Raw genomic sequence first — 40,635 nt, 5'->3', positions numbered from 1 at the left:
GCTGGCGACTGAAGTCGCGCCTGCAAGAGCGCAGAAGTCCACCTGCGTGGACTGCATAATTGGGTGCGATATCGTCTAACGTAAGGCATCAATAAGGCGTTGCCGTCAACGATTGTGTAACCCACGTAGGTGGGTTTCTGCGCTCTTGCAGGCGCGGTTTCAACCGCCGGCTTCTTTTGGCTGGATCGTGCAAACCACATTATTAATTTGTCAAAATGCTTTAATCGCCGGGCGCCCATTCACTCATTATCAAAACCCGATCCCATGTCGATAAGAGCAATGTATGAAACTTCAACCATTGCTCAAGACCTGGAAGGGCGACAAGCGGTTTACGCAAATCTCCAAGGAAGCGGCGGCGCTGAAGAAGGCGGGACGGGGCGCGGACGATATTGCGTCCGCGCTCGAACTCGCCTTCGGCAAGCCCGAAACGCTGCTGGCGATGCGCGAGACGACCGCGCCCTATCGTGTATACGGCGAGATCGGCTCGGATATTGACTCCGTGGCGCTCGCTCAGCTTCGTCTCGCATTGCAATTGCCCATCGCCGCGCAGGGCGCGCTGATGCCGGACGCACATGTCGGATACGCCCTGCCAATCGGCGGCGTGTTCGCGGCGCACAACGCTATCTCGCCGGCCATGGTCGGCGTAGACATCGGCTGCCGTATGCACCTGACGCTCTTCGATCTCTCGCCAGAACAGCTTTTGCAAAGCCGCGAGAAACTTTTCGAAGACTTGAAAGCCGTCACCATCTTTGGGACTGGCGGCAAGCGCCCCCACCCCGCCGACCATGCGATCTTGGATGACGACGCCTGGGACCTCACGCGCCAATTACGCGGTTTGCAAGACCGCGCCGCCGGACAGCTCGGCACCAGCGGCAGCGGCAATCACTTCGCGGAACTAGTCATCGGCGAGCGTTTAGTTCCAGACGGCCTAACCGGCGTCAAACAAAGTTTCTGCGGCCTGCTCACGCACAGCGGTTCGCGCGGCGTCGGCTACGCCATCGCCAGCCACTACATGCGCCTCGCGGCTCTCGAAACCCGGCGTAAGGCCCGCGCCCCGAAGTTCTACGAATGGCTGGATATGGACTCGGACGCCGGGCGTGAATACTGGACCGCCATGCACCTCGCCGGCGACTTCGCCCAAGCGTGCCACGAAGTCATTCATGCCGACTTCCTCCAGCGCACCAAGCTTGCAGCCGCCGCGACAATCCAAAATCATCACAACTTCGCCTGGCGCAAAGGCGATCTCATCATCCATCGCAAGGGCGCGACGCCCGCCGAAACAGGCGTCCTCGGCGTCATCCCCGGCAGCATGGGCACGGCATCATATATTGTCGAAGGATTAGGCGCCCCCGAAGCGCTCGAAAGCGCCTCTCACGGCGCCGGCCGCGTCGGCAGCCGCACAGCGGCCCGCGATCGTTTCAGCGCCGCCGAGGCGCGGCGCATGCTGGAGCGTGAGAATATTTGGATCGAAGGCTTGAGCGTGGAGGAAGGCCCGCAGGCGTACAAAGATATCGAGCATGTGATGCGGATTCAGGTGGATGCGGGACTGGTGCGGCCGCTGGCGCGGATGATGCCGGCGGCGGTGATTATGGCGGGGGAGGAGTGACCTATTCCCCCGGCGCTTTAGCGCGCTTCCCCCTTTTCCCAGTGAAGGGCTAAAGCCCGAGAAAAGGGGCGTTCGTAACTGCGGTCCAGGCGAGTGTTCCAGGTTGTGTGAAGAGTATTCGGAACAGGGAAAAGTCTTCGTAGTCCACGACAAGACTCGCCTGGATTGTAATTATCAGCACCCCTTTTCCCGCCCGAAGGGCCTTGCTGGGAAAAGGGGGAAACGCGCTAAAGCGCGGGGGAATAGGCCCTATGCCGCCTTCTTCTTCCGCCGCTCCTCCGCATTGCGCCGCCGCGCTTCGATATCGCTCTCCTCTACTTTTTTCTCGAAGCTGCGATACCCCGCCAGATGAAACCCATGCTTCTTCGCGAGCGTGGTGATCTCATGGACCTGGGCGACCGAGACATCCTTGCCGAGGGTGAAGGATTCATAGCGGCCGTCCAGCGCCAGCATCATGGTTTCGGACATGCAGGCGTAGGCGGTCTTGGGCGGGAAGCCGAAGTTGAAGTGGAAGTCGAGATCGGCGCCGGGGACGGCGACGACGCCGCCTTCGAGGACGAGGACATCATCGCGCTCGCGGTTGACGCGAACGGAGACGTCGCGCGGACGGGCGACATCGCAGACGACGCAGCCGGGGACAAGGTCTTCGGGCTGGATCACGGCGTCCACGGCGCTGGTGACGGTGACCACGACCTGGGCGTCGCGCAGCCCCGTATGGACATCGTTGTGCAGGGTGACGCAGGCGCCGTTGAGCTCAGCGGCGACCACGCCGAGGCGATCTAAGTCGCGGCCGATCAGGGCGATCTCGGCGGCTCGGGGAGCGAGAAGATGCGCGCAGGTGCGGCCAATGGAGCCACTGGCGCCGACAATCGCGACTTTGGCGTTCTCCAGAGAAATGCCCATGCGTTTCGCGCCGTCAATGGTTCCTTCGACGGCGGTCGCGACGGTGTAGGAGTTACCCGTGGTGACGGCGATGTCGAGCTGCTTGGCGACCGTGATGCCGCCATCCCCCACCACCGAGGTGAACGCGCCCAGGCCGATGATCTTCGCGCCGAGCGATTCAGCGAGCTTGCCGCACTGCACCAGACGCTTGATCACGAACTCCGTGGGCAGGGTCATCAATTGGCGCGGCGTAAGCGGACAGGCGATGAACCAGCCTTCAGCCTCGGCGCCCGTGATGGACTTCAGGCCGGTGATGTGCGAGGCGACGATCGGCTCTTTGTGCTTGATCGCCCATTCCACCGCCGATTCCGGCAAGTACTTGGCGACGCTGTAGACGCCGCCCTTACGCGCGACATCGCGCTTGGCGTCGATCGGGTGAATAATAAACGCGAATTTTTCCAAAAAAATTGCCCTTTGGGTCGCTTTCTACGCGATGTGAATTTCGAAATCTTAAGAGTTCAGAGTCTGGATGCGCGGCTTCCAGTTGAGTTTCGCCATCAGGTCCATGTAGTCCTTCGGCGTCAGTTCCTCAGGCTTGCGGCCGGACAGCGTGACCAGCACGCCCTCCATAACGTTGGTCCCAAACGAGCGACCTTCGAACTGAGGCGTCGTCGTGATTAAGGTTTTGACGCCTCGCTTGGTCAGCTCCAGCACATCTTCCGCCGTAGTCGTGTTAGTCAGGATGGTTTTCCCAGCTAAATTTTCGGGCATATAACGCCGTATATAGGGAAAGTCGCCGGCGATTACATCGGCTTCGTCGTAGAAGCTCGTCCATTTCGGCGTAATTGTGTTCTGTTTTTCACCAGTCGGGTACAGCCATTGGAACGGCAGTTGAACGATCAACGGCAGAAGCACTCGTGCAGCCTGGTTGACGGCGGTCATGGAACGCAGCGCGATGGGAACGCCAACGGCGAACATCAGATCCCCGTAAACCACGGAGGCGCCGGTCGCATCGAGAGCCTCAGCCATGCCGAACCGGTCCACGGCGCAAACGAGCAGTACTTTGGAGTGCGCGAGATCGATGATCCCCTCACGCTGTAAGTATTGAACCGTTTCTCGTTCTAATGTGTTCTTGAGGCCGCTGCCGTCCACGACGGGTGTTTTGACTGCGGCCGCCGCGAGGCGTTCGATCTGACGAAAGGTGTAGCGCTTGCCCGCCGCATAGATATACATATCCGTGCCGCCCAGACCGAAGGCATCCACTTTCCCATCGAGCTCTATCAGTTTCTTCTGAAACAGTTTCAAATCTCCGTCGGTTCCGACCCGCTCGATTTGAAACTTTTCACCTAAGAAGTCTGCTTCGACGGATTTATTTCGTAGGGAGGATCCCAAACTGATACTGGTTACGCGTTTCATCGGGTCCTTCGGGACTTGCTTTTTGCGTGAGAATGCGATATATTAGGATCATATACCTGTCGCCACAGATCACGACATTATAGCAGATTCCTCCCGCGCCCGCAAATATACGGATCGGGCGAGGGTCAAGATACATAAAGAAGGACGGTTGCTTTAGAATGGATTCGCTTCGTATTGTTATCGCGGACGACGAGCCGATTATTCGTCTCGATCTTCGCAAAACGCTGGAAAACATGGGCCATCAGGTCGTTGGTGAGGCCGGAGACGGCGCAAAGGCGGTGGAAATCGCCCGCGAGCTCAAGCCCGACATCATCATTCTCGACATTAAGATGCCCGAGATGGACGGAATTGACGCCGCGAAGCTCATCACGACCGAGGGCGTCGCCCCGGTTCTGCTGCTGACCGCGTACTCCCAGAAGGATCTTGTCGACCGCGCCAAGGATGCGGGCGTCTTCGCCTATCTGGTCAAGCCCTTCAAGGAAGCGGATCTGCTGCCGGCGATGGAGATCGCGATCTCCCGCTACGAAGAGTTCGTGGAGCTTGAGAACGAGGTCACCGACCTTGAGAATAAGCTGGACACGCGCAAATCCGTGGATCGCGCCAAGGGCATCCTGATGGATCAGTACGGCCTCAAGGAGCAGGAAGCGTTCCGCCGCATCCAGGTGCAGAGCATGAACACGCGCAAGAGCATGCGTGAGATCGCCGAAGCGATCATCATCGCACACAACGTGTGAGCCTTCTCCCTCTCTTTAACTCCGTAACATATGTGAGAAAATGAAACATCACAATTCCCGCAACTCTTCCGTGCCGCCCAAAATTGGTTTTGGGCGGCGCAATCTTTTTCTAAAGCGTCACTCAGAATCCCTCAGTCTTCAGGAAGCGAATAATCGGTCTCTGCGCCGCAGCCTCGAAAAGATGGGCAAGGAGCTGCGCGCCGCGAACGCGCATATCCGCGAGATGGAGAAGGCGCACGACGAGCGAAGCGCCGAAGGCGAAGCCCTGCGCAAGATCGGCGAAACCACCGGCTCCCTCTTCGATCTCGAAGAGATGCTGCGCGCGGTCGCCGGGATCGCCGTCCAGGTCACCGGCACGGATTCGTCCCAGGTTTATCTGTTCAACGAAGCGCATGACACACTGGTGCTGCGCGCCGTGGACGCCGAGTCCGAACCCGATGAGATTGTCGGCAAGCTGCGCCTGAAAGTGGGCGAAGGCTTAACCGGATGGGTCGCGAAGAACAAAGAAGCCGTAGCGCTGGATCACGACGCACAGCACGACGCCCGCTTCAAATTCGTGCCAGAGCTTCAGGAAGACAAATATCAGAGCATCTTGAGCGTCCCGTTGGTGTACCGTAATGATGTTCTCGGCGTCATCAATGTCCGCACGATCAAGACGCATCAGTACACGCAGACCCAGGTTCGCCTGCTGCAATCCATCGCCGCTCAGATTTCGGGCGCCGTCGAGAACTCACGCCAGTACCGCAAGCTGGAAAAACGCACCTCGCAGCTGTCCGCCCTGTCCGAAGTCAGCAAAACCATCACCAGCGACCTTTATTTAGAGGAGATTTTGCAGCTGATCGTCGCGGCCACCGCCAAGACCATGGCTTTCAAAATTTGCACGCTGATGCTGCTCGATGAAGACAAGCAAGAACTGGTCATCAAGGCGACGCAGAGCAAAAGCAAGGACTACGTTAAGAAGGCGAACATTAAGGTTGGCGACAGCGTCGCAGGCCGCGCCGTTTCCGAGGGCCGCACGATTACAGTCCATGATCTGAAAAACTCGCAGGAGTACGCCTCGCCGGAGATCGCGCGCAAGGAAGGGCTGTCCTCCATGGCGGCCGTGCCGCTGATGGTGAAGAACAAGAAGATCGGCGTTCTGAACTGCTACACGGAAAAGCCGCATAACTTCACCGAGGAAGAAATCTCCCTGCTGACGGCTCTGGGCAACCACGCCGCCATCGCCATTGAGCACGCCAAGCTCATGGTCAAATCGGCGATTATTCAGGAGATGCACCACCGGGTCAAGAACAACCTCCAGCAGGTCGCCTCGCTCCTGCGCCTCCAGATGCACTACGCCGGCGAGCGCACCGTCGAACAAGTCATCACGGAGAGTCTTAACCGAATTTTGGCCATCGCCTCCGTGCATGAACTGCTGGCGCGCGAGGATTTGGACATCATCAGCGTCAAAAAGATCGCCGAGAGCATCGTCCAGGCAACCGGCCAAAGCATCATTGCCCCCGGCAAGCATATTCGCATGACGGTCGACGGCCCGGACATCCTCCTGCCGTCCTCCCAGGCAACCTCTATCGCTCTCATCCTGAATGAACTCGTGCAGAACGCCGTCGAGCACGGATTCGGCCCAGGTTTCGACGACGGCTCGATCTCCATCCGCCTGCACGAAGATCCCCGGCAAGTCGAACTGCTCGTCACCAATGACGGCGAACCGCTGCCGCCTGGCTTCGATATCAAGAAAACGGACTCACTTGGCCTTCAAATCGTCGAATCCCTGGTAAACGGCGACCTGCAAGGTAAGTTCACGCTGACGAACGTAGACGAGTGCACGGTAGCCGCCGTGATCTTTGGGAAATAGCAAACCGCATAATGTTTTCCTTCTTCTCTCCCGGGCAAAGATCCGGGTGAGAAGAAGGAGCGCGAACGCTGAGCTGTTTCAACGTTCTTCGCGCGCGGCCATAGCTTCGAGATTGACAATTACTCGCCGCAACAGATCGACGAGCATTTCTTTCTCTGTTTCTTCGAACCCCTCTAGCGCCTCCTCATTTCCCTGAAGCAGCACCTCCTTGACCCGGATCATCTTTTCCATTGCCTCGGGCGTAAGCCGGACCAAGCTGCTGCGCTTGTCGGCCGGATCGGTCTGCCGCTGGATCAGTCCGTCTCGCTCCATGCGCGATAGCGTCTGAGCCATCGTCGGCTGCTCGATATGAGCCAGCGCCGCCAGATCCTTTTGTGTCATCGTCTTCCCATCGCGCAAAGCTCCCAGCGTCGGAAGCTGCCCCACGGAAACCCCCAGCGGCCGAAGGCGGACCTCTCCGACGCGGGAGGACAGCCGCGCGGCCCGATTAATCAAATGGCCCGGTGTTGAAAAAATAGTTATGTCCATGATCGCTCCAATTGCATAGCAGGCTATATAAATGATATAATAATACATAGCCTGCTATATTATACAACGAAACCGAGCAACCCCATGAACACAATAAAAAACAAGAAGATCGCGATTGTCGGCGGCGGCCCCGGCGGACTGACCCTGGCCCGCCTGCTGCAAATGAACGGCCTCAATGTCACCGTTTACGAGAGGGACGCGAGCCGACACGCCAGGGCGCAAGGCGCCACCCTGGATTTGCATGAGGAGTCTGGTCTCAATGCGCTTCAGCACGCCGGGCTGATGGACGCGTTTCGCGCGAATTACCGTCCAGGCGCGGACAGACTGCGCGTGGTAAACAAAAATGCGGAGATCGTTTTTGACGATCACGAGAACTCGGATAGGGAAACATCCCGGCCGGAAATCGATCGCGGTCCGCTCCAGCAGATTTTACTGGATTCACTGGCGCCCGGCACGGTGATTTGGGATAGCCACTTTGTATCTCTATCACCGCAAGATAACTCGTGGAAATTAGATTTCAAGAACGGTATTTTCGCGTTCGCAGATATCGTGATTGCGGCGGACGGCGCCAACTCAAAGCTTCGCCCTTACGTCACACCCCTGAAGGCGTTCTATTGTGGATATACGGCCGTGGAAGGCGCGGTCTATCATTCCGAGGTCGCCAGCCCGAAGATCCATGAGCTGCTGCGCGGCGGCAAAATATTTGCGATGGAAGATGAGAAAAGCTTGATTGTCAGCTCGAAAGGCGATGGCAGTTTGATGTTTTACACCTGCGGTCAGCATGAGGAAAGCTGGGTTCGGGATAGCAGGATCGATTTTTCCGATAAAGCCCAGGTGCGCGCCTGGTTCCAGCAGGAATACGCCGACTGGGATGAGGTCTGGCGGGAGCTATTTGAAAATGCAGCCTCTTCATATACACCTCGCCCACTCTATTGCATGCCCTTGGATCAGACCTGGGAAGCGGCGCCCAATCTGACATTACTGGGTGACGCGGCGCATCTCATGCCCCCTTTTGCCGGGGAAGGCGTAAACATGGCGATGCTGGATGCGCTGGAACTCAGTCAATGCCTGCTGGACGAAAACTATCCCAGTACACAATCGGCAATCGCGGCTTACGAAAAGCAAATGCTCGCCCGGTCCTCGGATGTCGCGGAGCAATCGCTGAGCGCCACGATCGCATTTCATACACCCGATGCGATCTCCTTTATGCTGGGCGTTATGGGACAAAGTGAGCCGTAGCAGCCACCGGAATCAGAGATTTCAAAATACGCTTGTTGGCTGGAATATACGAGCTTGCCTCCTAGCGGTGAAAATACGTGTCTTCCTTGACTTGCCCGCCTCCTCTATGCTAAAATCTCCCAGGACCCGCCCCGCTTGGACGCGGGTCATTTTTTTGATATTGGGTGAGGAGAAGGACGAATGCTGCTGGGGACTCAGCGGGTGAACGAGGAAGGGCACTTGGAAATCGGCGGATGCGACGCCACCGATCTGGCCAAGGAATTCGGCACTCCGCTTTATGTGATGGACGAAGAGACGATCCGCGAGAACTGCCGGAACTACAAAGCAGCCTTTGAAGCGCGTTACCCCAAGAACGATATCTCGTTCGCCTCGAAAGCTTTTCTGAACATGGCGATCTGCAAGGTCGTCGAGCAGGAAGGCCTCAGCCTCGATGTCGCTTCCGCCGGTGAGATGTACACTGCGCTGCGGGCCGGTTTCCCTTTGGACCGCGTTCTGCTGCACGGCAACAACAAATCCCTGTTCGAGCTGGAGTTCGCGATGGACTTCGGCGTCGGCTGCATCGTTGTGGACAACCTTCAGGAGCTTCGCCAACTCAAAACGCTGGCGGAGAAAAAGGGCAAAACCCAGACGATCCTTCTGCGCGTCACCCCCGGCATCGATCCGCACACGCACCGGCGCATCAGCACCGGCCAGGAAGACACCAAGTTCGGCCTGAGCGTCGCCAATGGCGATGCGCTCGCAGCGATCAAAGAAGCGCGTGAGTTTGCTCCGCACGTCGAGATCAAGGGCATTCACTGCCATATCGGATCGCAGCTGCTTGATCCGCACACGCACGAGCAGGCGATCGACATCATGGTCGGCTTCATGCGCAAGATCGCGGACGAGACGGGCTGGATGCCGGAGGATCTGGACATCGGCGGCGGTCTGGGCATCCGTTACACGGAAGACCAGGAGCCGCCCTCCTATGAAGACTTCGCCGAGACGCTGATCACCGCCCTGCGAGCGGCGCTGGAGAAGTACGACGTCCCCGAGCCGTGCCTGCTTCAGGAACCCGGCCGCGCGCTCGTCGGCGAAGCCGGAACGACGCTGTACACGATCGGCGTCGTCAAGCGCGTCAATATCCCGCAGGATCCGGGAACACGAACCTACGTGACCATCGACGGCGGTATGTCCGACAACCCCCGTCCCCAGCTTTACGACGCCGTGTATGAAGTCCTGGTCGCCAACCGCATGGGCGAGGCGAAGGACCAGGAAGTGCGCATCGCCGGCAAGCACTGCGAGACGGACATTCTGATCCAGTCGACCAAAATCGGACATGTGGAGACGGGCGACATTCTCGCCGTGCAGTCCACGGGCGCCTACAATTACGTGATGGCGTCCAACTATAATCGATTCACCAAACCCGCCTGCGTCTTCGTCAAGGGCGGCGAAGCCGACCTCGTTTCGCGCCGCGAAACGCTGGACGACGTCGTGCGGCTGGACATTATCCCGGAACGTTTGGCTTAGCCTCCATGCTTGAACACATTGACTGGACTAGCTTCACGGCGACAATGCTCGTGCTGATCATCTCGATCACGATCCATGAGTTCGCCCATGCAATCACGTCCGATAAATTGGGCGACGATATTCCGCGCCTGCAAGGCCGGATTTCGCTCAATCCTATCGATCATCTCGATCCCATGGGCACGTTCATGATGGCGGTGACGGCGATTGCGCATTTTGGCGTCGGCTGGGGCAAGCCGGTCATGACCAACCCGCGAAAGTATAAGAACCCGCATCGAGGATCGACGCTTGTCTCTCTGGCCGGTCCGGTCTCTAATCTTCTGCTGGCTCTGGTCTTCGCGGGGATCGTTCGCCTCAACTACAGCATGCATTTCATCGCGGATGATTCGCTGGCCGATGTCTTCGTCACCAAGGGCGTCGTGGTCAACTGTGCGCTGTTCTTCTTCAATTTGATCCCTGTTCCGCCGCTGGATGGGTTTCAAGTATTCCTGGGGTTCTTTGCAGAAAAACATGCGATCAGCATTCGTAACGCCATTCAGCCGCTTTCGCTCATTCTGTTCATGGTGCTGATATTTTCCGGCGTGACACGGTACATTCTATGGCCGCCGACTTATGCGCTGGTGGAGTTTTTGACGGGCTGGACATTTCAGAGATAAAGAACGATGACGATTAAGAAACGAATCCTTTCCGGAATGCAGCCGACGGGCGGCGGGAAGCTGCACCTCGGCAACCTCGAAGGCGCCCTGCGCCCGTGGACGAAGCTGCAGGACGACTATGAGATGTTCTGCTTCATCACGGACTGGCACTCGCTGACCACTGTCGCCGAGAAACGCGTCGACCTGCGCGAAGCCGCGCGGCAGACGGCGATCGATTACCTGAGCGCCGGCCTCGATCCCGCAAAGTGCGCGATCTTCCGACAGTCCGATGTCAAAGAGCACGCGGAGCTGCACCTGCTGCTCTCGATGACGACGCCGGTCGGCTGGCTGGAGCGGGTGCCGACGTACAAAGAAAAGCGTGACCTGATCAAGGAAAACGACACACAGGTGTCGTACGGCCTGCTCGGGTATCCGGTGCTTCAGACGGCGGACATCATTCTTTACCGCGCGCACGCCGTTCCCGTGGGCCGCGATCAGGCGGCGCATATCGAGATTTCACGCGAAATCGCCCGGCGCTTCAATAAGATCGTCGGCGAGGATATCTTCCCCGAGCCGCAGGCGATCATCAGCGAAGCGACGGGAGAGGTCCCCGGTCTCGACGGGCGCAAGATGAGCAAGTCGTACGACAACGCCATCTACCTTTCGGACACCGCCAAGGAAACGCAGAAGAAGATCAACAAGGCGTTCACCACGCCGACCAAGATCCATATGACCGATCCCGGCGTTCCCGAAGGCTGCGTCGCCTGTAAGCTCCGCAAGACCTACGATCCAGCAAATTATCTCACGCAGTGGGACGAATGCCGGGCGGGACTGCGGGGCTGCGGACAGTCAAAAAAAGAGCTGGCCGAGGTCATCAATGAAAACCTCGCGCCGCTCCGCGCCCGGCGCGCGGAGCTGGAAGCCGATCCTGGTTTTGTGGATCAGGTGCTGACCGAAGGCGCCGAGCGCGCCCGCGCAGCTGCGGTGGAGACGATGCGTATCGTGCGCAAAGCGCTGATGATCGGCGACCATGGCTAAGAATTTCCATCCGATTGACCTGCCGAATATCGATAAACTTTACGAAAAAGAGGGTAATACTTTTCAACGATTGCTGAACGCTTGCGTCCAGCCAGCGCCGCTCACAGCGCGCAATGTGAGCTAAACTATGGAACCTTTCTTAAAATTGGGGCTGACGCTCCTGATCGTCGCCCTGAACGGATTTTTCGTCGCGGCCGAGTTTGCATTCGTCCGTGTACGACAAACACGCATCGCTGAGCTGGTGGAGTCGGGGAACACCCGCGCTAAGGCGGTGCAGGGTCTTCTGGGCCGTCTGGATACCTACCTCTCCGCCACCCAGCTTGGCGTCACTATCGCCTCTCTTGCGCTCGGTTACATTGGCGAACCGGCCATGACCGAGGTGCTGGTCCCGCTTTTCCACGCCATCAATCTCGACAAACTTGTCCCTAACGTCCACACAATCGCAGTCGTGCTCGGGTTCGTCGTGATCACTAGCTTCCATATCATTTTTGGTGAGCTGCTGCCAAAGTGGTGGGTCATCGCGCACACCGAGGGCACGGCGCTGGGCGTCGCGCCCATCATGCGCATCTTCCTGAAGATCGGCTATCCGCTGATTGCGATTTTGGAGCACTCGGCGAAGGTCATCGCGCGCCGCCTTAATATCGAGCCCGGCGACGAGCGCGAGCAGGCGCACTCCGAGGATGAGATACTAAAGATCATGGAGCACTCGCACCGGGAAGGCGCGCTGCGCCCCTCCGAAGTCGAACTCTCCAAGAACATGTTCGACTTCGCGCACACGATGGCGCGTGAGATCATGGTGCCGCGCGTCGATATGGTTTATCTTTCGACAACCTGGACGGTCGGACGCAACGTGGAAGTCGCGATTGAGAATGGTTTTACCCGCTACCCCCTCTGTGAGAGTGATCGGGATCATGTCATCGGAATGATCCACATCAAGGATCTGCTGGCGATCGCCGGCGATCCCAAGGCGGATATCAGCACCGTCATGCGCCCGATCATCGGCATCCCCGAGACGAAGCCGATCGACGAACTGCTCAAGGAGCTTCAAAAGAGCCACACACATCAGGCGCTGGTGCTGGATGAATACGGCGGCACGGCTGGTCTGGTCACATTGGAAGACATCATCGAAGAGCTGATCGGCGAGATCCAGGACGAGCACGACGAACCGCCGCCATTTGTGACGCTCGACGAGGAAGTCCGTCGCTACTCCATCGCCGCCACCGTGGCCTTGGAGGAAGTCGCCGAGCGTCTGGCAATCCCGATCGAGAACCCCGAAGAATATGAGACAATCGGCGGCTATGCGCTGCACAAGCTGCGCCTGGCGCCGCGCGTCGGCGAGCAGTCGAACCTCGACGGTTTCCATGTCTCTATCTCCGAAGTGACCGGACGACGGATCAAGCGTTTGCTGTTCGTCAAGGAAACACCCGAGACCGTACAGGCTCAGGAAGCGGCGGACGAAGCCGCCAAGACCGCCACCCATGAGTAAGGCTCCCGAAGTATTGATCGTCGGCGGCGGCGCGGCGGGCATCATCGCCGCGCGCCGCGCCGCCGACAGCGGCGCGCGCGTAACGCTGCTCGAAAAGAACGAGCGACTGGGAATGAAGATCCTCATCTCCGGCGGCGGCAAGTGCAACCTCACGCACGCTGGCTCCATGGAAGAGATCCGGCGCCAGTTTCGCCCCAACGAAGGCCGCTTCCTGAAGCCGAGCTTTTACAAGTTCACCAACAACCAATTTCTAGAGATCCTGCACGCACGTGGTCTACGTTCGTATGTCCGGCCCGATGGACGCATTTTCCCGGTCGATCCCGCGAACGCCAAGGACGTCGTCGCGCTCCTGACCCAATATGTCGAGGAAGCCGGCGTGCGTATTCGCTACAAGGCGCCCGCCGCCGGGATTGACGTCACGGACGGCGCTGTCCAGGGCGTCCGCCTCGAAGACGGCTCGACGCTGCGCGCCTCACGCGTGATCGTCTGCACCGGCGGATCGTCCTTCCCCGCGACCGGCACCACCGGCGACGGCTGGCGCTGGCTCTCGGACATCGGCCACACAATCGTCCCCCTGCGCGCCGCGCTCGCCCCCATGTACCTTGCCGACGCCCACGTCGATTGGTCCGGCGTGGCCCTGCGCGATATCGTCCTGCGCGCCCGCGCCGGACGCGAGGGTAAGGAGATCGGCCACTGGCCCGGCGACCTGCTCTTCACACACAAAGGCGTCTCTGGCCCCACCGCTCTGGGCGTCTCGCGTGAAGTCGCAGAACGGGACGCCGGCGCGGTCACGCCGCCCAGCACCCTGGAAGCCGACACGATCCCCACCCGCTCCTACGAAGACCTGCACGCCGCGTTCCGCAAAGAGCTTACCGACAACCCGCGCCGCACCGCCGCCTCTCTTGTGGCGCCCTATGTCCCCTCGCGCCTCGTCGATCCCCTGCTCGCCGCCGCCGGCGTCGCCGGGGACACGCGCGGCTCCCAGTTTCCCGCCAAGGCGCTGAAGAAACTCGTCTCCACTCTGAAAGGCTGGCCCCTCGGCGACGTCCGCCATGTCCCCTTAGAACGCGGCGAAGTCGTCGCCGGCGGCGTCTCGCTGGACGAAGTCGATCCGCAGACCATGCACTCCAAGATCGTCTCGGGACTGTATCTCTGCGGCGAAGTGCTGGACATCGCGGGGCCAGTCGGCGGCTACAATCTTCAGGCCGCCTGGAGCACGGGATATGTGGCGGGGGACTCGGCGGCTTCCTAACCTGCCGAGTCTCCCTTGACTCCTGTCCAAGAAATCAGCCATAATATCGCCACTTAACAACTAAATCGTGCTCCGTCGTCGGTGCATCGCGGTCAACGCGATGCTTAAATGGGGAAGTTCGGTGCGTCTTTTCGAAGACAATCCCGACGCTGTCCCGCAACTGTGAGGAGGCTCCCGCCTCTCAAGCCAGAATGCCAGCCGATGACACAGCAGCGAAGCTATCGCTGCTGCTCATGCCTGCGCGCGACAGGCAGAGAGGTCCTCCCATTGATTCGTCATACCACCCTGACGGCCGCCCCGCCGTCCGTCCGTCCCAACTCCACCACCCGCCGAGGCTTCACGCTGATAGAGCTCCTCGTCGTCATAGCCATCATAGCGATTCTCGCCGCGATCCTATTCCCCGTCTTCGCCAAAGCGCGTGAGAAGGCCCGCCAAATCAGCTGCACTTCTAATCTCAAGCAATTGGGAATCGCATCCTTGCAATATATTCAGGATAACGATGAGACATGGGTTCCGGCTCAGTATGTTTATGATGGAACACACAAACAGTGCTGGTTCGGCAAAGAGACGCCGGGTGGAGCATGGGACTTAAAGCAGGGCCTCTTGCAGCCTTACATGAAGAGTATTCAAGTTGTAAAGTGTCCGTCTTGGGCGGGAACGCCTACATACGGTGATGGCAACGGGTATGGATATAACTGGGGCTATATTGGTTCGGCCCTCTATAACCAGGATGGCAGTAGTCCCGGCAACGCATACGACAATTGGCCAAACCTACTTGGACCTGTCGCTTCCGACGCATCCCTCGCTCACCCTTCCACCACGATTGCATTTGCAGACGCCGGCTTTTTGCAAGACTCCGGCGTGCGCAAAGAAACGGTCTTCATCGATCCTCCCACGAGTTGGGTAGGTTCGCCGGGAGCTTTTAATGGCTCGCCGACCATTGATTTCCGTCACGTAGACCAAGGCGCAACTCTGAACACCGCAACAGCAGGCTGGGAAGAACATGGCTTTGCAAACTTGCTATTCTGCGACGGTCATGTCAAAGCATATCAGCAGGGTCAAGTCAAGCAAGAGATGTTTTGGAGAGATTAATCATGAGCCGTATGAGCTTGCATATGGCATGCTCTACCATGCTTATTGTCGTGGCAAGCGCGTCTCACGCCGCGCCGCTCACCGTTACTGACGATCTTGGCCGCCGGATCACGCTGCCCCACCCGCCTCGGCGGGTGGTGTCGCTGGCGCCGAGTGTGACGGAGATTTTGTTTGCCGTCGGCGGGCAGGATAAGCTGGTTGCAGATACGGCGTATTGCGATTACCCAGAGGCGGCGAAGAAGATCAAGCATGTGGGCGGGCCGATGACGCCGAGCAGCGAGACAATTGTCGCGATGCGTCCCGATCTTGTGGTGATGGCCGACCAGAACATCTCGAAGCCAACGGTGGAGGCGCTGTCGCGCAAGTTCCATGCGCCGATCTATGTGACAGCGGCGGCGACCTATACTGGTGTGGAAAAGAATATTGCGGACCTGGGCGCGCTGATGGGAGATTCGAAACAAACGAAGACCGTTTTGGACGCCATGGCGCACACGCGCCGGTTAGTCGCGCATGCGGTTGCGGGCAAAGCCAAACCAAAAACGTTTCTGGTAATATGGGATTCGCCGCTGATGACCGCGTCGGGAACGAGCTTTATGGGCGATCTGGTGCGGCTCGCGGGCGGAGCAAATGTGGCGGATAAGACGCCGACGCCCTATCCCTTATACTCGCCGGAAAGCCTGGTGCGCGACAATCCGGATATTATTCTGACAGGCGCCGCCGGGACGAAGACGGTCGCGAAGGCGCCGAAGGGCCTCGCGCGGCTCCATCTGCGCGCGATCCGAGAAGGACGATGCTTTGGGGCGCCAGCGGACTGGACAAACCGTCCCGGCCCACGATTAAGATTTGGGCTGATGGAAGTGGCGCGGACGCTGCATCCAGAGGCGTTTGGCAAAATTAACTTATGAGCAACCTAACACTAATCCTTGGCGGCGCGCGGTCGGGGAAGAGCCGATATGGGCAGGAGTTGGCGACTCTGGAAGCGCAGGGGCGGCCCGTGGTGTATATCGCCACGGCGCAGGCGGGTGACGATGAGATGCGCGATCGGATCGCGCGGCATCGGCAGGACCGTCCGGCGGAGTGGCGTACGGTGGAGGAGCCGCTGGATGTTGTCGGCGTGCTGAAGCGCGAGACGGATGCGGGAGTCATACTGCTCGATTGTCTGACGTTCTTTGTCGTGAACCACATGCTAAGTTCGGGAGATCCGGCGACGTGCGAATCGGACGTCTGGGACGCCGAGGGCGCGGAGGCGGCCGTTCGGGAGCTGGCGCGAGTCGCGCAGGAAGTTTCACCAACCGTCATTGTGGTGTCGAATGAAGTGGGAATGGGACTGGTTCCGGAAACGCCGCTAGGCCGGGTGTTTCGAGATGTGGCGGGACGCGCGAACCAGGAAACGGCGGCGGCGGCGACGCGCGTTCGGTTCATGGTCGCCGGTATCCCCATGGCGGTGAAAGGGTGACCACCGTCAAAGGCTGGCTATGGGCGCCGCTGATCGCCGTGCAGTTTCTCACACGGATTCCGATACGCGGCGTTCCGGACTGGGCTTACGACGAAGCCGGCGGCAAACGCGCGGCGCTGGCGTTCTTTCCCGCAGTCGGGATACTGGTCGCGACCATCGCGGCGGCCGTATACGCTGCGGGATTGGCGCTGGGGCTGAACTCATGGGCAATTGCGATCCTTACCGTGACGGCGTCGGCAGTTGTGACGGGAGCCTTTCATGAAGACGGCTTGGCCGACACTTGCGATGCTCTGGGGCCGCATTCGCGCGAAGACGCCTTGCGCGTGATGCGCGACAGCCGGATCGGGACATTCGGCGGGGTCGGTCTGTGGATGCTGCTCACGCTGAAAGCCTCGGCCATCATGTCGCTCACGCCATCGCATCTGTGGGGCGCCATGGTCGCCGCACACATGCTGGCGCGATGGTCATCACTGCCGATGTCGATGGCGCTTCCCTACGCGCGGGAGGCAAAGGGCGCAAATGCGGGGATCGCAGCGCTCGTCACCGGCCGCGAAACGCTGATCGCCACGCTAATCACGATGTGCGTCGTTGGCGCATGGCTCAGCGTCACCGCAGGGGCTATCCTTTTTCTGTGCGCCATACTGACGATGGCCGTTACCGGATGGCTCTATCGCAATAAATTCGGCGGCATCACCGGCGATTGCCTGGGCGCCACCAATCAGCTGGTGGAAGTCGTGACCCTTCTGGCGGCGGCGCGACTATGGCATTGATTACGAAAGCAACACTTATGACGTCAACTTCATTTTCCGACTTTGTCCGATTGATACGCCCTTTTGATAAGGATGCCGCTCAACAGGCGCGGGTTCGTCAGGACCAGTTGACAAAGCCGCAGGGCAGCTTGGGACGACTGGAGGATCTTTCGATCCAACTCGCTGGGATTACCGGCAATCCCCTGCCTCGGATCGACCGGCCTGGAATTTTTGTCTTCGCCGCCGACCACGGCGTGGCGGCGCGCGGCGTGAGCGCTTACCCCTCCGAAGTCACGGCGCAGATGGTGTGGAACTACGCGCGTGGCGGCGCGGTGATCAACGTCCTGGCTCAACAGATTGGGGCGCAGCTGGCGGTCGCCGATGTCGGCGTATCGTCCGTGCTTCCGGAAGACCTGGGCATCGTACATCGCAAAGTCCGTTTGGGAACCGCCGATTGGACGCAAGGACCGGCCATGACGCGCGATGAGGCCATGCGAGCGATCCAAACGGGCATCGATATCTTCGATGCGTCCGAGGCCGATCTGGCGATCATCGGCGAGATGGGGATCGGCAATACCACCACCGCCGCCGCGCTATCGGCGGCGCTGACAGGATTGCCGCCTTCGGATCTAATTGGCCGGGGCACGGGTGTAGACGACGCGGGCTTCGCGCGCAAGCTCGCGGCGATTGAATCTGGCCTTGCGCGAATGCCAAAGACATCGGACCCGCTGGAGATCCTCTCGGAAATCGGCGGCCTGGAGATCGGAGCGATGGCGGGCGTGGCGCTCGCCGCCGCACGGCGGCGTGTCCCTATATTGTTAGACGGGTTTATCTCGACGACAGCCGGCCTGCTGGCGACGGCGATCGCTCCGGCGGTCCGGGATTATCTGCTGGCGTCCCACCGCTCACCAGAGCCCGGGCATACGCGGCTGCTGACGCAGCTCAAGCTTACGCCGCTTCTGGATTTGGGAATGCGCCTGGGTGAAGGCAGCGGCGCCGCCCTCGCTACCCCGCTGGTGCAAGCAGCCGCTGCGGTATTACGCGATGTCGCCACGTTTGAACAGGCCGGAGTTTCGGACAGGGAGTAAGATGAAATGAAGATCGTATCACTGCTGCCGAGCGCCACGGAGATTGCGTTTGTTCTGGGACTGGGAGAAAGCGTCGTCGCCGTCACCCATGAGTGCGATTATCCGAGCGCCGCGCTCACGAAGCCGCACATCACGCAAAGTATCATTCCTTCGGGACTCTCCAGCCGTGAGATCGACGAGATCGTCGCCAACAAAATCGGCGATTCGCATAGCCTCTATACGATCAATTCCGAGCTTTTGCAGGAGCTCCAGCCGGACTTAATTTTGACACAGCAGCTTTGCGACGTCTGCGCGGTGGCGTACGACGACGTGGTCTCCGCCGTCTGCTTTCTGCCGGAGCCGCGCCCCCAAGTGTTGAATCTTGAGCCGACCACTCTCTCGGATATCCTCGACAATATCCGTCAGGTCGGAGACGCCGTAGGCATCTCTGGCAAGGCGTCGGAGGTATGTGACGCCTTGCAGGCGCGCATCGATCATGTGGGCCGTATGGTCGCCGAGCATGCCCAAACGCGCCCGCGCACCCTTCTGCTGGAGTGGATCGATCCCCTTTTCTGCGGCGGCCACTGGGACCCGGAGCTGGTTCAAATCGCGGGCGGTTTCGACGCGCTGGGACGGATGCATGAGCCGTCCACCCAAATCACCTGGGAAAGTGTGCTTGAATTTAACCCGGAAGTGCTGGTCGTCGCGCAGTGCGGCTTCCCCATCGAGCGCTCGATCCAGGATATTCCGATCCTGGAAGCCCGGCCCGGCTACGCCGACCTCGCGGCCGTCCGCGACGGCCGCGTGTATCTCGTCAACGGCTCGGACTATTTCAGCCGCCCCGGCCCGCGGATCGTGGAAAGCCTGGAGCTGATGGCGTGCATGATCCACCCGGAGATCTTCGGCGAACCCGACGATCCCAAAAAGATCCTGCGGATCAATGCGCTGCTGGCGAAGTGACCGATCTTTAAGTAATTGAATGGTTTTCCGCTCAGCGGCGTCGAAACTGTTGACAAACGCTGATGGAAAGTGCTACTATATATTCGCTCTGGACGACGGGGTGTGGCTCAGCTTGGTAGAGCGCACGGTTCGGGTCCGTGAGGTCGGAGGTTCAAATCCTCTCACCCCGACCAGAGTTTTTAGGCATCCATACAGCAGATAAACAGCCCAGCATCCCTGGGCTGTTTGCATTTGTGTCACACGGAGAAAGCCTCTATGCGCTTCCCTTGCCTCGCCTTATGCTTCGTCATTTCTGCCCTGCCGCTCGCGGCGTGCGCGCAGAATGAGAAACTCCCACCTCTCAAAATCGGTTTGGACCGCACCTTCCGCCACTCCACCGCTCTGCTTGTTTCCGCTGAAGACAAATTTGCCCTCAAAGATTCCGCCACCAACACCGTGCTGGAGCGCGCTCAGGCGGGCGCCATTTATCGGATTGTCTCCAATGATGAAGGCATGACCGTGGCGCGGATCGACCACAAGCAGGATACAACCATCGCGAGCAACCTCGCCGGCCCTATCGAACTGATTCCAGAGCAGTCCACCACAGTCAAAGCCGCGCGTTTGAACGATCCGACGCCGAAGCTCACGGTTCCTTGGAAGCGGTATCATGGAGCGCTTTCGGTGCGCTTTGAGAACGACGCCACTCTTCGCGTGGTCAACATCGTCGACCTGGAGCCCTATCTTTACGGCGTCGTGCCGGCGGAGATTGGGGCGAAATCGCCCCTGGAGGCGCTGAAGGCCCAGGCCGTGGCGGCGCGCACTTATACGCTCAAGAACCGGGGCAAGCTGGCGCGCGAGGGAATGGACCTGGACGACACCACGCGCTGCCAATCGTATATGGGGATTGAGGGAGAAACGCCGTTTGTCACGGCGGCCATCGACGCCACGCACGGGCAGGTCATCACTTACGCCGATGCGCTGATCGACGCCACCTACTCCACCGACAGCGGCGGCGTCACGGCATGCGATCCCACGGGCGCGCAGCCGTATCTTCAGGCCGTGCCGGACTGCCCCGCGCCGGGAATGCCGGAATACGCCGCCGACACGCCCAAGCACAATTGGGTCTGCACGTTCAGCGGAGCGCAGATCGATCTGCTGCTTGGCAAAGATGCGCGTACAAATGTCGGGAAGGTGAAGGAATTAACCCTGGACGGCGTGGATGCGTCGGGCCGTATCACAACGGCGACCATCAAAGGCAAAGATGGGAAGGCGAAAACGGTCACGGGGCCGCAATTGCGGCAGATCCTGGGGTACGATCAACTGCGCAGCACGCTTGTCTCCATGAAAGTCCTTCAGGACGGGACTTATGAGTTCCGTGGACGGGGATGGGGTCATGGGATGGGAATGTCCCAGGTCGGCGCAGTGGCGATGGCGTCCGCTCCGTACAAGAAGAACTACAAGGACATCCTGACACATTACTATGTCGGCGTCCAGATTGTGCCGCTCAGCACGGTGAAAATCGACGCTCCGGCGCAGGCGCGCGCACCGAAGCCGCTCACTAAAGCGCGGCCGGCTGCTCCGCGCGGGTCTTAATGGCGTCGAGCAGGCGCTGCGTGTTCTCACGCATCAGCTTGGCGACCACTTTTTTGAGCAGCGGTCCGATCAGCGGAATTTCGAACTCATAGGTCAGGACGGACGAAAACTTCGTCTGCCCATCCCCTAGATCCGTGAACGTCCAATTGCCGCCGTACGATTGATAATCGCCCTTGACCTGGGTGAACTTGCAGACGCGCGCGGCGTCGTCCCAGATATCTTCTTCGGTCCATCGGATCTTCAGCTTGAAGTCCGAAGCCACCCCCACCCACTGCGTCACCGTTCGCGATCCGTCGTCGCTGCGCTCCTGCACGACGAGGCTTTCCACATCCGGCATGAATTCCGGGAAGCTTTCGACATCTTTCGCGAGAGCATAGACACGCTCCAGCGGCGCATTGACAGTGACTTCATTTTCAATCGTGGGCATAACTACGGAACCTTAAGAGAAACGACGGACTAAACCGACGACTTTGCCGGCGATCTGGACATCCTCGAAATACATCGGCTTCATGAACTTGTTGGCGGGCTGGAGCCGGATGCGCTGCTTCTCTTTGTAGAAGCGCTTGACCGTCGCCTCGCTCTCGATCATCGCGACGACCGTTTCGCCATTGTTGGCGGTCGGCTGACGGCGCACGACGACGAGGTCGCCGTCATGGATACCGTCTTCGATCATGCTGTCCCCGCGCACTTCGAGAATAAATCCGTCGCCGGAAATAAAATCGTGCGGTAATGGGAACACATCCTCGATGTCTTCGACAGCGAGCCTGGGCTTGCCGGCTGCGACAGTACCGACAATCGGCACCTGGATGATCTGCTTATGGCGCGGCGGCTCGGCGCCGCCGTCCATGCCGGGCACGAGTTTGATTGCGCGTGTCAGCACGGCGTCACGCTGGATATGTCCCTGCTCTTCCAGGGTCTTGAGGTGCGCATGCACAGTGGACGAAGAAGAGAGATTGACGGCGGAGCCGATCTCGCGGACAGTCGGCGGGTAGCCGTGGCCGTCCATGTGCTGCTGGATGTATGTTAAGATTTGTTTTTGTCGCGTGGATAACGGCCTTGGCATGATAGTGCTGAGCCTCCCTCGGGTACATCCGTTTTGGCAACGGATGTTCGAATATGAGGCATTATAGCACGGATTTGCTCGAATTGGCAAATACGCTCTGATGGATGTGTCCTAAAGAGAGGAAGCAGGCGGCCACTTTCCCAATTACTTCTTATCCGGAGCCATGAGCTGCTGGATCACATCGGGCGAATGCGAATGCGCAATGGCGGAATCGTAGGTGATGACGCCGCTCTGATAGAGGTCCAGCAGGGAGCGCTCCATGAGCTGCATCCCCTCTTTACGCCCCGTCTGCATGGTGCTGCGGAGCATGTTGGACTTGCGCTCGCGGATCTGGCTGCGGACTGCCCCGGTGCCGATCAAAACCTCGGTGGCGAGCTTGCGGCCGTCGGCATCCACGCGCGGAACGAGCTGCTGCGCGATCACCGCAACGAGGCAGGAGGCAAGCTGCGTCTGGATCTGCGCCTGCATGTCGCCGGGAAAGACATCCACGATCCGGTCTACCGTTTGCGCCGCGTCGGGCGTATGCAGCGTGGCGATCACCAGATGCCCCGTCTCGGCGGCGGTCAGCGCCATGGAGATCGTCTCTAAATCGCGCATTTCTCCCACCCCGATCACGTCTGGGTCCTGGCGCAGAATATGCACCATCGCCTTGCTGAAAGATCGGGTGTCGGAATGCACTTGCTGCTGCACGATCAGGCTCAGTCGGTTCTCATGCACGAACTCGACCGGATCTTCGACCGTGATGATCTTGCAGCGGCGCTGGCGGTTGATCATGTCGATCATGCAGTTGAACGTGGTCGTCTTGCCGCTGCCTGTCGGCCCCGTAATGAGGATCAGGCCGCTGCGCTTCTCGATCAGCTTATGCACGATCTCCGGTAGGCCCAGCTCCTGCGGGGTGCGCAGACTTAGCGGACAGACTCGGATGGACGCTTCCGCGTTCCCCATATGGGAATAGACCGTGACGCGAAAGTGACCCAGCTCTGGAATGAAAATGGAGACGCAGAGCTGCCAGTCGCGCGTGAACTCTTCTTGCTGCGCCTCGGAAAGCAGGGAGTAGATGAGTTCGCGAACGTCATCGCGCCCCAGCGAAGCGTCGGTGTCCGCGATCAATTCCCCATCGATCCGAAACATCGGCGGCAGCCCCACCACGAGGTGAACGTCGGATGCGCGGCGCTGAACGGCGCGCCGCAGCGCCGCGAGCAATCGCGTGTAGTGATTTGTCTCGGACGGCAGGCCAAGCCCGGTCATCCGGCCGTGCTGCGCAAACGATAGCTGTGTGTCCATGTGGTCGTCTCCCGGATATCGTCCGTCCCTATTTTCGGCTTCGCAAGCCCTGCCAAAGCCGCGCGCAGACCCCGGTCGCGCTCACGCGATCCAGCGCCGTCTGCGCTTCCCGATACCCGCGCCGGGCCGCCAGCGCCCGTTCGTAAAAGCCGCGCGCCAGGGAAATCTCCCCCAGCCCCTCATGCATTGTTCCCAGATGGAGCATCAGCAGCGGATTACTCGGCGCCGAGCGCGCCGCCGCCAGCAGATACGGGCGCGCCTCAGCGAACTTTCGCACTTCATTGTACGAAATCCCGATCCGCATCTCCAGCCGCCCTTCCTGGGGATCGATCTCCTGCGCCTTCAGAAAACAGCGTTTGGCGTTGGCGGCGCCCTGCCCGGTGCGCAATAGTCCGTCGCCCCGCGCATGCCACACCCAGCAGCTCGGCGAGCGCAGTTCAATCGCCTCGTCCAGACACTCCATGCCGCGCGCCGGGCGACCGCTGCGCACCAGCGCCATCCCCTTGCACGCCAGCAAATCGGGAGAGCCAAAGAACTTCTCAAGAGCGCGATCCGACCATGTCACGGCTTCGGAAAACTCTTCCAAGCAGATCAAAGATCGGACTTGCCCGATCCACGCTTCCGAAACACCTTTGTCGAAGCGCAGCGCGCGTGAATAGGCTGTCAGAGCTGGCTCGTAATGGCCCGTCTGGTACTGCTGCTCCCCCAGCTTCAGGCATGCATGGGCATCCATATTCGGCCACGGGTCTTCCGGGGTCGCCACCGCCGCCGGGGGCTGTCCCTGAAAATCTAATTTTGAAAAGCGTCCCATCGTTTTTACTCAGTAAAGTTATCGTATGATTTGTATCATATCACACTTCCGCTATGGGCGCCAGTAATATATTAGGTTTCGGCCCCTCCGCCCCATCCTGGGGAACTTGGAAAACGTGCTCGCTGTAATCTGGTCCCCCAGGATGGGGCGGAGGGGCCGAAACCCAACGGGTAGAACGAGGGCCAACTAACGTGGCGCTAGTGTGTGATGGAAGAGGCCCGCCGCGCCCGTCCATCGGCCCAGGCGCGCAAATGCGCGATCGGCTCGGCCATCGTTCTGGACAGCGGCACGCTGTCTTTGATGGATTGCAAGAGAATATTCGTCGAAAGCGCTTTCTTGGCCGAGTAGGCGTCGAACAAGCCCGCGATGACGCATTGCTCGATCTCGGCGCCGCTGAACCCCTCGACAGAGTCTGCGAGCGCCGCGATATCGAACTTCTCCGGATCGCGCCCCCGCTTTTGCAGGTGGATCCGAAAGATCTCGCGCCGCTCCCCGGCGTCCGGCAGGTCAACGAAGAACGTTTCGTCCAGGCGTCCTCGGCGCAGCAGTTCCGGAGGCAATTGATCGATACTGTTGGCGGTCGCCACCACAAAGACCGGGGCCGTCTTCTCCTGAAGCCAGGTCAGGAACGTCGAAAGAACGCGCGCGGAGGTGCCGCCGTCCACCGATCCGCTGCTCTGGCTGCCGGACATCGACTTCTCGATCTCATCCACCCACAGCACGGCGGGCGCAACGGACTCGGCGACGCGGATCGCCATGCGCACATTCTCCTCGCTGGAGCCGACCAGACTATTGAACAGCCGCCCGACATCCAGCCGCAGCAGCGGCAGTCCCCAGAACCCTGCAATCGCCTTCGCCGTCAAGCTCTTGCCGCAGCCCTGCACGCCGATCAAGAGAACGCCCTTCGGCGCAGGCAGCCCGAACGCGGCCGCCTCGGGATCAAAGGCGATGCTGCGCTTCCCCAGCCAGTCTTTGAGCACATCCATTCCCCCAAGCTGGCCCAGATCCGTGTCTGCGTGATAGTACTCCAGTAGCCCCGATTTACGGATCGTCTGCTCCTTCTCGGATAGAATGATCGGCAGGTCCTCGGCGCTGAGGCGTCCTGAAAGCACGAGTGTCTTGGCGAAGACGTTCTCGGCCTCGTTGATCGTCAGCCCCGAAGCCGCCCCCAAGATCTTTTCGCGCGACTCGGCGTCGACTTTCAGATCGCGGCCGGTGCTCTCGTTCACTTCTGAAAGTGTTCGACCCAGCAGCGCTCCCAAGTCTTCACGGTCCGGCAGGTCGAATTCCACCACCGTCACGTCTTTCTGCAGCTCGATGGGGATCTGCTGCGTGGGGGCGATGATCACCAGCGTCTTGTAGCTGTTCTTGAGATAGCTCGCCAGCTCCCGAATACGACGCGTCACGGCGGGGCTTCCAAAGAATGGGTGCAGATCGCGAAAGACATAGATTGCATTTTCCATACTTTCCAGCACATGGTCTAAAGCCATGGCGGGATCGGTGGAGCGCTCATCCGCCCGTCGCTTGCCTTCCAGCGGCGAGCCGTACGGCTGAAGCCCTCGCGCGATGGACCAGAGATAAAGCTTTTTCTCACGGCGGCGGGCGATCTGCGCGAGGGCTTCCTCGACGCGCCCCTCCTCCCAGGTCACCACATAGATGACGGGATAACGCGCCCGCAGCAGCACCTCTAACTCCTGTATCGACTTGCTCGCCATCGCGGAAACACTCCCCATTCGAATCTACTCTTAATGATGAACGATTTTACAGCAAATGCGTTTCGCGAAAACTTAATCTGTTTTTAACAGCGACTTAACATAACGCGTTTATAATAGGCCCGACCCAAAGATATCGGGATTCTCAGGAGGAACATCGCGCAATGAAGACGTCATCCTTGAAACCGTTCGCTCTGGCGGCCGTGCTGGCCGCCGCCGCATTCTATGCTCCCTCGACCGCCGCCAGCGCCGCGCATCAGCAGTACGCCGTATCGCAGCTTGGCCCCGGCCCATTGGTCATCGCAAACAACGCCGCCGTCAACGGACTGACGGTCGGTGGGCTTTCCGGTATCACGCACGCCGGTGGCGACAAGTTCTATGCGATCACGGACAATCAGGGCAGCACCCCCGCGCGTTTCTACACGCTCAACTTCCATGTGAGCAGCGCCGGCGTCTCGCTGACCCAGCAGCCGCTGGTCTCCGATGTGACGACGCTTGCGGGTTACAACGGCCAGAACTTCGACGGCGAAGGCATCTCGCTCACCAATCACAATACGCTGCTGATCTCATCGGAAACCGAACCCGCCATCCGTGAGTTCGACCTGAGCGGAAATCAAGTCCAGACGCTCCCCACACCGAGCCAGTTCCCCTTCTCCGGAGGAGGCGGCGCACACGGCATCCAGTTCAACCTGGCGTTTGAGAGCCTGACGCAGTCGCCCGACGGCGGCGTGGTCTGGACCGCCAACGAACGGTCGCTGGGACAGGACGCGACGACCACCAGCGCGATTGTCGACAACCAGGTCCGTCTGGTCCGCTTCACAAAGAACGGCGCCGGCTATGTCAACTCGGCTCAGTATGTCTATGACATCGCGCCTTACAATGTCCCCGCCGGCAACTTCTTCGCCACCAAGGGTTTGGTGGACATGCAGGTGCTGCCCGATGGAACCCTGATCACGATGGAGCGCTCTTACCGGGCCGACACCGACAAGTATGAGATCAAAGTCTACCAAGTAGACTTCGACAACGCTACGGACGTCTCGGGGCTGGATTCCCTCGTCGGCCAAACATACACCGGCGTCCATAAGAAGCTGCTGTACGATTTCGCCGACGCCAACTTCGCGCCGGACAATATCGAAGGCATCGCCTTCGGCCCGATTCTGGAGAACGGCGACCAATCTCTGGTGGTGATCAGCGACAACAACTTCAACGGAACGCAGCACACCCAGATCGCCGCCCTGCGCCTCCAGGCCGTTCCCGAACCCTCCGCCCTCCTCGCCCTCACCCTCGGCCTAGCGATGCTCGCCATCGCTGTGCTGCGCCGTCGCAGCGCCTAATCCCTCCCCTGCAAAACCGCCTTGCCTCCCCGGCAAGGCGGTTTTCATTTCAAACTTCCCGTTCCCTGAGTTATGGTATAATCCTCCTCAAGCTGCCCGTGGGACTTTGGCGCGATTTCCGTGACCAGACTTTGAAGACTGTTTTCAGTTGATCGCTCCGTCACTTCCCGGGCAGCTTCTCGATTTTTCACCATGTCCGTCTCCTCGCTCGACATTCAGCAGGCCCGCATCCATCAGGTCGCCCGTGAAGATCTGGTGATGTTCATCAACGCCTGCTTCTCCTGCACCGGCCAGCGCGAGTTTTACAGCAGCGGCTTTGAACAACGCGTCTCCATCGACTTCCTTCACCAATATATCCTGGGCAATTACCGATTGCTTTATGTGCGAACGCTCGCGGCGGGCGTCAACCACTTCAGTCAGGCGCAAATCCTGGTGAACTTGCTTTCGACTGGGCGACACACGCCGCCGGAGCATCGCGCGGAGGAGAATGCGCTGATTCGCGCGGCGCTGCACGCGCTGCCGTCGCACCGGGCCTGGAACGTTTTGGAAACGCTGCGCAAACGCGGCGTCAACAATCGCCGCTCCCGCGCCGTCGCCCGCGATTATCTGGCGACACGTCGCGACGCCGCGTTCCACGCCGTGAAGTATGGCCGACAGCTGCATGCGTCTGCGATCCACGCGCATTTGAAACTGCCCAGTGAAGTCGGCGATTTTCTGTTCGAAAAGTTAGAAAGGCGCTCGTTTGAGACCCCGCTGCTGGAGACGTTCCGGCAAGCGCAGTACAGCGCCGAAGCCATTTACAAATTGCCCTATTCCATCGCGGAGGGACTGGCGGCGCGCAAGGGCCTCAAGCGCGAAGTATTTTTGGAGCGGATCGCGCCTCAGATGACCTCCCATGAGAAGCTGCGCCTTCAGCGCACGGCCGAGCGCGTCGGCGCCAATGCGCCTGCTCTCGACTGGGAGCGTCTGCCGCTGACCCGCCTCGCGCTGTTCATTCTCTCGACGCCGATGTCCGAGCGCTTCCAAAAACAGGAGATGCTGGAGGAAGCGCTGCGCGCGGCGGCGCGTCATGCCCTGCGAATCGCGCCGATCCGTTTGGGGCGAGTGGCGGCGGTTCTCGACAACAGTTACTCGGCGTCCGGATCGCAGGAAAAGCGCCGCCGTCCGCTAGGCGTTGCGATCGCGGCGCACTCGCTGCTTCAGGAAGCAAGCGACACATATCGGTCGTTCTGGACGTCTCCCATCGATTCGCCCGTTCTGGCGTCGCCGCGCGGTCAGACGGATATCGCGACGCCGCTGCTGGACGCGCTGGAATGGAAGCCCGAGACAATTGTGATCGTCTCCGACGCGTTTGAAAACGATCCGCCTCGCGGCGCCTCGGAAGTGCTCCGCGTCTTCCGCGAGCGGCTGGATCCGGAAGCCGAGGTCACCATCATCCATTGCAACCCCGTGTTCCATTCGGATGACTTTACCTTGCAGGGACTGAGCCCATATATCCCGACAGTCGGTCTGCGCGATGGGGAAGACTTGCCGACGATGCTGGAATTCGCCCGCTTCGCCAGCGGCGCCGCCGCGCTTTCGGAGCTGGAAGCACATCTGTCTTCGCGGGTGGCGCACTTGCTGCGCTCGCCGAAATCCCGAGATGTAGCCGACTTGGAAATCGAGGGGGATGAGGCGACCGAATGACAACCCATGCGAAACCGATTACGGAAATTTCGCTCGCGGGCCTGGAGATCGCCCCATCGCAGGTCTGCGGCGCAATGCGCCTTGTCCCGCTGCTGCGCCACAAGGCGCCCGGCGACCTTCGGCTCGCCCGCCGCAATTATCGCGATAATCTGACTATTACCGCCACCAGCGGCGCGCCGGGAGGACGAGGTCCGCACTACGCCTCTTATGTCCCGCACGGAATGGTCATCGATTGGAGCGACGACGGCTCGCCCGCCGCATCTCATGGCGGACAGATACGACGCGATGGAAGCAGTTTTAACGTCTGCGGAATGAATATTCGCGTCTTGTCGCGCATGGCGAAGCGAGAAGCAGGAAACCGCCTGCGATTCCTGCCTCTGCATCTGGCGATGGAGGGCTTTCTCTCGCTATTCTTCTCCGGCCCCGAGATTGCCTGGCAGGAGTTTTCACGTAAGTTTCGGAACAATGGTTTCCAATCACGCTGGGAGCTCGCGATGTCCGGGCGGCGCATTGACGGCATGGAAGAAGCCCTGCGCGTCTTTGAAATCCACGAAGATCAGGTCGGTATGCTGATCTTCATCGCCGAAGAAATGGCCTCGGCGTTTGTCGTCTCCCACCCGGATGACTATCGCGCCTTGCACGAAACCCTGCTGCTGGATTTCTACAGCGAGCTTCTGGCCCAGTACGCCTTGCTCTGGAATACGTCTATTCCAATGGACCTCTCCGTCAAGGACGCGAACGCTACCGACCTCGCCAGCCTGCGCGCCGAAATTGGGCGTGTTCGCGCCGACTGGGGCGAGTTTCATGGCTTCATGGCGTCGAACCTGATCGGACGCACGACGATATCAGAGCCCATTTATCAGGCTGGCCCCTTCGCCTTGCAGCGCTTCATCACGTCTCTCGATCCCAAAACCGAGAACCACATCGGTGAGGCCATCGTTCGAGACGACGGCATGCTGGAGTATCTAAAAACCTATCGTCTCTCCGGCGCGCAGACCCGGCGCGCTTATCTTCTCAGCCAGCTCGCCGAACACGGCTGGCAGCTCGACGCCGCCGCCGAAGCGCTGCAAACCACGCGCGACGAACTCGTTCTGCGCCTGGAAAAAGCTGGCTTTGGCTATATCCTCAACCCACAAGTCCTCGCCGCAGCGCAGACGACTAAGTGGAAGCAGCGGCGCATTCCATAACGTCCTTATATCTCCAGAGCGCATGTATTTCTGCCGACAATAGCGTCATCAGGCCGGCCTTGTAGCCGGCTCTTACACCTTGTCGTCTTGCAGGAGCACCCGTTCGAATGTCACTCCCGAAAATCAAATTGCGTTCCATTGCGCAGAAACTCTGTCTTGCGGTGGGCCTCGCCACCGGCGCGGTTTTGATCGCCACATCCTGGTTCAGCTATCATGCGAGCCGTCAACTGCTGGAGCAGCAGGCCGACGCCAAGGCGATGGGTCTGCTGACTTCCACGGCGCAGCGGCTCGATACCTACATTCAGCGCTGCGGCGCGCGCACCGACGCCGTCGCCGCACGCCAGCTTGGGGATGGCGCCGTTCCAAACAAGGAGATTGGGCCGTATCTGGTCCGTCTGCTGAACGAAGCGCCGGCATCCGACGCCTTCGACTTCTATATCGCCTACGATCAGATTAACTGGAAGGACAAGCTGTCCAACCAGCTGGTGACACGCAAAAGCTTTCCGAATATCCTCAAGCCAGACTACGACTATCACGACGCGTCCCAGGAATGGTACAACGGCCCCAAGAAAAGCGGCAAGCCCTATGTCACTGAGCCGTACTACGACGACGGCGGCGGCAACATTGCGATGGTCAGCTACACGCGGCCGATCTACGACAGCAAGCACACGTTGCTCGCGATCACAGGAACCGACCTTGGACTGGACGAGCTGCGCTCGATCATGGGGGGAATCCACCTTTTAGATGGCGCGAGCCAGTCTCAGGAGTTTGGCTTTTTGGTCAGCCGGGGCGGCCTGCTCATCACCCACCCGGACGAGAATTTACTCTTGCGCAAAGGCTTTGCGGGCACTCCCGCCAAATCCCTCCCGGATGGTCAGAAGCTCGCCGACGCGGATCATGGAACGCAGGAGATCAAGATCAAAGGCGAATGGCGGCGTGTCTACTGGGCCACGGCGCCCTTCACCGGCTGGCGCGTCGTGATGAATGTCTCACAGGACGCCATTCTCGCCCCCAGCATCGCGCTCCGTAACCAGGCCATGGCGATCAGCGGCGTCGCGCTTCTTTTGATGCTGGCGCTCGTTTGGCTGATCGCCACACGTCTGGGCCGTGCACTGGCGCCAATGGCGGTCGCCGCCGAAGCGCTCGCCAAGGGCGATGTGGATCAGACGATCGATGTCCACAGCAATGACGAAGTGGGCCGGATCGCCGACGCCTTTAGATCGTTGATCATCTACCAGAAAGAAATGGCGCACGCGGCGGAACGTATCGCGGCCGGAGATTTGCGGCAGACCACACAGCCGCAATCGGATCGTGATACTTTGGGACACGCCTTCCAGGCCATGGGAACCAACCTGCGGCGCCTGATCGGCGAGGTCGGCGCGAGCGCGGCCACCGTGACAGGGTCGGCGGCGCATCTGGCGGGCACGGCGCGCAACGTTGGGCTCTCCACGGAAGAGATCACGGAGACCATGCGTGAAGTGGCGACGGCGTCCGAGCAGTCGGCGCGCGGCGCGGGCGATGTCGCCCACAGCAACTCGGTCCAGGCAAACTCGGTTGCGGACAGCATGGCGCTGATGCGAAAACTGGCGGAGAGCGTAGACCTTGTCGCCGAAGGAGCAGCCTTTGCCGCCGCCGAAGCGTCGAGCGCCAGCAGCGCAGCATCCCAGGGAGCGCGCACGGTGGAGGCCACCGTTCAGGGCATGCAGAACATCCACCGGACAGTCAGCCAGTCGGCGCAGATCATGGAAAGCCTGGGCGCCGCTTCTCAGCGTATCGGCGGCATCGTCGAAACTATCGACGCCATCGCCGCACAGACCAATCTCCTCGCGCTGAACGCCGCCATCGAAGCGGCGCGGGCGGGTGAATCGGGACGTGGCTTCGCCGTCGTCGCCGATGAAGTGCGCAAGCTCGCCGAGCGCTCCGGCGCGGCGACCCGCGAGATCGGCGCGCTGATCGGTGAAGTGCAGACCCGCACACAGGAAGCGATCGCGTCGATGGACGCTGGCCGCAAGGACGTGGAGAACGGCGCATCGCAGGCTGAACAGGCGGGCGCGGCGCTGAACGAGATCCAGAAAGTCGTCGAATCCGTCACCGCCCGAGCGGTGGAAATTCGCGAAGCGGCTTCGCAGATGCGCGGCACATCCATTGAAGTCTCGCAGGCGATCTCGTCGGTCGCCACGGCCGTCGATCAAAACAGCGCGGCGGCCGAGGAGATGTCGGCGTCCGCCGAGGAAGTCTCTGCTTCGATCCAAACCGTGTCGGCGACGACCGAGCAGCAAAGCAGCGCCGTCGAAGACTTGGTCACGGCCTCCGGCGAGCTGGCCCAGATCGCGGAAGCGCTCCAGCACAGTGTGTCGCGTTTCACCCTCGACGATGCCGAGGCCACGCAGCCTGCGGCAAGCAGTCGACCAAAACTGCGCATCGCATAGTCCGCATCATCCGGCAATCGCTCACAGACCGTCTGTAAGGTTTTCCTTGCGGGCGGTCTTGTTTTTTGCACAGTGCAGCCACTGACCAACTGCCCGCACTTTACGAATCGCATGGAGCCCTTCCCCAACTTTTCGCTTTCCCTTGCGCGATATCCTGAGTACAAAGCATCGCCAAGCGAGCTGAAGTACGATAAGGAGTTGAACATTGAAGCCCAATCACGCCGTCACTTTCGTAATGCTCTGCGGCCTGGCGGCTGCGGACAACGTAATCAGTCGCCACTGCATGCAGGCGCATGCAACAGCCGTATATCGAACCGCGTCTTCGCAAGCTCCCGCGCCGCTAGTCACATATTCGGCGGATCTACGGCGGCGGTTCTTATGGTCGGACTGCCGAGGATTTCCAGAGGAAGGATACGAATGCGTGGCGCTCATCCATCATGCGCGGGTGACGCACGATCTGCATGAGTTGCATTTGTTACAAGCGGCGCACCGCCGGCATATCCGCATTCTGTTAAGGCGTTATATTGAAGCCAATGATCCCTCATACACGCATCCAGCGACTAAGCATCGCAGCGCGTCCCAATAAAACTCTCGTTCACGATAAAGGAAAAATCAATGTTCAAGATCCGTTTCGCCACCCGCAAGCGCTGCTGCGCCTTCACGCTTATCGAACTACTCGTTGTCATCGCCATTATTGCTATAATTGCAGCAATCCTGTTTCCTGTATTCGCCCAGGCCCGCGAGAAAGCGCGTCAGATCTCCTGTTCCTCCAACTTGCGGCAGATCGGCCTTGCAACACTCCAGTATGTGCAGGACAACGATGAGACGTATTTCCCGTGGCAAGAGAATGATCCGTTCGGCGTCAAATTCTGGGATGGTTACCGCGATTTCGCCCACAGCAAATACGACGCGACCGCCGGATTTTTGCAGCCGTACATGAAGAGCACGCAGATTGAGGATTGCCGTTCCGCCGCCGGATCTCTCCCGGTCGGCACAAACTTTTCAAATGAGATTTTCGCCGCCTATGGAACCAATATGGAGATGTTCGCCCGGGATCATATGCTGGTGTCCGCGACTCTCGCCGAGGTCAAAGCGCCCTCCGACACGGTTTACATGGCGGATGCGGCGCAGTTCCAAACTCCGAACGGCCCTCTGACAAGAGTGAATGAATTGAACAGTCCTTCCGATGGCGGGGGCAGCGTTCACGGCATTCACACCGGCTTCGCCAACGTGCTCTGGACGGATGGACACGTGAAGGCGGTTCGTCCGACGCCGCCGACCGCCCCCAGCGGCGGCACGACGGTTGCTTCATACGTTGCGAACAACATGGGCGCGATTGTTCCGCAGGCGTCGGTGAGCGCGGATCCAGATTATTACTTTAAGCTTGAGAAGTAACCGCATGTGAAATGCGCCCATGAAGGAGGTGTTCTCAGTCATCGCCCCCGACGCATCTTAAGCCGGCTGACGGAGCTGCGCCTGCCGATAAATCCGATCCAGCGCTGGATGCGCTCGTCCTGCTTCAGCAGTTCGATCGTGTTCAGCGTTTTTTCCAGCGTCTTCACATCGAACAGCACATGCAGCTGCCGGTGGCAGTCATTGCAAAGCCGCACCATCTCCTTGCCCTTGCGGGATTTAGGCACAAGGTGATGCTTCGTCGTGTGACTTTCGGGAACCTCACGGTCACAGATCGGACAGTTGACATAGTCCTCAGACGTGGTAAAGCGCATACCATAAAAACAATTCGGCAGAGAGCAGCGTTCCTTGTTTGGCCATTTTCGCGGTAAACTTTCCACTTGTTGGGAGATCATGAAAATGGCTTACGAGATCAAAGACATCGCTCCCGGCCTTTGGATCTGGCGCGTTCCCCATCCGCACTGGAAGCCTGGCTTCGATTGGAATCAGATCGTGACTTCGACGGTCGTGGAAGCGGGCGGTGAAATCGTCGTGATCGATCCATTGGCGCCGCCAAATGACGCGGCAGAAATTTGGGCGCGGCTGGATGCGCGGCCGCCGACGGCGATTGCAATTCTCAAACCAGATCATGTGCGGGATGTGGACGCCTTTGTCCGGCGGTACAATATCCCTGCGTACGGGCCGAGCTTGTTTTGGCGGGATGATATTCCAGTGACGCAGCTTACGCCTATCGATCCAGGAACGGTGCTGCCAGGCGGATTGGTTGCGCTTTACGACGGACGAGGACGCGGCGAGACGCCGCTGTGGCTGCCGGAGCAGCGGGCGCTGGTCTTCGCGGACGCGCTGACGGCTCCCGGCGGCGACCTGCGCATCTGGTCGACGCCATGGCACAAGAAACGCACGCTCCCGGCGCTGAGGGCGCTGCTCGATCTGCCGTTCGAGCACGTGATTGTATCGCACGGCGAACCAGTACACGATCGCGCCGCATATGAACGCGCCCTGGAACAGCCCCCCTTTGCGGGATAAGCCGCAATGGCTCTACTCCATGCTTCAAACACGGCGCCCAGGCTAAGAAAATTCATGGGCGCCGAAACTCCCTGAGCGCTTTTCTTGCTGTATAATTTGCTATCTCGCAGACGAACATCCAATTTCGCCATTTGCTGCTTGCAGCTGGAAACGCGACATCCATGCTCCGCACGACGATTGAAAGCATTCTACAATCTTCCTCTCTCACCGAAGAGATGAACCATTGTCTCAGTCCCTGGGTGGACTTACCGCAAGCGCCGTTCTCCGCCGTTTCCCAGCGTGTCGCCGACATGTCTACCGCGACCCCGCCAGCAAGACCAACTGGGTCCTCGTGCAGCGCGACGCCGAGCAATAGATAACGCAGCATGGAAAGGTTAAGCCACTCCCCAAGGCGCACCGCCGGCTGGCCCGCACAACAGCGAAGCATTCACCAAATTCCCTGAGCCATGACTTTGCCAAGCTTCGTACTGCTCGTCAGGACCGCAAACTAACTCTGTCCCGTCCTCAAACTCCAGCCGGCATTCTCCCTCGGACGAAGCATGAAACGCGGATACCTCTTGAAAGAGAAGCGACAGCAGCGGACAAAGCGTTGCGCTCTTCGCGTAATAACACTCGCAGGCCTCGCCGCCTGCGGTCAGCAGAGTGACTGGCGCTTCAAAGATGACCGCCAGATCACGTTCCCGAGTCCACATGTGAACGTGAATTTGATAATCGAATTTGAGTTGCGTGACCTTCAGCCCTTCCAAACTCCACTCACGCCATTGCACTGATGTATCCATATTTCCCTCAAACAGCGTTATTCGTTGACCGTCCAGCACTTCGGCTCCGACCAGAATTTATTCTAACACAGAAGTCCGGCTGTAGCGCCAAAAGAACGGGTAATCCTGTTGACGCAACGCCCCATCCGTGGTACACTTTCCATGCGCCTGGGGGCGCTTCCAATCCGCGGAAAGAGCCGTGCTCACCCTATCGTTGCTTTGGCTTCGTATCCACGAACCTCTTCAGCCTGACCATGCGGACACGCAGGCGTTAAGGGAGTTCGTATGTCTGATTTCTCGTCTATGCCCATTGGCGTCGATCTCGCTCAGCTTCGCACACAGGCGAAGGAGCTTCTTCAGGCCGTTCAGGCCAGTTCGCCGGAAGCCGTCACGCGGTTTCGTGCGCATCACCCCCGTTTTCCTATTGCCTCTCCAAAATTGACCGATGCGCAGTTGGTGCTCGCACGCGAGCTTGGGTATCCGAGCTGGCCGAAGCTTGTCGCCGCCGCGCGGACGGCGACGATGGGCGCCGCCGATGCTTTTGTCGAAGCGGCGATCGTGGGCAAGCTCGATCGAGCGCAGGCGCTTTTGAATGACCGTCCAAATCTCACGCAGGCAACGATTTATACGGCTTGTGTTTATGGCGACGTCGATGCGCTGCGGCGATGCTTAGAGAATGATCGCGGGTTGGCAAACGCGGTGGGCGGCCCCCGAAAACGTCCTCCGCTGCTTTACGCTGCTTTCTCTCGCATCTTTCATGTCGTGGAGCGGCGGCCTCATTTGCTTGAAACAGTGAAAATGCTTCTGAGCGCGGGCGCGGACCCGAATGCGGCGTATCGGGAAGCGCCATGGGAAGACAGCCCCCTGCCTGCGCTGTACGGCGCGGTCGGCGTTCTGAACGACGCCGAGCTTGCGGGAATATTGCTGGACGCCGGCGCCAATCTGAACGACAATGAGTCGCTCTACCATTCGTGCGATCATGTGGCGAATGATTGTACGGAACTGCTGCTGCGGCGCGGCGCGGACCCAAATAGCGTCAACGCACTGGCCCATCAATTAGACTCTGAGGATCCCGAAGGCTTGCGTCTCTTTCTGAGCCATGGCGCGGACCCGAACCGGAGCGCGCCCACGGGCGGGAACGCGCTGCACTGGGCAATTCTGAGGCGGCGGAGCGTCGAATGCATTGGACTGCTTCTCGAATATGGAGCCGATGTCGAGGCGCAAAGCGCCGAAGGCGTAACGCCATATCGGATGGCGGTGCGCTCGGGACAACGTGAGACGGCGGCATTGCTGGAAGCGCACGGCGCGGATACGGCGCTCAAGGCCGAGGACCATATTATTGGAGCGCTCGCCTCGGGAGACGCCAGTCAGCTGAAAACTGTCAAAACGAATCACCCGGAGGCGCTTACGGAGGCGCTCGCTCAGCATGGCGCGCTGCTTGCGGAGATGGCGGGCGACGGCCGCACGGACGCCGTGCGTCTGCTGCTCGACCTTGGCGTTTCTCCGGACACGCGCGGCGCGCACCATGGGACAGCCCTGCACTGGGCTTCTTGGCAGGCCCGCCCGGACGTGGTCCGGCTGCTCACCGAGCGAGGCGCTTCTCTGGAAATCATGGGAGCGAATTTCGGGGCGACGCCGCTGCAATGGGCGATCCACGGCGCGGATAATAATCCAGAGCGGCCCTGGGAAACCTTCGTTGAGACATTTCAAGCGCTGATGGAGGCCGGCGCGGCGCTCGATCCCTCATGGCTGGAGGAGGCGAGCGAAAAGGTGCGCGTCGCCTTCATATCTTTTTCATCTTCATCCGTTATCATATAGCTACGAAACGGGTATCGTCTGGCCTTAGCAAAAATTGTTAAGGCCAGATTGTAACGCAAGCCTGCGAAATACGTCTGAACAACTAGAAAGACAAAGCGTCTAACCTCGTTGAGTAATCTTATGTCGATTTCCATCCCTACCGAAGCCATATCCACCCCCAATCATGCCGTTCTCAAGGACGGGTTTGAATGGGTCGATCTTGAACTCGTCAAACCGACTGAGGAAGCCATTCGACTGTCGCCCGGCGACTTCGCGCTGAAGAACCAGGTGCTGCCATTGTCGGTCGAGGACGGCGTTCTGGTCGCCGCGATCGGAGCGCCGGAAGCGCTAGTCGCGGTGGACGAATTGGGCCTGCTGATCCGGATGCCCACCCGCGCGGTGCTGGCGTCGCCGGCCTTTGTGCGCGAGAAGATCGAAGAGATTTTCTTAGAGCGAATTCTGGCGGGCCTGCCCGGCGAATCCGAGAACTCGACGCTAGCCGAAGCCGACGACACCACGGACCTCGCCGACCTGCAAAAGATGGCGGGTGAGACCGCCGTCATCCAGATGGTCAACTTGATCTTCGCCCAGGCCGTGCGCGACAGCGCGAGCGACATCCACGTAGAGCCGTACGACCGTGACGTGAAGATCCGTTATCGTGTGGACGGCATGCTGCGCGAAGTCATGTCACCTCCCAAGCGAATGCATGCGGCCATCATCTCCCGTCTCAAAATCTTGGGCGAAATGAACATCGCCGAGCGCCGCCTGCCGCAGGACGGTCGTATCAAAATCGTGATCGCCGGCCGGCCGATCGATGTCCGCGTCAGCATCGTCCCCACAGTCTACGGCGAGCGCGCCGTCATGCGTATTCTCGATAAGAATACGGCGATGCTTGGCCTGGAAGAGCTCGGCATGCGGGCCGACACGCTGGCGAAGTATCGCCAGATGATCAGCCTGCCCTATGGCGTTATCCTCGCCACGGGGCCGACAGGCTCGGGAAAATCGACCTCGCTCTACGCCTCACTGCGTGAGATCTGGTCGCCGACCACGAACATTCTCACAGTCGAAGACCCGGTGGAGTACCAGTTGGCGGGCATCGGACAGATCCCGATCCGGCCAGCCATCGGCCTCACCTTCGCCAACGGCCTGCGCTCCATTGTTCGACAGGATCCGGACGTGATCATGGTCGGCGAAATTCGCGACCAGGAAACGGCGGACATCGCGATCAACGCGGCGCTGACGGGACACTTAGTCTTCAGCACCCTGCATACCAACGACGCCCCCGGCGCGGTGACCCGACTCCTGGATATGGGCGTGGAGCCGTATCTGGTCGCGTCGTCGCTGATCGGCGCTATCGCCCAGCGATTGGTGCGCCGCAACTGCCCATTTTGCAGCGTCCCCGACGCCCTCAAGCCCGAGATGCTGGACGCGCTGGGGCTTACAGGAAACGAATGGGTCGGCGAAGCGCCATTTCGGCGTGGACGCGGCTGCGACCGGTGCCAGCAGAGCGGTTACAAAGGCCGAGTCGGTCTTTATGAACTGTTCACCATTGACGAAACGATCCGGCGGATGACGGTCGCTCGCTCCAGCTCCAACGATATGAAGGACCACGCCGTAAAGACTCACGGCATGCGAACTCTGATGGGCGACGGCGTTCTGGCTGTGCTGGAAGGCAAGACTACCCCGGAAGAAGTCCTGCGCGTCAGCCGGCGGGAATCAGTCTAAATGGCTCAGCTCACCTACGATTACACAGCCATGGACGCCGCCGGGGCGCGGCGCTCGGGATCGGTCGACGCGGAAACGCGCGACGCGGCGATTGCGCGGCTTGCCGCCGAAGGCCGCTTTGTGCTGGATATTCGGGAAGCGAGCAGCGCCGGCGCCTCGCCGATCGCCACGGGGAGCCACAAGGCGCCCTCCCGCCAGGATCTCGCGCTGTTCACGCGCCGCCTCGCGGACCTTTCTTCGGCAGGCCTGCCGCTGGACCGCGTACTGCAAGTCGTGAGCGAACAATCGGAGAGCGCGACGCTCAAGCGCGTCGCCGACGAGGCGCTCGCGGATGTGCGCTCGGGTATGTCGGTCAGTCAGGCGCTGTCCAAGCATCCCAAGTATTTCAACGCGATCTTCACAGAGACGCTGCGCGCCGGCGAGGCGAGCGGCCAGTTCGGCGATGTCGCGGCGCGGCTCGCGGAGTATCAAGAATCCGATGTCATGCGCCGCGGGCAAATCGTCGGCGCGCTCGTCTACCCTGCTGTCCTGGCGTCCACGTCACTGTTCGTCGTGGTCTTTCTCGTGACGTTCGTTCTGCCGCGATTGGCGCCAGTGTTCAAGGACATGGGATCGGACCTTCCGGCCACAACCAAGGTGCTGCTGGCAGGCGTCAACTTCGCCACGCACTATTGGTTTATTATTCTGGCGGCGACCATCGGGATCATCGTCGGCCTGCGTCTGTGGCTGATGACCCCGGCGGGCGCTTACTCAAAAGATAAGTTTCTGCTGAATGCGCCCATTATTGGGCCGGTCATCCAGAAGGGAACGGTCTCCCGTTTCAGCCGCGTTTTGGGGACGCTCGTCCATGGCGGCGTTCCGATCCTGGAGGCGCTCCAGATCGCCGGTCTTTCGGCCAGCAATAAAGTGTTCCAGCGCAGCGCGCTGCTCGTCGAGGATGAAGTCCGCGCCGGCCGGCCGATCGCCGAAGCCATGCGCGACGCCGGCGCGTTCCCGCCCGTGCTCACGCACATGGTCGCCGTCGGCGAGGAAACCGGCAACCTTCCCAAAATGCTCGAACGCGTCTCCGACAGTCTGGACTTCGAAGTCGATACGGGAATGCGCCGTCTTGTATCGCTTGTCGAGCCGATCATTGTCCTCACCCTCGGAACGTTTGTCGGGTTCGTCGTCCTGTCCGTGCTGCTCCCTATCTTCCAAGCGCAGAATTTAGTCAAATGAAAAACAGAAAACTCTACAGATCACACTCGTCACTGAAGTCCCGCCGTGGATTTACGCTCATTGAGCTGCTCGTCGTCATCTTGATCCTCTCGATCCTGGCGGCGCTCATCGTCCCGCGTCTCGTC

General features: G+C 59.9%; 38 protein-coding genes, 1 tRNA gene and 1 riboswitch. Of the genes, 29 read left to right on the top strand and 10 right to left on the bottom strand.

Features of this window, described 5'->3' with window-relative positions; translation table 11 throughout:
- The first annotated feature begins 283 nt into the window (after positions 1-283).
- Complete coding sequence (locus ABIZ35_RS02700) at positions 284-1,606, top strand: RtcB family protein (protein WP_348218330.1); 1,323 nt, start codon at positions 284-286, stop codon at positions 1,604-1,606.
- Positions 1,607-1,855: 249 nt separating this feature from the next.
- On the opposite strand, the gene ABIZ35_RS02695 is transcribed toward ABIZ35_RS02700, so the two are convergent.
- Both ABIZ35_RS02695 and ABIZ35_RS02690 read right to left on the bottom strand, forming a co-directional pair.
- Complete coding sequence (locus ABIZ35_RS02695; RefSeq protein WP_348218329.1) at positions 1,856-2,950, bottom strand: shikimate dehydrogenase; 1,095 nt, start codon at positions 2,948-2,950, stop codon at positions 1,856-1,858.
- Between the two features lie 48 nt (positions 2,951-2,998).
- Positions 2,999-3,904, bottom strand: a complete 906-nt coding sequence (locus ABIZ35_RS02690) for a quinate 5-dehydrogenase (protein WP_348218328.1) — start codon at positions 3,902-3,904, stop codon at positions 2,999-3,001.
- Between the two features lie 158 nt (positions 3,905-4,062).
- Here ABIZ35_RS02690 and ABIZ35_RS02685 point away from each other — a divergent pair, with 158 nt between their 5' ends.
- A complete protein-coding gene (locus tag ABIZ35_RS02685) occupies positions 4,063-4,638 on the top strand; it encodes a response regulator (protein WP_119323232.1) in 576 nt (191 codons plus the stop codon).
- A 40-nt stretch (positions 4,639-4,678) separates the two neighbouring features.
- Positions 4,679-6,490: a GAF domain-containing protein gene (locus ABIZ35_RS02680; protein WP_348218327.1), complete on the top strand. Its 1,812-nt coding sequence runs from the start codon at positions 4,679-4,681 to the stop codon at positions 6,488-6,490.
- Positions 6,491-6,568: 78 nt separating this feature from the next.
- Here the strand turns inward: ABIZ35_RS02680 and ABIZ35_RS02675 are convergent, their stop codons facing one another.
- A complete protein-coding gene (locus ABIZ35_RS02675; protein ID WP_348218326.1) occupies positions 6,569-7,018 on the bottom strand; it encodes a MarR family transcriptional regulator in 450 nt (149 codons plus the stop codon).
- Between the two features lie 84 nt (positions 7,019-7,102).
- On the opposite strand from ABIZ35_RS02675, the gene ABIZ35_RS02670 reads away from it, so the two are divergent.
- The 14 genes from ABIZ35_RS02670 to ABIZ35_RS02605 all read left to right on the top strand — a co-directional run bounded on the left by ABIZ35_RS02670 (position 7,103) and on the right by ABIZ35_RS02605 (position 21,067).
- Complete coding sequence (locus ABIZ35_RS02670; protein ID WP_348218325.1) at positions 7,103-8,257, top strand: NAD(P)/FAD-dependent oxidoreductase; 1,155 nt, start codon at positions 7,103-7,105, stop codon at positions 8,255-8,257.
- Positions 8,258-8,437: 180 nt separating this feature from the next.
- Positions 8,438-9,763: a diaminopimelate decarboxylase gene (gene lysA, locus ABIZ35_RS02665; RefSeq protein ID WP_348218324.1), complete on the top strand. Its 1,326-nt coding sequence runs from the start codon at positions 8,438-8,440 to the stop codon at positions 9,761-9,763.
- A 5-nt stretch (positions 9,764-9,768) separates the two neighbouring features.
- A complete protein-coding gene (locus tag ABIZ35_RS02660) occupies positions 9,769-10,416 on the top strand; it encodes a site-2 protease family protein (RefSeq protein WP_348218323.1) in 648 nt (215 codons plus the stop codon).
- A 6-nt stretch (positions 10,417-10,422) separates the two neighbouring features.
- Positions 10,423-11,433, top strand: a complete 1,011-nt coding sequence (gene trpS, locus ABIZ35_RS02655) for a tryptophan--tRNA ligase (protein WP_348218322.1) — start codon at positions 10,423-10,425, stop codon at positions 11,431-11,433.
- Positions 11,434-11,560: 127 nt separating this feature from the next.
- Positions 11,561-12,919: a hemolysin family protein gene (locus tag ABIZ35_RS02650; protein ID WP_348218321.1), complete on the top strand. Its 1,359-nt coding sequence runs from the start codon at positions 11,561-11,563 to the stop codon at positions 12,917-12,919.
- A complete protein-coding gene (locus ABIZ35_RS02645; protein ID WP_348218320.1) occupies positions 12,912-14,171 on the top strand; it encodes an aminoacetone oxidase family FAD-binding enzyme in 1,260 nt (419 codons plus the stop codon). Before ABIZ35_RS02650 ends, ABIZ35_RS02645 begins: the two co-directional genes overlap by 8 nt.
- A 62-nt stretch (positions 14,172-14,233) precedes the next feature.
- A riboswitch (cobalamin riboswitch) is annotated at positions 14,234-14,389 on the top strand.
- Positions 14,373-15,263: a prepilin-type N-terminal cleavage/methylation domain-containing protein gene (locus tag ABIZ35_RS02640; RefSeq protein ID WP_348218319.1), complete on the top strand. Its 891-nt coding sequence runs from the start codon at positions 14,373-14,375 to the stop codon at positions 15,261-15,263. (Overlaps the previous riboswitch by 17 nt.)
- A gap of 38 nt (positions 15,264-15,301) precedes the next feature.
- Positions 15,302-16,168 carry a helical backbone metal receptor gene (locus ABIZ35_RS02635; RefSeq protein ID WP_348218318.1) on the top strand — a complete coding sequence of 289 codons (867 nt, stop codon included), beginning with the start codon at positions 15,302-15,304 and terminating at the stop codon, positions 16,166-16,168.
- On the top strand, positions 16,165-16,719 hold the full coding sequence (cobU, locus tag ABIZ35_RS02630) for a bifunctional adenosylcobinamide kinase/adenosylcobinamide-phosphate guanylyltransferase (RefSeq protein ID WP_348218317.1): 555 nt from the start codon (positions 16,165-16,167) through the stop codon (positions 16,717-16,719). Before ABIZ35_RS02635 ends, cobU begins: the two co-directional genes overlap by 4 nt.
- Positions 16,716-17,489 (top strand): adenosylcobinamide-GDP ribazoletransferase, encoded by a 774-nt coding sequence (locus ABIZ35_RS02625; protein ID WP_348218316.1) that lies wholly within the window; start codon positions 16,716-16,718, stop codon positions 17,487-17,489. The genes cobU and ABIZ35_RS02625 overlap by 4 nt, the downstream gene beginning before the upstream one ends.
- A gap of 17 nt (positions 17,490-17,506) precedes the next feature.
- Complete coding sequence (cobT, locus tag ABIZ35_RS02620; RefSeq protein ID WP_348218315.1) at positions 17,507-18,556, top strand: nicotinate-nucleotide--dimethylbenzimidazole phosphoribosyltransferase; 1,050 nt, start codon at positions 17,507-17,509, stop codon at positions 18,554-18,556.
- A gap of 6 nt (positions 18,557-18,562) precedes the next feature.
- Positions 18,563-19,495, top strand: coding sequence for a cobalamin-binding protein (locus tag ABIZ35_RS02615; RefSeq protein WP_348218314.1), 933 nt, complete (start codon positions 18,563-18,565; stop codon positions 19,493-19,495).
- A 96-nt stretch (positions 19,496-19,591) separates the two neighbouring features.
- Positions 19,592-19,668 (top strand) — tRNA-Pro (locus tag ABIZ35_RS02610).
- A gap of 82 nt (positions 19,669-19,750) precedes the next feature.
- On the top strand, positions 19,751-21,067 hold the full coding sequence (locus tag ABIZ35_RS02605; protein ID WP_348218313.1) for a SpoIID/LytB domain-containing protein: 1,317 nt from the start codon (positions 19,751-19,753) through the stop codon (positions 21,065-21,067).
- Here the strand turns inward: ABIZ35_RS02605 and ABIZ35_RS02600 are convergent.
- The 5 genes from ABIZ35_RS02600 to ABIZ35_RS02580 all read right to left on the bottom strand — a co-directional run bounded on the left by ABIZ35_RS02600 (position 21,033) and on the right by ABIZ35_RS02580 (position 25,958).
- Positions 21,033-21,494, bottom strand: coding sequence for an SRPBCC family protein (locus ABIZ35_RS02600; RefSeq protein ID WP_348218312.1), 462 nt, complete (start codon positions 21,492-21,494; stop codon positions 21,033-21,035). The two genes, ABIZ35_RS02605 and ABIZ35_RS02600, sit on opposite strands and share 35 nt — an antisense overlap.
- Positions 21,495-21,506: 12 nt before the next feature.
- Positions 21,507-22,130, bottom strand: coding sequence for a transcriptional repressor LexA (gene lexA, locus ABIZ35_RS02595; RefSeq protein ID WP_348218311.1), 624 nt, complete (start codon positions 22,128-22,130; stop codon positions 21,507-21,509).
- Between the two features lie 144 nt (positions 22,131-22,274).
- Entirely contained in the window at positions 22,275-23,414 is a 1,140-nt protein-coding gene (locus ABIZ35_RS02590; RefSeq protein WP_348218310.1) for a PilT/PilU family type 4a pilus ATPase, read from the bottom strand.
- A gap of 28 nt (positions 23,415-23,442) precedes the next feature.
- Positions 23,443-24,225, bottom strand: coding sequence for a tetratricopeptide repeat protein (locus ABIZ35_RS02585; protein WP_348218309.1), 783 nt, complete (start codon positions 24,223-24,225; stop codon positions 23,443-23,445).
- 197 nt (positions 24,226-24,422) lie between these two features.
- A complete protein-coding gene (locus tag ABIZ35_RS02580) occupies positions 24,423-25,958 on the bottom strand; it encodes an AAA family ATPase (RefSeq protein ID WP_348218308.1) in 1,536 nt (511 codons plus the stop codon).
- Between the two features lie 143 nt (positions 25,959-26,101).
- Here ABIZ35_RS02580 and ABIZ35_RS02575 point away from each other — a divergent pair, with 143 nt between their 5' ends.
- The 6 genes from ABIZ35_RS02575 to ABIZ35_RS02550 all read left to right on the top strand — a co-directional run bounded on the left by ABIZ35_RS02575 (position 26,102) and on the right by ABIZ35_RS02550 (position 33,968).
- A complete protein-coding gene (locus ABIZ35_RS02575; RefSeq protein WP_348218307.1) occupies positions 26,102-27,271 on the top strand; it encodes an esterase-like activity of phytase family protein in 1,170 nt (389 codons plus the stop codon).
- A 192-nt stretch (positions 27,272-27,463) separates the two neighbouring features.
- Entirely contained in the window at positions 27,464-28,957 is a 1,494-nt protein-coding gene (locus tag ABIZ35_RS02570; RefSeq protein WP_348218306.1) for a hypothetical protein, read from the top strand.
- Positions 28,954-30,144 (top strand): hypothetical protein, encoded by a 1,191-nt coding sequence (locus tag ABIZ35_RS02565; RefSeq protein ID WP_348218305.1) that lies wholly within the window; start codon positions 28,954-28,956, stop codon positions 30,142-30,144. Before ABIZ35_RS02570 ends, ABIZ35_RS02565 begins: the two co-directional genes overlap by 4 nt.
- Before the next feature lie 107 nt (positions 30,145-30,251).
- The gene (locus tag ABIZ35_RS02560; protein WP_348218304.1) at positions 30,252-32,573 is read left to right on the top strand and encodes a methyl-accepting chemotaxis protein; all 2,322 of its coding nucleotides are present in this window, start codon (positions 30,252-30,254) and stop codon (positions 32,571-32,573) included.
- Positions 32,574-32,778: 205 nt separating this feature from the next.
- Positions 32,779-33,159 carry a hypothetical protein gene (locus ABIZ35_RS02555; protein ID WP_348218303.1) on the top strand — a complete coding sequence of 127 codons (381 nt, stop codon included), beginning with the start codon at positions 32,779-32,781 and terminating at the stop codon, positions 33,157-33,159.
- Between the two features lie 29 nt (positions 33,160-33,188).
- Positions 33,189-33,968, top strand: a complete 780-nt coding sequence (locus ABIZ35_RS02550; RefSeq protein ID WP_348218302.1) for a DUF1559 domain-containing protein — start codon at positions 33,189-33,191, stop codon at positions 33,966-33,968.
- A 38-nt stretch (positions 33,969-34,006) separates the two neighbouring features.
- On the opposite strand, the gene ABIZ35_RS02545 is transcribed toward ABIZ35_RS02550, so the two are convergent.
- Positions 34,007-34,300: a hypothetical protein gene (locus ABIZ35_RS02545; protein ID WP_348218301.1), complete on the bottom strand. Its 294-nt coding sequence runs from the start codon at positions 34,298-34,300 to the stop codon at positions 34,007-34,009.
- A gap of 85 nt (positions 34,301-34,385) precedes the next feature.
- Between ABIZ35_RS02545 and ABIZ35_RS02540 the strand changes: the two genes are divergently transcribed.
- Both ABIZ35_RS02540 and ABIZ35_RS02535 read left to right on the top strand, forming a co-directional pair.
- Positions 34,386-35,012 carry an MBL fold metallo-hydrolase gene (locus tag ABIZ35_RS02540; RefSeq protein ID WP_348218300.1) on the top strand — a complete coding sequence of 209 codons (627 nt, stop codon included), beginning with the start codon at positions 34,386-34,388 and terminating at the stop codon, positions 35,010-35,012.
- 223 nt (positions 35,013-35,235) lie between these two features.
- Positions 35,236-35,367, top strand: a complete 132-nt coding sequence (locus tag ABIZ35_RS02535) for a hypothetical protein (RefSeq protein WP_348218299.1) — start codon at positions 35,236-35,238, stop codon at positions 35,365-35,367.
- 19 nt (positions 35,368-35,386) lie between these two features.
- Here ABIZ35_RS02535 and ABIZ35_RS02530 read toward each other — a convergent pair whose 3' ends face one another.
- On the bottom strand, positions 35,387-35,830 hold the full coding sequence (locus tag ABIZ35_RS02530; RefSeq protein ID WP_348218298.1) for a DUF6188 family protein: 444 nt from the start codon (positions 35,828-35,830) through the stop codon (positions 35,387-35,389).
- Positions 35,831-36,055: 225 nt separating this feature from the next.
- Between ABIZ35_RS02530 and ABIZ35_RS02525 the strand changes: the two genes are divergently transcribed.
- The 4 genes from ABIZ35_RS02525 to ABIZ35_RS02510 all read left to right on the top strand — a co-directional run.
- Positions 36,056-37,588, top strand: a complete 1,533-nt coding sequence (locus ABIZ35_RS02525) for an ankyrin repeat domain-containing protein (protein ID WP_348218297.1) — start codon at positions 36,056-36,058, stop codon at positions 37,586-37,588.
- 120 nt (positions 37,589-37,708) lie between these two features.
- Positions 37,709-39,292, top strand: a complete 1,584-nt coding sequence (locus ABIZ35_RS02520) for a GspE/PulE family protein (protein WP_348218296.1) — start codon at positions 37,709-37,711, stop codon at positions 39,290-39,292.
- On the top strand, positions 39,293-40,510 hold the full coding sequence (locus ABIZ35_RS02515; protein WP_348218295.1) for a type II secretion system F family protein: 1,218 nt from the start codon (positions 39,293-39,295) through the stop codon (positions 40,508-40,510).
- Positions 40,507-40,635: prepilin-type N-terminal cleavage/methylation domain-containing protein (locus ABIZ35_RS02510; protein WP_348218331.1), on the top strand; the 129-nt coding region annotated here is incomplete at its 3' end. The genes ABIZ35_RS02515 and ABIZ35_RS02510, both read left to right, overlap by 4 nt.

This window comes from Capsulimonas sp. (genome assembly GCF_039929585.1).
In the GTDB taxonomy this organism is placed as follows: Bacteria; Armatimonadota; Armatimonadia; order Armatimonadales; family Capsulimonadaceae; genus Capsulimonas.
Note: the sequence above shows the minus strand (reverse complement) of the source record. Positions and strands in the feature narration are given on the sequence as shown.

Excerpts from the sequence above, each read along its gene's own strand:
- ABIZ35_RS02605 (WP_348218313.1), top strand. The coding sequence starts at position 19,751 with ATGCGCTTCCCTTGCCTCGCCTTATGCTTCGTCATTTCTGCCCTGCCG.
- ABIZ35_RS02575 (WP_348218307.1), top strand. The coding sequence starts at position 26,102 with ATGAAGACGTCATCCTTGAAACCGTTCGCTCTGGCGGCCGTGCTGGCC.
- ABIZ35_RS02585 (WP_348218309.1), bottom strand. The coding sequence starts at position 24,225 with ATGGGACGCTTTTCAAAATTAGATTTTCAGGGACAGCCCCCGGCGGCG.
- ABIZ35_RS02645 (WP_348218320.1), top strand. The coding sequence starts at position 12,912 with ATGAGTAAGGCTCCCGAAGTATTGATCGTCGGCGGCGGCGCGGCGGGC.
- ABIZ35_RS02590 (WP_348218310.1), bottom strand. The coding sequence starts at position 23,414 with ATGGACACACAGCTATCGTTTGCGCAGCACGGCCGGATGACCGGGCTT.
- ABIZ35_RS02685 (WP_119323232.1), top strand. The coding sequence starts at position 4,063 with ATGGATTCGCTTCGTATTGTTATCGCGGACGACGAGCCGATTATTCGT.
- ABIZ35_RS02550 (WP_348218302.1), top strand. The coding sequence starts at position 33,189 with ATGTTCAAGATCCGTTTCGCCACCCGCAAGCGCTGCTGCGCCTTCACG.
- ABIZ35_RS02660 (WP_348218323.1), top strand. The coding sequence starts at position 9,769 with ATGCTTGAACACATTGACTGGACTAGCTTCACGGCGACAATGCTCGTG.
- ABIZ35_RS02675 (WP_348218326.1), bottom strand. The coding sequence starts at position 7,018 with ATGGACATAACTATTTTTTCAACACCGGGCCATTTGATTAATCGGGCC.
- ABIZ35_RS02580 (WP_348218308.1), bottom strand. The coding sequence starts at position 25,958 with ATGGGGAGTGTTTCCGCGATGGCGAGCAAGTCGATACAGGAGTTAGAG.
- cobT (WP_348218315.1), top strand. The coding sequence starts at position 17,507 with ATGACGTCAACTTCATTTTCCGACTTTGTCCGATTGATACGCCCTTTT.
- ABIZ35_RS02545 (WP_348218301.1), bottom strand. The coding sequence starts at position 34,300 with ATGCGCTTTACCACGTCTGAGGACTATGTCAACTGTCCGATCTGTGAC.
- ABIZ35_RS02700 (WP_348218330.1), top strand. The coding sequence starts at position 284 with ATGAAACTTCAACCATTGCTCAAGACCTGGAAGGGCGACAAGCGGTTT.
- ABIZ35_RS02635 (WP_348218318.1), top strand. The coding sequence starts at position 15,302 with ATGCTTATTGTCGTGGCAAGCGCGTCTCACGCCGCGCCGCTCACCGTT.
- ABIZ35_RS02525 (WP_348218297.1), top strand. The coding sequence starts at position 36,056 with ATGTCTGATTTCTCGTCTATGCCCATTGGCGTCGATCTCGCTCAGCTT.
- ABIZ35_RS02520 (WP_348218296.1), top strand. The coding sequence starts at position 37,709 with ATGTCGATTTCCATCCCTACCGAAGCCATATCCACCCCCAATCATGCC.
- ABIZ35_RS02540 (WP_348218300.1), top strand. The coding sequence starts at position 34,386 with ATGGCTTACGAGATCAAAGACATCGCTCCCGGCCTTTGGATCTGGCGC.
- cobU (WP_348218317.1), top strand. The coding sequence starts at position 16,165 with ATGAGCAACCTAACACTAATCCTTGGCGGCGCGCGGTCGGGGAAGAGC.
- ABIZ35_RS02690 (WP_348218328.1), bottom strand. The coding sequence starts at position 3,904 with ATGAAACGCGTAACCAGTATCAGTTTGGGATCCTCCCTACGAAATAAA.
- lysA (WP_348218324.1), top strand. The coding sequence starts at position 8,438 with ATGCTGCTGGGGACTCAGCGGGTGAACGAGGAAGGGCACTTGGAAATC.
- ABIZ35_RS02565 (WP_348218305.1), top strand. The coding sequence starts at position 28,954 with ATGACAACCCATGCGAAACCGATTACGGAAATTTCGCTCGCGGGCCTG.
- ABIZ35_RS02600 (WP_348218312.1), bottom strand. The coding sequence starts at position 21,494 with ATGCCCACGATTGAAAATGAAGTCACTGTCAATGCGCCGCTGGAGCGT.
- ABIZ35_RS02515 (WP_348218295.1), top strand. The coding sequence starts at position 39,293 with ATGGCTCAGCTCACCTACGATTACACAGCCATGGACGCCGCCGGGGCG.
- ABIZ35_RS02640 (WP_348218319.1), top strand. The coding sequence starts at position 14,373 with ATGACACAGCAGCGAAGCTATCGCTGCTGCTCATGCCTGCGCGCGACA.
- ABIZ35_RS02560 (WP_348218304.1), top strand. The coding sequence starts at position 30,252 with ATGTCACTCCCGAAAATCAAATTGCGTTCCATTGCGCAGAAACTCTGT.
- ABIZ35_RS02680 (WP_348218327.1), top strand. The coding sequence starts at position 4,679 with ATGAAACATCACAATTCCCGCAACTCTTCCGTGCCGCCCAAAATTGGT.
- trpS (WP_348218322.1), top strand. The coding sequence starts at position 10,423 with ATGACGATTAAGAAACGAATCCTTTCCGGAATGCAGCCGACGGGCGGC.
- ABIZ35_RS02650 (WP_348218321.1), top strand. The coding sequence starts at position 11,561 with ATGGAACCTTTCTTAAAATTGGGGCTGACGCTCCTGATCGTCGCCCTG.
- lexA (WP_348218311.1), bottom strand. The coding sequence starts at position 22,130 with ATGCCAAGGCCGTTATCCACGCGACAAAAACAAATCTTAACATACATC.
- ABIZ35_RS02670 (WP_348218325.1), top strand. The coding sequence starts at position 7,103 with ATGAACACAATAAAAAACAAGAAGATCGCGATTGTCGGCGGCGGCCCC.
- ABIZ35_RS02615 (WP_348218314.1), top strand. The coding sequence starts at position 18,563 with ATGAAGATCGTATCACTGCTGCCGAGCGCCACGGAGATTGCGTTTGTT.
- ABIZ35_RS02570 (WP_348218306.1), top strand. The coding sequence starts at position 27,464 with ATGTCCGTCTCCTCGCTCGACATTCAGCAGGCCCGCATCCATCAGGTC.